We start from the raw sequence: 57,671 nt of genomic DNA on the forward strand, positions 1-57,671 counted from the left end.
GTGGTGGGGATCGGCTCCGACCTCGAGGCCAGCCTGCTGACCGCCTCGGCCCTGATCAATATGGGCGTGGCCAACGTGTGGGCCAAGGCGATCAGCAACTCCCACGCCAAGATCCTCACGCAGATCGGTGTGCATCATGTCGTACGGCCGGAACACGACATGGGCAAGCGGGTGGCCCACCTGGTCCGCGGCCGGATGATCGACTACATCGAGTTCGATGACGGGTTCGCCATGGTCAAGACGACCGCCCCGGCGTTCGCGACGGGTCGCAGTCTCGGCGAGAGCACGATCCGCACGGACCACGGCGTGACCGTGGTGGCGATCAAGCGTCCCGGGGAGGGCTTCACCTACGCCGCCGCCGACACGATCCTGCACCCGGGAGACACCATCATCGTCTCCGGCAAGGTGCGCGACACCGAACGCTTCGCAGAACTGACCTAGACCCTCGGTGTCGAACAGTCCTGCTGGCGCCTGAGTCACTCTCGACATGACGGCAGGACAGACGGGGCTGGTCCGGTAACCCGCCCGGTCAGTGCGGTGGTCCAGCCCGGTCCGACGGGGTACCTCGTTCTATACGGCGCTGTGGGTCGCGGCGAAGATCACGAACGCCACAAATAGGGCTCCGAGAGCGAGGCTGGTGCCGATGACAGCGTCACGACGATTGGATGCCTCGCCTTGGTCCACGAGCTTGAGGCTGATCCATCCGGATACGAGGGCAACTATGGCGGCGGCGATGGTGATGGCGCCGCCGATGAAGGGCACGAGGGACGCCAGCGCGGCGACGATGCCAGCAACTAGGGACGTGATCCCGGCGCCATTGCGGTACGCCGTACCGGCGGGATAGTCCTCGGGCATGGGGCCTCCCATCGCGCAGTCCGGTGAGCGAACAATACCTGCAAGCGGTCAAGCCTGAGACTGCCTTTTGTCTGCCTCCGGTTCACGAGAAGGGGTTTTCGGGTCTGGTCGACCCGCTTCGCCCGGGCTCACCCGGTGATTAGCCCCGGGGGGTGGATGTTAGTGGTGGCGACCACCGGGGCGTCGGTTCGGCTGGTGGGCTGGGTGGCCGAGGCGAGGGGTATGCGCAATACTCGGAGTCGACGAGTTCGTCTATCACAGATTCGGAGAGTGCGAAATCCCCTGATGGGTACTTCTTGCGGAAGGCCCGGGTCGTCTGACGACCCGGGCCCGAGTTGTCTCTGGTTGGTTTCACTGCGAGATCTTGGGTCGTGGCACCGTGATCGGTGCTCGGGTGGGAGAGCGTTCTGATGGGTGCGACTTTTCTGCTGTTGTTGCTGGGTGTGCTGGTGATTTTGGCGATCATCGCGGCGAATGGTTACTTCGTGGCTCAAGAGTTCGCCTACATGTCGGTGGACAGGAACAGGCTCAAGGCGCGAGCGGAAGCGGGGGACGCCTCGGCGCAGCGCGCGCTCAAGGTGACCCAGCGGACCTCGTTCATGCTCTCGGGGGCCCAGTTGGGCATCACTGTTACCGGCCTGCTGGTGGGGTTTGTGGCCGAGCCTCTGGTTGGTCAATCGCTGGGGGCCCTGTTGGGCGGGGCCGGGGTACCGGCTGCGGTCGGTGTGTCGGTGGGGACTGTGTTGGCGTTGGTCGCCGCGACGGTGGTGCAGATGATCTTCGGCGAGCTCTATCCCAAAAACTTGGCGCTGGCCAGCCCGGAGCCGCTGGCGCGTGGCCTGGCGCGGTCGACGACGGTGTACCTCACGGTGTTCGGTTGGCTCATCGTGGTCTTCGACCGGTCGGCCGATCTGTTGCTCCGAGCAGTTGGGGTCAAGCCAGTGCACGATCTCGACACCACGGCTACGGCAGAGGATCTTGAACGCATCGTCGCGGATGCCCGGGATAGTGGCACTCTTCCAGAGAGCCTGTCGGTGCTGATCGACAGGATTCTGGACTTTCCGGACCGGACGGTCGAACACGCGATGGTGCCCAGGCCGCAGACCAGTGTGGTTTCGCCGACGACCACTGTCGGGCAGGTGCGTGAGCTGATGTCCACGGGTCATACCCGTTACCCGGTGGTCAACGACGAGCAGGAACCGGTGGGAGTGGTCCAGCTGGCGGATGTGCTCGCCTCGACTGTGGCTCCTGATGCGCCGGTCACGCAACTCATGCGCCCACCGGTGGTGGTCCCGGAGTTGATGTCGCTTCCGGACGCGCTGTCCAGCTTGACTGAAGCCGATGCCCAGCTCGCCGCGGTGGTCGATGAGTACGGGGGGTTTGCCGGTGTGATCACCATCGAGGATCTCGCCGAGGAGCTGATCGGTGAGCTGACCGACGAGCGCGATGTCGAGCAGGATTCGGTGATCGCTGTCGAGGCGGAGAATTGTTGGCGGATGGACGGCGACGTCCACGTCGATGAGGCCGAGCGCGCCTTGGAGCACACGCTGCCCGAGGGGGACTACGAGACCATGGCAGGTCTGGTGATCGCCGCTCACGGGCATCTGCCCGAGGTGGGGCAGACGGTGCGCGTCGAGCTGCCGATCGAGGCCCGCGAACTGGTCGCGGACCACCCGCGGGAGATGGTCGTGGACATTGAGGTCCTCGAGGTGGAGCGGTTGGTGCCCAGCGAACTGCGGATCCGACTTGTCGACCTCGGCGACCCCGGTTCGCTCGATGTCGATGAAGACGATGCGCCTAAGAAGGGCCAGGTGCAGTGATGGACAACCCGTTGATCGTGGTAGCAGTCACTGTGGCGCTCATCGTGTTGAGTGCATTCTTCGTCGTGATCGAATTCGCGCTCATGGGCGCGCGTCAGCACCGGCTGGAAAAGGATGCAGCAACCAGTGCGTCGGCCCGCGCCGCCCTGCGCGGGATGAACGAGTTGACCATCATGCTCGCCGGCGCCCAATTGGGCATCACAGCCTGCACGTTCGCCCTCGGCGCGGTCACCAAACCCGCCGTGGACTCCTGGCTTGGCCCGACCTTCACCTCGTGGGGCGCGCCGGAGCAGCTGGCCGGCGGTGTGGCATTCGGATTGTCATTGCTCCTGGTGACCTTCCTGCATCTGGTGGTGGGTGAGATGGCACCGAAGTCGTGGGCGATCGCACACCCGGAGTTCGCCGCCAAGTTCATCGGCCTGCCCTCCCGGGGGTTCATCTGGGTGTTCCGCCCGCTACTGCGGTGGGTCAACGCTGTGGCCAACCGTCTGGTATCCGCCAGTGGCGTCACACCCGTCGAACGAGCCGCCGTGGGTGGCCAGGACGCCGACACCATCCGTCAGCTCGTCGAACACTCAACAGCGGCAGGGGCGCTCGATGATTCGTTCAGCTCACCGCTATCGGGTGCACTCGGGCTGGACCAGCTCACCATCGGGAACCTCGTCGATACCTCGACAGCTCCCACCGCGGTACCGGCCGCGGCCACGGTGGACCAGGTCCAACAGGCAGCAGCACGCACGGGCCACATGCGGGTCCTGCTGCAAGAGGACGCCTCACCCACCCCGCAGGTGGTCCACGTCCGGGACACGTTGATGGAACCTGCCGCCGCACCGGCCCGCCAGTTCGCGCGCTCGTCGATGGTGTTCGACACTCACACACCGGTGTACGAGGCGCTGGGCCAGGCCCGCGAACGCAGTGAACAGCTGGCGGCGGTGACAGACCAGGGCCAGTTCATCGGGGTGATCAGCATCTCCGACATCCTCAGGCATCTCCTCTCCCAAGGGCCCGGCCGTACAGGCACGCGGCCCCCCTCCCCATCGTCGGACGAACAAACACCCCCCATCGAACCCGCGGCGGCCCCCCGCGACACGCAGAAAGGACAGTAGATGGTGGCCTTTCTTGCAGCCCCGACCGCAACCACCGATCCGACCGAGGGGTACAGCGGGTTCATCGGCTGGGTCTTGAACCTTATGGAGATCCTGGGAGAGACCGGGGTCGGTCTGGCGATCTTGTTGGAGACCTTCCTCCCCCCGATCCCGTCCGAGGCGGTGCTTCCTGTCGCGGGATTCCTCGCCTACGAGGGGCGGATGAACTTCTGGATCGCCTGGGCCGCCGCCACGGTCGGCGCGCTACTCGGTGCCTGGATCTGGTACGCCATCGGGGCGGCGCTCGGACGAGACCGGACACGCCGCCTTGTCGGGAGCATCCCACTGCTGGACTTCGAGGACTTCGACAAAGCGGAGACATTCTTCCGCCAATGGGGAGGGGTCGCCGTGCTCGTGGGTCGCTGTGTCCCACTCGTTCGCTCATTCGTCTCGATCCCCGCAGGCATCGAACGAATGCCATTTCTGAACTTCACCGCCTACACGGTGATCGGTTCCGGGGCATGGAACGCCATCTGGATAGGGATGGGGTACGTATTCGGCCCGGCGATCAAACCTGCACTCGAGCAATGGAGCGGGATACTGTCCAACGCCGTGCTCGTCATCCTCGCAGTACTGCTCGCATGGTTCGTTATCGGCCGACTCCTGCAGGCCAAAGAAACCGACCCGGACCCGGTTCCAACGGCAGGGCAGTGAACCCGAACGGACCTGGAACCCCCTCCCTCGTAACGGCAGAGACGGTAGTACGAGAGCAAACGCTCAACGCTCCACGAGAGAGCCCGCATGGCCCGAAAATGTAGGTGAGACGGTCAGCCGAGGACTGCCGCTGTGGCCTCCAGTTCGACCAGTCGGTGGTCGAATTTGAGTGCGGCAACGCCGATACGCCTCAGGCAAGGTTGTCGCGTCGACAGGTGTGGGATGCGGTTGGAGAGGGGTTGGGTTCGGGGGAGCTACAACCCGGCAACTTGTCATAAGATAAGTGATCGGCGTTAACGTAAAAGCTGGAAAGGTGGCCGATCGGACCTGGCGTGCGTCGACCCGGTCGGCGCAGCGCTACCCTAACTGCGGCGAAACGCTTCGTATAACTTATGTAGTCCAGGGTCCAGAGTCCGTATGCTGTTCGCCTCGAGGACCTGAGTGGCCTCGTCGAGTGTTATTCCGGCAGCACTCGCCAGCTGGGCGGGCGTTGTGCGGGAGAAGCGGTGATTTTCGATAAGCTCCGCCAGCGTGGGACTTAATGGAGACTGTGTGCCGATGAAGCGGCCGGACACGCTACTGAAGCCACTTTCGTTCAGCTCTTTCTCGGCTTTGCGGAATGCTCTGGCGTCGCTGATCGAATCTGTCCGTCGATCAAACAACTCGTCATAGGCGTGGCGCTCCCCCAAGTAATCGAGGTAGTCCGGATGGCCAACGCTGCCATGATTGTTCGAACGGTGAGGATTCGCGTCATTTTCGAGAAATGCTCCGGGTTTACCGAGCGATCTTAGGTGTCGTTCAAACAGTTCGTCATACGTGAGGCGCCCGTTCACAATGTCGAAATAGTCCGGATGGCCTACGCATATGTGATTCCTCGAACGGTAAGGTCGCGCGTTGGCGCGGTCATCCTTCCTTGCTTCCCGACTCAGCTTACGAATGTATGGCCAGTACTTTGAATTGAATACTTCTCGAGCAGCGTTATGCAGTCGGAGAAATCGGCGGCACCGTATCATGGTGACTGTTGTGCCGATACATGCTGTGAGCGCGCTTAAGAGTAGCCATGCCCGGAACGAGGGGATAACACCGAGTTCGGCTAGCCAGGCGGTCGGGATCATCACAAGCGCCCAGAAAGCTACGATGACGAACGTTCTATCGGACCACAATATTCCAATAATCGCCGCGGACAACAAGGTTATGGGCGAATAGGCAAAGTGACTAAACGTCGTTAAGAATTCATTGTGAGTTAATGCCGCAAATGGTCCTGCGATAATTGACCACTCGCCAGAATGGATTCGATACGGGCCCATGCGGCCCTCGAGGACGAACATGGCCGTCAGTGCGTAGCGTTCGTCCATCCCGTTGAACACGTACCAAACTACTCGGTTTAGCAGCGCGTCGACAAGGGCCACGATTGCTATGAGGAACGCGATGTTGAAAAGTTTTCTGAAAAGTATCCAGGCGGCAGGGTGAAGGAAAATTGGGTAGAATTCGATTCTGCTGCGGTCGACATGCACCGCCCTTGTGGGCGCCTTCCGGTAACGGCCAAAGTTCGGTACCGTGAGAAGCGCTGGAAACCAGGCTGCAATGCGTTCTTTCTGCATCGTCGCGCGATGAAGCTCGTCGAGCTCCTTCACCTCTTTTGATTTGCGGAAATCGGTGGCAAGGATTGCTAGCCGTAGGTGTGGATTTTTCGTCTTCCGGTAGGCGGCTTGATTTTGGGGAGTTAGCGGCGGGATGGTCATAGTGGGTTACTCCTTGGCGGCCGAGCGTTAAGGCGTGGGCCCGGGCGAGAACTGCGAGAAGGCGAAGGCTGATCGTCTGCGTAGAGTTCCCTCGGCCCCGCGCGTGCTCAGCTGGGCAGAAGAATAAGAAGAAGCATAACCCCGTGGCTGCGGCTTTGGCGGGCGCTAACTCGACGCGGCGAGATCGAAGCCCCCACTGCCGACTCCGACCCTGTCCCTGACGGGGTTGTTGAACCGGCCGACACTCTGACGGGCGACATGCCGGCCTCCGAACTGGAGTGGTGCGAGCGCGGCGACGAGCCCCCAGCAGAGGTGGCAGCACGTCAAGTCCCCCCGCTGACCTGCCCTAACGTCACGGTGACGGAACGGGCGTGCTGCCCGCCGTGTGTCACTGGTCCCGCAGGCACGAGTTCACTATCTGCGCCTCATCGTCGACCGGGGTCATCCGCAGCGTCTCTCGACCGTCTGGCAACCGCGACATCTGCCGCGCATCCGATGACAGAGAGAACAGCTTGCCGGTGTGGTCGGCTGCGAAGATCGCTGTGACCGCCTGGATCGCGCGATCGTCCCGCTGAATCGTCACCCCGATCGCCTGCACCCCATCGTCACGCTCGTGCGAGTACGCGCGCGCCACCCGCATGCGTGGATCCCGCAGCTCCTGCTCGAAAAGGCCTAGCTCCGGGGTGGGATTGCCGCGTAGATGGGATTGGATTGGGCGGCCTCGCGGGTGGCCACACGGGACGCTTCTAGGTACCTCTGGGTGCGGGCCATGGAACTGTGCCCCAGCAGCGCCATCAGGGCGCGCACCGGGACACCACTTTCCGCGAGTTGGATGGCGAAGGTGTGGCGCAGGCGGTGCGTGTTGGCCCCAGGCGTGGGCGTGATGCCGGCGCGAGAGTAGGCCCGCTTGACTCGGTACTGGATCGCGCCGCGGGTGATGCGCTGTCCGTCTGAACCGACGAACAGGGGCTGTTCCGGGTCGAACCGTCGCCAAGGGTTGCGCTTCTTGCGCCGCCCGTCCGGGACCGTGTCGGGAAACCTCTTGGCCCTGCTGATGAGGTACTTCTCCAGGATTCGAGTCAGCTCCGGCTCGGCGGTGGCGTGCCGGTACTTGGAACCCTTACCGGGCAGTTGGACCGTCATGGCGCCGGGCTGGTCGTGGCGGGCAGTGAAATCTCCGATGTCCATGCTGATCATGTCGCCCGTACGTAGGCCCAACAGCAGGCCGGACAGCACGAGCGCGAGGTCGCGTTCGCGCCATGTGTTGGGGTCGTCCTCGTCGGGCATTGCCAGCTGCGCAAGCAAGCGGAAGACATCCGGTCCCTCGATCGACTCGGGGGGAGGGGGAGGGGTCCCGGAGCTGCGCTTTCGCACAGACCGCATCGGGTTAGTCGACAGGTAATCCTGGTTGACCATGAACTCGCACAGCCCATTCCACGTCGACCAGGCTCGCTGGCGAGAGGACGTGGGCCGGTCCTTGAACTGAGAGCCGAACGCCGCCCACAGCACCGTCTTGTCGCGGAGATGTTCGACGGTCAGGTCGCGTGGTTCGACGCCCAGATTGCGGGCGATGAGTCCGCGCAGGTTCACGTAGTCGTTGCGGTATGCCTTCGCGGTGGCCTCTGAGACGTCCGACTTGTAGGTCATGTACTCGTCAAACGCCGAATCGAGTGGGAGCGGCGAATCGTCGGCGCGAGTCGAGTCCACGTCGTTGTCCGGCGTGCTTGACATGCGGCTCCTCGAGGCGACCTACGGATTCTCGGATAACCGTAATCGGTGGACGCGCCGAGCGGCCCGGGTGTCGTTGGCTTAGGCGGTGGCGTCGTGGATGCCGAGAGAGGGAGCTTTGCACGCGGCGACGCGTCGTGCTTACGCGCGCGCAAAATCCCGGGGAGTGCAGCGATACTCTCCATTGCCTAGGCCGGCGCTACCGAAGTTTGAGCGGTGGGCGAGCGCCCGAAAGCATGCACGCTGCAGCCGTACTTTACATAACGACAATTATCGGCACTCTTAGACTTGCTGGCAGAAGCATTTTTACGGTGCGCCGTTCCTGCTTTGACGCCTAGTTGGCTGCTGCGTACGCTTCCATCACGTCAGCGGGGATGCGCCCGCGATCGGAGACGTCGTAGCCATTGGTGCGGGCCCATTCGCGAATCGCTTTTGTGTCACCGGACGCCGTCTTGGCCGTGGCTTTGCGCGCAGTTTTGGTCTTGCTGCCAGTCACCCGGTGGCCGGCCTCGATGTACGGAGCCACGGCGGCCCGGAACGCCTCAGCGTTCGCGTCGCTGAGGTCGATGGAGTATTCCTTACCCTCAAAAGCGAACGAAATGGCGTTCGGCTTGTCGCCTAAGTCGGCCCCATCGATATCGTCGATGTACCGCACCTGAAACTGCTGCGCCATGAACTCCCCATTCTTTAATGCTGTCAATCCAGGGTGACAGTATGCACCACTCGAACCGGTCGGGCCGGACCACATTCATCGGCGAGTTGGTGCCTCGAGTCCAGCTGCGTACCTGAGTACCACGCTGTTCGGCACTCCTCGCGTGGTGTTCAGGCTCAGGTCATGTCGGAGCTGTCTGCAATGCTGCGACAGGTGAACCCCCTCGATGCAATTGAGATAGGCAGGGATTTGATGCCTCGACGATGGAAGCGCCTCTTCATCGCCCCTGCCATCCTTGTCGCGACTTGGCTGTTCCCGGACCAGACTCAGCAAGCAGTGGTCTGGCTTGGTCAGCAGTTCTCCGAGCGGTACATGGAGAGAATGGCGAACTCTGGGCTTCTCGATGGCGCCTTCTCGCAGGACGAACACTCGATCCCTCTCGACCCGGTTGCGCCTCAACCCACCCTTGAAGTGGAAACTACCGATCTATAGCGAAAACGCTATAGGTCGGTACAAGTTGGTATAGTTCGGTCATGGATCCCGCCCTCAACCCCTATACGCCCGGGTCTGGGCGCAAGCCCCACTCCTTGCAGGGTCGGGATCGGGAGATTGAGGCCTTCGATCTGCTGGTCGCGCGGGCGAAGGCGCGTCACTACGACCGGGGCATGATCCTTAGTGGGCTTCGGGGTGTGGGCAAAACGGCGCTGTTGAATCATCTGCGGGCGCACGCTGAGCGCCATGGGTGGTTCACTGTCCGGTTGGAGGCGCAGAACTCGGAGACAGGCGCACGCGTCAACCACAAGCAACTGGCGACCGGACTGCGTAGCGGGCTGCGGAAGTTCAGCAAGCGACATGCACTGAAGCAGGCTGCTGACGGCGTGATGACCCTCATCGAGGGTTCGTCGCTGTCGGTCGCGGGTGTGTCCGTTGGAGCGCCCACGCCGCGGTCAGCCGAGGACACGCTGTTCGACATCGAGGAGATTGTCGAAGCGTCCAGTGGACTGGTCCGATCCAAGGGGGTTGCGCTGGCGGTGTTCGTTGACGAGATGCAGGATCTCGAGTCCGACCTGACGGCAGCGTTAATCGTGGCGCAGCATCGAGCGAGCCAAGAGGGCTGGCCGTTTTATGTCATCGGTGCGGGTCTGCCCAACCTGCCGGCGTTTTTGGCGGATTCCAGGTCATATGCAGAGCGCCTGTTCCTCTATCGCAGGATTGGCCCCTTGGATGAGGAGGCTGCGCGGCAGGCCCTGGTTGACCCAGCTGCAGCGGTTGGGGGTCAGTACACCTCTGAGGCCTTGGAGACGCTCGTCGACGCCGCCGAGGGGTATCCGTACTTCCTTCAGGAGTTCGGGTCGGCGTTGTGGGAGGTGGCGGCCGGGACACCGTTCCAGCTCGCGGATGCTGAGCTGGCCATTGAGTCCGGGACCGCGCTCTTAGACCAAGGCTTCTTCCCCTCCCGGTGGGACCGGGCCACTCCCGCAGAACGCAAGTACCTGCGATCCATCGCAGCTACCGGTGAGGCAGCGCCGAAAACGTCATCGCTGTCGATCGCCCAGAGCACAGCTGGGCCGCTCCGCGCCGCAGCGATCCGCAAAGGAATCGTCTACTCCCCCGAACACGGGCGGATCAGCTTCACGGTGCCGGGCATGGCCGCCTTCATAGCTCGACAAATCGACACCGATGAGTAAGTCGACCCGCCTTGCCCGCCCCCTCAAGGGCCGAGCAGCGGCCACTATCGCAGCCAGGCGTCGCTCTAGAGGATCGTTCAATGCGACACGCCCTGAGGGTGATCTTGAAGCTCGACAACGAGGGCATCTACGCCAGGCTGGTGGCCGACAAGTCGACCTCGCACATCCAAGGAAATGGGAGGCGCCCCGGTGAGCAAGTCGATCATTGTCCTGGACACCAACATCCTGACGAAAAGCCCATTCCTGAATTCAGACGAGTGGGCGGATCTCCACGCACGCGTCGACGATTGGCGGCTCCGTTTCGTGGTGCCCGAGGTTGTCCTGATGGAGACCGTGAACGTCGTCCGCCGGAACTGGCGGCCAGAGAGGACTCGGCTGGAGCAACTCGCCGGTTGGATCCACGGCTTCGGCATGCGTGAGGAATTGCAGGCGATACTCGCTGCGGCCGACAACCGTGACGCCGACTACGAGGTCTCGCTCCGGAGCCGGATCGACGAGCTGGGGGCCGAGATCGTCCCGCTGCCGGCCACGATCGACCACCTGGGCATTGCACGCAGGGCTTCCGAGCGTCGGGCGCCGTACGGCATCGCCGGAAAGCCGGATGATGGGCACGCAAAAGACGGCTATCGGGACACCCTGATTTGGCTCACCGTGCTTGATGTCGCCGAGAAGCATCCCGAGTGTGACGTGTGGTTTGTCAGCAACAACTACTCGGACTTCGGCGCGAAGCCAGACATTAAGGACTCCCGGGATACAGCGGAGTATCCGTTGGACTGGCACTCCGAATTGGCGCCTGAGCTGGACGAGATGGGCCTGGCGGGTCGGGTGCTCTACGCACGCAGCTTGAGTCGACTGGAGCAGCACCTTCTCTCGACGTTTTCACCGCTCTCGACCGCGGACCGTGATGCGTTGTGGGGCACTGTCGATCAGAACGAACTTGATCACCACATGACGCTGGCTCTCTTCTCCACGCCAGTCGACCCCCGCTCTGCCGCACTTCCCCTGGACACGACGACCGCGATGGTGACGGCATCCATACGCGCAAGTGACGCTGTGCGTCTCTCCGAGGCCGCGAAACGAGCAGCCGGCGCTTGGACAGCCCGGTTCACCTGCGAGGTCAAGGCCACCATCGAGGTCACCAGAAGATCGGGTGATGTTGCGGTGGAGAGAAAACCGCTCCTCCTGTCTGGTCGTATTGATCTCACCGCCGACAGCCACGTGTCTGCCTTGACGGTTGAATCCATCCAGACGAAGGCCGACGATCCGCAGCTCCGCGCCTGGGAACGCGCTGACGCATCCGCCCAAGTGATTGACCAGCTGAACAACCTCATCGTTGGTCAAAACTCCCGTGAGCATCTGAACAGTGCCGTCCTCGGGACGAACTGGAGTGAGCAGCTGAACAGTGCGGTCCTCGGGACGAACTGGAGTGAGCAGCTGAACAGTGCGGTCCTCGGGACGAACTGGAGTGAGCAGCTGAACAGTGCGGTCCTCGGGACGAACTGGAGTGAGCAGCTGAACAGTGCGGTCCTCGGGACGAATCTGCCTGACCAACTCGACGACTCAGCTCTCCCCACAAAAGGTGATGTTGTGGCGGAAGAAGATCCAGATCCGAGCACCGAACAGACTGAACCTGACAAGTGACCGCAACGCCAAGTGGAAGTGCAGCCGTAACCGTTTCGATCTGCCCGGCGAGCAGACCATCTATTGCGCCAGTAGCGCCGAGGGCGCGTACGGCGAGTTGCTGGGCGCGTTAAAGGTCGGCGGCCCCTACCAGGCGCAGGAGTATCTCGATAATCCGGGCGCCGATGATCTCTACGCTCTGATCGCACGCGACTGGAACGATCTGGGGGTTCGGCCACCCGGCGTGGTCGACATCCACTGGTTGTACGCCCACCGCCTGTACACGGTGGCACTGCCGGCATCGGGATGGTTCGTGGAGATCGAACACGCACGCACCATCACCTACCTGGCCTCGCATATCCCGCTGTCACTGTGGGAGCGAGGGATCGACGAGATCACCGTGGCGCAGACGCGAAGCGGGGACCGTCATCTGACGACTGAACTGGCCGCCACGCTGGCAGCCGCCCCCCTCGCCGGCGGCCTGCGAGCGCTGGGCATCCACTACTTCTCCAAGCACGGCACGCACTGGTCCTGCTGGGCGGTGTGGCTGCGCGACGACGTCGCCGGGGCTCTGGACGCAGGCCCGGGCCAACCGGTCGCGCCGCCGGCCGACAATGCCGCATTGGCAGCCGTGCTGGACATCTACAACCTCACCGCCCGATAGCCTCAGCCCCCACTCGCCGCGCGCCCCCGGCCGGCGCCCAGCGGCCCCATCTGGCTCGTCGCCGAAGGTGTCCGCACCGACGGACACCCATTCCCCACGGTCGCCGCGACACGCCTCGCCTGGACTACCCGCCAAACGCGTGCTGCGGTAACGTCGGTAACTGGAAACGTTACCGGTTACCAATCACCCGTTACCGTCTGACTGAATCGGAGGGACTGTCATGTCGACGTCGGAGAAGATTGCTCGCGCCTATGGGGTGCTCCTCGCGCGGGGCGAGAAGGTCACCGTGCGGGCCGTGCAGCGCGAAGCGGGGGTGCGGATCGGCGAGGTGGCCGCGTGGATGCGCGAGCATGCCGGCGGGGCGGCCGGGGATGTGCCGGCGGCGCCGGATTTGTCGGAGGCGATGTCGGCGATGGTGGCTTCGGTGTGGGCTGTGGCGTGGAAGCGGGCCGCGGAGCAGGCGGACGAGGCCACGGCGGTGGCGCTCGATGCTGCTCGCGCGGGTGAGGCCCACGCCCTGGAGGCGGCCGAGCAGGCTGCCGCAGAGCGTGACGAGGCGGTCGCATCCCGCGACCGAGCACTCGGCGAGCTCGAGGGAATGCGCGACGAGCTCGAGCAGCTGCGCGGCCAGCTCGAGGAAACGCGCCAGGACGCCGCCGTCGCACGCACCAAGGCCGAGGAGTCCGACCGGGCACGGGTCCGGGCGGAGGCAACCTCAGACACACTGCGGGAGGTCCTGGACTCGCTGCGCGAGGCCGCCCGCACGCCGGACCAGCCGGGCGAGTCCTAGCGGAGCTCGCCAGGGCACGTGGGGCACTGACTGTCGGGGGGAGAAGTCACACTGACAGTAGGTCGACCGAAAACAGGTCGGCCCGAGCCGCGCCCACGAATGGGTGCTCTGCTGCGAGCAGACGGGCGGCAAGGGGGAGTCCTGATGTGGGATCTGACCACGGCGCTGCAGGCTACCGCGGTGGTCGCTGGCGGCGCCTTGGCCGTGCCTCCGCCTCGCGCGTGGGGCCGGTGGGTTCTGCGCATTGATTGGGCTGCTCGGTGTGCTGCAAGGCCGTACGTGGGCGCCGACGGTCGCGGCGCTGGGGCTGTTGGCGTGGTTCGTGGGTCATTGGTCGTTCGCGGTGCGCAACGACGTGCACTACCGGTCGAGGCTGGCCCTGGTGGTGATCGACAAGACCCCGCTGCGGTGGACGATCCCGCGGTACTGGCAGCTGCGCCGCCAACGTCGACAAACAGTGGCCTGCTGACACATCCTGACCGGTCCGCCAACGACAGATGGCCCCGCCACCCGGCGAGGCCATCTCTCGGGGACGACTGTACTCCCAAGCTCTAGAACAGCGGCGGCGTGTTGGGGGGCGCGGCGTTGCCACAGGCGCGGGAGTACGCGCGCGCGTCCCAGCCGGAGGCGAGTGCGTCTCGCACGGCTAGGGACCGGGCGTGGCGGTTGGTGTGTTGGTCGGGGTTGCGGATGGCTCCGGTGCGACCACACGCGACGGCGTAGCGCAGGTTTGCTGACTGGGTGGAGGCGACGACATGCCCCGGGTCGACACGCACGCACAGGGGTTCGTTGCAGCGGTGTTCGGCCACCACGCCATCGGCCAGTTGGCCGGCGAGCAGGAGCGCGAATCGGTGCCCGGACTCGGTGCGGCTAACCCCGCCTGATCTCCACGTCAGGCGCGTGTACCCGTCGACACCGCTGATCGCTGAGATGAGAAACCAGCACCGGTCCCCGGGTGCTTTGACCACGCGGGACCAGAACGCGTCGATTGCCGCCTGAGTGGGCGGCAGGGTCGCGCTATAGGGACGCGACCGCCGCGCCGCGCCAGCCGGGACGGGAGCCGGCGCGATCAATTCCAGGCCCGGCAGGGGGACCTCGACGCCCGCGCGGCTGTCGTGCAGGTCAGTGTGACTGGTCACCGTTGTGGTCCGATGTCGTGTCCGACGCCTGCTCGTCAGTGGTCTCCGGCGTGGAGTCCCCGGTGGCGGTGCGGTCCTTCGCGGCGCGGATCGCGGCGCCGACCTCGCGGGCGGACAGTCCGGTCATCTCGGCCAGATCGGACTGGGCGACACCGAGGTCCTTGAGCTCGATCAGTGCCTCCCCCAGGGCGGCCTCGGCGTCGGCGCGGGCGTCGATCGCGGAGAACACCGCCACAAGCTTGGACTCGCGCTTGCGTGCCCGCTCGAGCTCGTCAGCCATCGCCTGGCGGGCACGGGCCCGCGCGGTCTGGAAACGCGAATCAGTCTTCGTAGCAACCATGGCCCAAACCCTAGAGCACCCCTACGACACCCACGAGCACCAACCACTCCCCCGCCCGACCACCGTTTCGTTCCTTCTGGCCGCAAAAAAGCAGCCACCGCCGCGGCCAGACCCAACACTCGCTACCACTCGACCAAACAGCTACACACAGTATGCACTCCAAGTGGTGGGGGGAAATGCCTGGTCAGAGCCCCGCCGACGGCGGGGCCGCCCACGTCCGTGGACGCGGGCATTTCTGGCCCATAGGCTGGGGGCCATGATGAGCCTCAGGGCGGTGCACGCCGGGACTGGATACCAGTACCTGCTGCGCTCTGTCGCCACCCATGACGGCCCCCGAGAGTCGGGGCAATCCCTATCGGACTACTACGCCGCCAAGGGCACCCCACCGGGCAGATGGATCGGCTCCGGGCTCGACGGTCTTGCCTCCCCTACGGTGCAGAGCCGGGCAGAGGTGACCGAGTCGCAGATGGCCGCGCTGTACGGCGAAGGTCTGCACCCGGACACCGACGAGATGCTCGCAGCCGGTACCGCACTGGCCGGATGCAAACTCGGTCGAGCGTTGCCCACCTACACCGGAGACAAGCCGGTCCTGGTGGCACTCGCCGCCGCCGAGAAGCAGTTCCGCCAGGAAAACAATCGTCTGCCCACTACCAGTGACCGGGCGGTTATGGCCGAGCAGATCGGGCGACCGTTCTACCTGGAGCAGGGCGGCTACGACCACGCCTCCGGCGCCGATGTCATCGCGTGGGTGAACCGCGAACGCGACAGCGTGCAGCAGGCAGTGTCCGGGTTCGATTTCACGTTCTCCCCGGTGAAAAGTGTCAGCGTCCTGTGGGCGCTAGCCGACGAGCAGACGGCCATGAGGATCGCCGCGATTCATCACGAAGCCGTGGCCGAAGCGCTGGCCTGGGCCGAAGTCAATGCGATCTACACCCGCCGGGGTGCGGGCGGGATCGAGCAGGTGAAGACCAAGGGGATTCTCGCTAGCGAGTTCACCCACTTCGACACCCGAGGTGGGGACCCGGACCTGCACTCGCACGTGCTGCTCGCCAACAAAGTCCAGGCCCCCGACGGGACGTGGAAGTCCCTCGATGGGCAGGCGATCTTCCAGATGCACCAGGCAATCTCCGCACGGTATGACACCGCACTGCACGACCGCCTCGCCCGCGAGATGGGTGTGGAGTTCGACGCCCACCACCCGACCCCGGACAAGGCCCCGGTGTGGGAGATCAAGGGTATCGACCGGTCGCTGATCGAGCGGTTCTCCTCCCGTCGTGCATTGGCCCGGCCGGTGTACGAGCAGCTGGTCGCGCAGTACTTCGAAGACCACGGGCGCCAGCCCTCCCAGCGGGCCGGCTACGCCCTGTGGCAGAAAGCCATCCTGGACACCCGCGACGCGAAGAAGCCCGCCCAGTCGTTGGCCGAGCACCGCGCCGCATGGCGGGCAACTGCCGTCGAGGCCGTCGGCGCCGAGAAGGTCGAGGGGCTCCTGACCGAGGTGCGCGCGCACGCCCACGAGAGCCAAGCGCGGCCGGTGTTCGACGCCGACACCCATGCCCGCGAGGTGGCCGCCCAGGCGATCGGCGCGGTGACAACCAAGCGGGCGCAGTTCCGTCGCTCGCACGTCGATACCGCGGTGTCGACGGTGCTCAAAGGGTTCCGGTTCGCCTCCGATTCAGACCGTGCTGCGGCGCACGATCAGGTCATGGAGCGTGCCATGAGCGAGCAGGTCATCTGCCTTACGCCGGGGGAAGTTCTTCCCCTGCCGGAGGCGCTGACAACCGCCTCAGGGGCCGCCATCGACGCCCGCGCCAACGCGGAGAAGTTCACCACCCGCGCCGTCCTGGACGCCGAGCAAACCACCCTCGATGCGGCCACCACCCCGGTCGCGGTGTTCGCCGGCCAACAGGTCATCGACGACGCTCTGGCCCGTCACGAGCAGGACAACGGGTGGGCACTCAACGAGGGGCAAGCAGCCCTGGCGCGGCACATGGTCAACGCCGGCACTCTGGTCGCCGCTGGGGTCGGACCGGCCGGCACCGGCAAGTCCACCGCAATGGCCGTGGTCGCCTCCGCGTGGCGCGAGACCGGCCGCACCGTGATCGGTCTGGCACCCTCTGCCGCCGCCGCGAGCGTGCTGGCCGAGGAGATCGGCGTGGACTGTCACACCATCGACTCGCTGACCTTCACATGGCGCGGATTGCACCCCAGCCAACCGGGCAAAACCCTGTCCGCGCTACCGACCAAGATCCGCCCCGGCGACATGCTCCTGGTCGACGAAGCGGGAATGTCCTCAACCGAAAACCTGGCGGCGCTGACCGAGATCGCCCAGCAGTCCGGGGCCGTGGTGCGGCTGATCGGCGACCATAAACAACTCGCCGCCGTGGAGACCGGCGGGCTGTTCGGTGAGGTCGCCCGCACCCCGGGAACGGTCCAACTCGACCAGGTCATGCGCACCGGCAAAGACACCGACCAGGCCGCCGCCACCCTCGCCCTGCGCGACGGCGACACCGACGCCCTCGACCTGTACTCCGGGCGTGGATGGGTGCGCGGTGGGCACCGGGAGCAGATGCTCACCGACGCCGTCGAGGCCTACCTCGCCGACACCGCAGAGGGCCGCAAGAGCCTGATCATCGCCTCCCGCAACGCCGACGTCGACACCATGAACGAGATCATCCGCGCGGACCGGATCGCCGCCGGAGTGGTGGACACCAGCCGCGAGATCAGTGTCGCTCGCGGCGATGCGGTCGGGGTCGGTGATGTGGTCATCGCCCGCAAGAACCAGCTGCTCTTCACCGAAGACCGGCGCGCCCTGGGTCGGGTCATCAACGGCCAGATGTTCACCGTCACCGGCCTCACCGACGGCGGCGATCTGACGGTGGTCGACCGCAACACCGGCGATGCGCAGCTCATCCCCGCCGACTACGCCCGCCGCAACGTCCACCTCGGCTACGCCTCCACGATCCACCGCGCCCAAGGCTCCACCGTCGACACCACCCACGCCGTGGTCGATGCCTCCGTGGACCGGGCTGGGCTGTACGTGGCCATGACCCGAGGCCGCCACGAGAACCGCGCCTACGCCGTGTGCGAGACCGTCGTGGATCCGTTCGCCGAGGACGCCCACATGCACTCCGCAGGCGACCGAGACGCCCCCGAAGCGTTGGAGGTGCTGGCCACCGTGTTGGGCCGCGACACCCGGCACCAGACCGCGACAGAAACTCTGCGGACGGAGCTGGAGGCGGCCACCGACCCCGCACGCCTGGAGAGCCTGTACCGGCATGGGGTGGACCTCGCGGCAGCGGCGTTCACCGCCGCGACCCTGCCCGACTATCTCGATGCTCTGCCCCGCGCCCACGCCGTCGAGGCCGGCAGCGGGCAGTACTCCGTCCTGGAATCGGCGTGGACCGCCGCGGCTAAGGCCGGCCACGATCCCCGCGACCACTGGATAGAGATCACCGACAAGCTCGACAGCGCCACCGCCCCCGGTGCACTCATCGCCTCCCGGCTCCGTCACGTGACCGGAGCACCCGACGATCTACCGTCCCTGCCCCCGCTTGCTCCGGCGACCGACACCGAACTGCATGTGTGGCTGCTCAACACCCACCAGCAACTCACCAGGTCGCAGGACGAACCCACCACGGACGATGAGCCCGCCCCGAGCGGCGAGCTGGACCTGACCCAGTTCGTCACGGCGAGCCCGAGTGCTGCCCCGGACGGCGAGGTGGACCTAGCCCAGCTCGTCACGCCGAGTATGACGATCACTCAGGAGGATTTGGCCGCCTCGTACCGGGCCGGCCGGGACGCCGAAAGGGCCGCTGCCCGCGATGCGGGCAACGGCCCTGACGAACGAGGAGGCTCGCCCTCGTCCCGACCGGAGACCTCACCCGACCTCGGGTGAGGTATCCACCTCCACCGCAATAGACGGGGAGACGGACTCGGCGGAAGCACTCTCACTGCTCTGCGCGACAAGCGTGGCGGGCGAGATGTCGTGTACGCCCGTGTCGGGAAGTCCCTTGACTGCCGCGGTGCTCGCGCCAGCTGCGGCCAACTCCTCGGCCACCTGCGAGGGTGAGAGTCCCACGCGACGCTCGCCTCTGAGCTCTGCGCTGTCGGCAGGGCTCAGACCGGGTTCATTCCCTACCGCCGCGTCGATCACGGTGGCCAGCTGGTGCTCGCTCATCGTGGCGGTGGTGGCCGCAACAATCGCCAGGGTGGCGAAGTCGGGAGCGGGACCATCGTGACGGCGGGTCTGGGCCCAGGCGTCCTCACGTTCGCGTTCTGCGCGTGCCCGATCGTCGTGGGCCTGGGCGCGAGCTGCCTCGGCGGCATCGGTCATCCGGCGGCGCTCCAGCTCGGCGGCCACCGTCTCACGGCGACTCTGTCCGACGCTGTCGCTGACGCCTGCGTCGCAGTGCGCGGCCTCGACGACCAGGCGCCCCGCTGAGCATTGGCGCAGACCGTGCTCCCCCAACGCGCGAGTGCGTGTGGGTGGCGGGGTGTGTGCGGCGGTGGTGCGAGCGTGTCGGATCAGCTTGGCCATCAGGGCATCACTGGGGTGTGAGCTCACGGCAGTTCTCCTTCGGCGTCGGTGGAGTGTTCGATCGCAGCGGTTTTGAGGATCTTGCTCGGCTGGTGCTTGACTTGGCAGGCGAACATCGGGGACCGCTCCCCGATCAGGCGGTCCATGTGGTGATCGCCCACTTCTCGCAGAAACTTCTCGTCGCAGCTGCCCGGATCGGTGCGGGCGAGAACCTCGTAGCGCTGCCACATGGCGCGGATACGCACGCGTACCGAGCGGTGTTCGAACCACTGGGCGCACCACCCCATTTCCTGGCTGGCACCGCCGGTCTCGTATGCCGGGGTCAGGTATTTGTCGAAGAACTCGAACTCATCGGCATAGGCCAGCTTGGGGGGTATCCCCATCTCGTTTTCCGCGAAGCGGCGCACTTCGTGCTCGATCTTCGCGGTGAGCAGGTCTTGCATCCCTTTAGTGGCCAGCGCCCTTTTTGCCGCAGCCGGCACTGCGTGCTCGGCCACCGATGCCAACGCCGGACTGAACGCCTTGAGGATGATCTCGTCCAGGGCTTTACTCATGGCTGCTTTTCTCCTTTTCGGGCGTGGGGAGGTTCTGGTCGTCCCAGCGGATCATCCGCGCCAGGATCGGGCGCCGTCCGGTGGCCAGGACGATCATGCGGCCGCGCGGGAGTGCCGCCAGTTCGGCGACGTTGATGATCTGCTTCTCCACCGTCTGCGTCGACACCGATCGGCCCCCCTGTCCAGCGGAGCGCGAGGTCGAGCGTTGCTGCTCGGTGTGCGTGCCGATGAGGTTGGCCAGCTCTCCGAGGAAGCGGTCGTCCTTCTGCCCCGGCCCGACAACCACGATGGACGCGGCGGACCACAGCTTCTTCATGCCCTGATCGCCCCACAGCTCCACGCCTTGGGCGTAGGACTGGAGGACCGTGTCGCAGATGATGCCGCGAGAACCGAACGTCGAGTAGTAGTCCGGCAGGCGCGGCCAGCGCACGATGTTGGCGATTTCGTCCAGGGCGGCGGTGACAGGGACTGGCAGGCGGGAGCGCTCGCACTGGTCCGCGCGATCGACCAGTGCCTTGAACACTGCGACAGTCAGGATCGAGGTCAACGGGCGGGCTACCGGGTTCTCCTCGTCGGAGACCAGATAGAGAGTGTCACCGGCCGAGGCGGCGAAGGCGTCCGGGTCGAAGCGTTCCGCACCGGCCTGACGGGTGAGCCACCGTACGATCTGCCGGCGACCCAAACACGAAATCATGTTCTTGGCGGCCGAGAACACGTTGGAGCGGGTACGTGGTTCGGCGGCGTACTTGCTGGCCAGGTCGGCGGCTTGCGGTACCCATTCGCTGGCCGCGAGAATCTGGCGTGGCGTGGGGTCCTCCATGTCCGACACCCACGCGTACACATCGGTGATGGGGCGCTGCTTGATCGCGGCGGCCAGAAACAGAGCGGCGAGCAGGTCGACAGCCTGGGAGTAGAAATAGGCGTTGGGGTCGCTACCGGCCTGCCCCTTGGAGGTGGCGGCATTGAAGATCTCGGCCAGCTCTTCGGCGTTGCCGTCCCACCACTGGTCGCGGCGCACGAAGTCCAGCGGGTCGAAATACCACCGTGAGGTGTCCAGGCCGACGGCTTTGTCCTGGGGGTCCAGGACCCACACCCGCCCCTTTTCCGAGCGCACGCCGATCGTGGCGTCGATGACGTCCCGCTTGCACGAGGTCGAGATGCAGATACCGGGTGCCCGCAGGATCATCGGGATGATCCGGCTGGTGGTCTTGCCCTGGCGCGGTCCCCACAGGTCCAGGTGCAGGTCCTCCCATCCGCCCCACAGGTCGGTGCCGGTGGCAACTTCCTTGCCGATGTAGATCCCCGGTACGTCGACGGATTCGCCCCGGTCCCGGCTGGCTTTGATCGCGGCCTTTCGAGACAGCGACTGCACGTCCGCGCGGCCGGCGAGGTTCTTGGTCACCTGGTCCACGCGGGTGCGCCCGGCGTGGCGGCGACCGAGCAGACTGGCGGCGATCATCACCACCGAGACCACCACCAGCCCGAAGAGCGCGGCCACGATCGTGGCGCCCGTGGACCACTGGACCTGCCCCTGGACCAGGTCGATCACCGCGACCACCGGGTTCCCGGGAACGTCCTGGCCGGTGTCGGTGATCTTCTCCCCAAGCACCACCGAGCCCCACACCCCGAGCACCGCGACCGCAGCGATCCCCATCGTCGCCAACACGATCGCCGGTCCGGGCTCGCGAGTGTTGGTGTTCCTTGCTACGTCCTTGCCAGCCATCATGGGCCTTCCTGTCCTGGTGTGGATCTACTTGGTGCCGACGGATTGGTACTGGTAGCTCGCGACCTTCCACTGCTGGCCCACGAGCTCGAGCTCGACGGCCACGGTGATCTGCTCCAGCGGTGTCGTCGCCCCGTCCGGGTGCAGCACTTTCTGGCGTACCTCGACCACGCGGGTGGCCTCGGTGGCGCCTGAGGGAACCTCGGCCTGATCGCCTGCAGGCGCGGTGGCACCGATGACCCGATCACCCGACCGCGCCCAAGCGGCCCACTGGCGTGGCGTGGGGTCCGGGTCAGGCCGGGTGGCCGCGGCGTCGGCCATCTGGCCGGTCAGCCGGTCAGAGACCGCGTGCAACGCATCCCATGGCGACTGCTGCTGTGCCGGAGTCCAGGTATGCACCCCCGCCATGACCGCCACCGCGACTTCGTCGGCGGTGGTGATCGGGTCGAAGTGGGCGTGGGCATCAGTGCCCGGCTCGTCGCTGCGCCCCAGGGCCACGGCAACAGCCACGGCCACGACAATGGCCGCAACGACCAGCGCGGTGACCAGGGCGATTCTCGATCGCATCATCGGTGCTCCCTCTTCTTGGTGGCCGCGTTCACGCGGCAGCGAACCGTTCGGCCTCGGCCGGCACGATCTGGACGTACTTCTGGGTCTCGGCGTACGGCGGAACGCCCCCGTACTGCTGCACGGCGCCGGGGCCGGCGTTGTAGCCGGCCAGCATCAGCGCCTGAGGATCGCCGGACAGGGTGCCGTCGGCGATCCCAGCGCGTTGGCCCTCGGCGATCTCGCACAGGTAGCGGGCCGCGAACATCGTTGCGTCTGCGGGGTCTGAGGGAGAGCCGGAACCTGGTGGACCGGCAACCTGGCCGTTCCCGTCGACCTTGGCCCCTCGGGACGCCCACGTTGCGGGCATCGCCTGCGCATATCCCTGCGCACCCACCGGAGACACAGCCTTTGCCTGGAACCCGGCCGACTCGTGGTAGAGCAGCCCGGCCAACAGCGGGGAATCGACTTCGCGGCAGACCTTGCCGCCCAGGGCTATCCACTGGCGCAGCTCCTCCGGAATCTCGCCGGTGTTCAGGCTCCGGTCATCGAAATCCGGGGCGCAGTCGGCAGCGGCGGTCCCGCCCGCGGACTCTGATGAGTCGTTGTCCCCGCCCGTGGGGGCCGATCCGTACTTTTGGCCCGCCGTGGGCATCCCACCGCCGTCGGTGGTCACGTGCACGTGGTCGAAGTGGTTCTCAGTCGGAGTGCCCCGGTCCTCCATCTCGTTGGGCTGACCCTGCGCCGGGATATACATCTGCCGCCAGATCAGATAGTCGATGTTGAACTCGTCCTTGTGCGCCATTAGGTAGTTCTTGATCCGGTTGCCCAGCTCACGGCCCTCGGTGGACTCGTAATCCGGGATCATGATGTCCACCGCTCGGCCCGACGGGTGGTCTGGATAGGCATCGACCGGCCGCCATCCGCCGATGGACTGCACCTCGGGGAAGCGCTGCGCTACGGCACGGGCCACCCGGATCGAGTCGACCTGCAAGTTCTCCTTGGAGGCGATCTTGTCCGAATCGGGCATCTCCCCGGCCGAGGGCGGAGGTGGCTGACGGGAGGTCGTTGGCTCTTCGGCGGGCGGCTCACTGCCTCCCGAGCCCGGGTTCGCGGCCCGGTCGAGCCACGGCTGCGGATCGGTCTCGCTCCCACCGGTCAGGCGCCCGCCCTGCCACACCTCGAAGTGCAGGTGGGCGCCGGTGGACTGGCCGTTGTTGCCGACCTCGCCGATGTGCTGACCGGCGGTGACGGTGTCGCCGACCTTGACGGCCACACCGTCGTCCCACATATGCCCGTACACCGTGGAGTAGGGCGCACCGTCGATGGTGTGGTCGATGACGATCCAGTTGCCAAACCCGGAGGCCGGTCCGGCAGCGGTGACGACGCCGCCGGCCATCGCGTACATCGGGGTGCCGTCGGCGGCGGCGAGGTCGATGCCCCGGTGTCCGGGACGGTCGGCGCTCTTGTAGGTCGAGGACACGGTGTAATCGCCCTCGGCGAGCGGCAAGCTCAGCTCACCGGCCGGTACTCCACCGCCGCCGGCAACCCCGCCGTCGGGGCGGCAGGGGTCCTCACCGGACGGGGACAAGATCACCACGACCATCAACGTGAACAGAATGAAGCCGATGATCACGCCCACGGCGAGTTTGCCCGCACGCATCGGTTACTCACTTACCTAACTGCGCACGCAGGGAGTCGACCTCGGCTTGCAGCGCCCGCAAGGTGCCCGAGTTGTGGGCTTGCCACACACCGGCAGCCACCGACCAGCGGCGCACCGAGTCTCGGCTGATCTCGAACTCCCGGGCGACGGCTTCGGCCGCAGCCGAGGTCGAGGGGAACCGGGGTTCGAGCTCAACGAACCGGGCGACGACCTGGTCGCGAAAGTCGCTGTCATACGGGGAGGTGTTCATGCGATTGCCGCCTCAGGTCTGCGGTGGCCGTCGAGATACTCCCGCAGGCGCACGTTCGTGTCGTGGATGTTGGTGCGCTTCTCGGTGTCGGTGAGCTCCACCTGGATAGGGATGCCAGCCGAGCCGTCCTTCGAGGGCTTGAGCATGAACTTGCCCCGGCCTAGCGGCGCTTTCTGGTGCTGCCGGGTGGCGGTGCGCTCGATCGGGGCGCCCTTGGACCAGGCGGTGATCATCGACGCCTCAGCGGCGGAGAACTGAAGAACTCCCGCCAGCCGGTCCAGCTCCCCGGCAGGTAGCCCGCCGCAGATGACCATCCCGGCCCGCTCGATGAACCCCATCGCCGTCTTCACATCGACTTCGTTCGGCAGCGCCTCCAGGTCGCGCCCAGTGTGGGTAATCATCAACAAGCCGGTGCCATCTTGGCGATTGAGTCTCGTCAGTTCGTTCACTCGCTGGACCATGCCCGCCCCGGCGCTCAGGGTTGCCCACATCTCGTCGAGGATCGCCAGGAAGTAGCGCTGCGGCGCGAGGTCATGATCGGCCAGCACGTGCGCGGCTTCCATCGCCCCGTAGGCATCGGACCAGCACGAGAGCAACACTCCGGCTTTGAGTTTCTGGTCCCCGCGGGCGATCGCTGAGACGTCGATGCAGATCGCTGGGGCATTGAGGTCGATCTTGGTGGTGGTGTGCTCGGCGAACACCTGCCCCATCACCCCGTCGGTCAGCGACTCCAACGTCTGCACGAGCGCACGCACGGTGTGCCGGTACTCGTCCGCGCCGCCAGCGAACAAGGCCCGAGTCAGATCGGTGTTGCCCTCGCGGATGAAGTTCACGAGGTCGCGCAGCAGCGGCGGGGAGGCGAACGAGAACAATCCGTCCTCACGCATCCGGCGCAGCGAAGTCGAGATGACCAGCCCCTCGAAATCGGCCAGCGGGGTGCCGCGGATCAGCTCAGCCAGCGCCACCACCATCGTCACCTGCCTCGAGTGCACCGACTCCTTGGTCTCGGTGATCGCCTCTCGCAACTTCTCATCGTCCTGCCCCCGAGCGTGAAGTTGGGCCAAGCGGGCCTCCATGATCGGGATCGCCTCCCCGAGGGCACCGGCCGCCAGCGGGTTGAGGTGGCCGTGGCCGTGGCCGAGCCGGATCACCTGCCCGCGTTTTCCTGCCGGGGTGACCATCGCCTCGGTCACCGCGACGTACTCGCCCTTGAGGTCGCCGGCCACGATCGGCACATGCCCTTGGGCAATCGCGCCGATGAACTGCTTCCGGATCAACGTGGATTTGCCCAGCCCCGGCAACGCAAGCACGAACGCGGACGGATTGCCGATGATCCCGGCCTTGAACCACGACAGGACGTCACCGGAGACGTCCTGGCCGGTCAGGACGTGCACGCCCAGCGGCACCCCCACCGCCGGGGCAATCGCGCCCACCACCCACGGGTTGAACCCACATCCGAAGTTGGTGGAGGTCTGCGAGGCCGCGGGCGCCGACATCACCGACATACGCCCCGAGAACAGGCCCGAAAACCCGCGCCCATCCACCGAGCCGTAGCGGGTGGCAAACCGGGGCTTTCCGTAGCGCACCTGGGAGGCCTTGCGGGCCGTGCGGGCCTGCTCTGCCCGCTCGGGATGCTCGGCGCACCAGCGCTTGTAGGCCCGCCCGGTGGTGGTGAACACCCACGGTTGCTCGGTGTCCCCGGCGGTGATGCGGGCGTGCAGCTCCTCGAGCTGCACCGGTCCCAGTGACCGCGTTGCGCGCGCCATCATTCGGCCTTCGCGAACTGCGAGATGGTCGACTTCTGGTCAAGCAAGACCCCCAGGCCCAAGCTCGCAGCGAACGCCGCATCTTGCTGCCCGTTGGACGCGTGCAGGCGCAGCTGCGACCGGTTGCCGAGCTGGCCCACGATCGCCGCGCCCTGGTCCAGCAGCTCCGGGTCCCGCAAGGTCAGGGTGGTTAGCAGCGAATATTCGCCCAGCTGGCCACCACGCGCCAGCGCCTGCCGTGCCGCCTCGGTCCGCTCCAGGCGCAGACCGGCTGAGGCTTTGCCGACCGTGCGGGTCTTGTTCGCCCCGTTGACCGCGTCGGTGTGCTCCTTCTCGACCTGACGAACCCCGTCCCCTGCCGGAATGGGCCGGTACACCAGCGTGACGCGCTTGCGCGGAATATCGCCCTTCGGTTCGATGAGAGGCCGCAGGACGTGGTCCGGGAACGCCGCCGCCGGTGGCGCGGCCATCTCGAACGTCCGCGAGACCCAGTCTTCGTGGCGGTAGGAATCCCACCGCGCCACTGCCACCGCCGGACCAGCGTCATCCCAGTCCACGCCCAAGGGCTCCCCTGCCAAGCGGGCGTGAGTGATCGCCTCCTCCAGGTCGGGCCGGTAGCAGCGCATCACCAGACCGATCGCATCGTCTGGGCTCATCGGCGTTGCCGACACCCCGGCGTACTCCAGGCGCTGGTACAGCCCCGGGAGACGGAACCCCAGATCGGTGGCCATCGCCTCCGGGTCCTTGCGCTGCATCGCCGTGGCAGCCTTAAAGGTGACCGCGATCCACGAGCGGGTCACGAGCTTGCCCTTAGCGAACTGCACCGCGGACTCGGCCTGAATCTGTCGGGCGATCTCCGGTGTGGACTCCACCACCGAGTCCCGCACCGCCGCGATGAGGTCCTGGCCCGTCGTCGGGTAGGACTCCACCGTCATCGTCGCCGCGACGACGTCGTCGTTGAGGGACAGCTCGGCCAGCCACGCCCCCCACTCCGCCGTCATGGAGTTGCGATCGCCCACTGTGAGCGGTTCCTGACCCCGCGAAGACGCGTGCATCAGCACCGTGTACTGGTTCAGTGCCCGATCGCGGATCAACGCGAAATCGTTGCCAGCCACGTCCCGGCCAACATGCAGCTCGGTCTTAGCCAGAGCTCCCGGCAGCCGGTACCGCCCACCGGGAACCCGCGAATTCGGCCCGGAGCGATAAATCGTTGCCCCTGCCGCTTGTGCCCGCCAAAACTGCAACCTCATCTGCGCCACCTCATAGAGAGTCCGATTACCAATCCGCATCACTGCGGGAACTAAGTACGCCGTCGCGAGCAGACCGATCGTCGCGCCCGCCGCCAATCCGCCTTGCATCAGCACGAGCATCGCCACGATGAAGGCGATACCGGCGATGATCGTGGCGCGCATGGGCAGCCCGAACATGCCCGTGCGCTGCGATTTATCGCCCAGGGTGTAGAGCCGAAGCTCGGTGTCATCACCTGCCATAGACATCAGCCAGGCCTCCTAGCGGTAGTGGTCGGGAGTGGGATGGGCAGCCAGAGCGCCAGAGAGCATCTGCTCGGTCGACTGGGTAACGCGGGCCGCGCCCTGCGCCGCCCTGCCCATGCCCCCGGCGCCGGAGGCCGCCAGACCCGCCACCGCGCCCGCACCGCGAGCCGCGCCAGCCATCGCTCCAGCAACCCCACCACTCGCACCGGTCGATCCCCCGCCGCCACCGGCAGGAGCACCCGCCGGACTCGCCCCGCCGCCGGCAGGTGCCCCGGCTGGACCGCCACCACCGCCGGCAGGTGCCCCGGCTGGACCGCCACCACCGCCACTGGGTGAGGCGCCCGAAGGCCCGGACTCGGCCGCTCCCCCGGAGGAGTGCGGACCCAGATACGCCGCACCATTGGCCGCGCCACCGCTGCCGCCGCCGGCACCTTGAGCGCCACCGGAAGCGGACAAACTCTGCGCCGCGTGGCCCAATGCAGCCCCGGCCATCCCAGCGACTGCGCCGGTGGCCCCGGCCGCCGCCGCCCCGATCCCGGCTGCGCTACCGCCGGCCACCGACTGAGACACCGCCGGTGCCACCACCCGCATCAGTGCGGGCAGAACCAGGCCCGCCGAGGCCAGCAGCAGCATCGAGGACACCGCCTCCATCACCGACGGCGCCTCGTTGCCCGAGGACAGCCAGAACGCCACCAGGTACAGCAAGGTGGCGATCGGCTTGAACAGCAGCGCCGCCACCACGAACCCGACCATCGACTTGAACGCCTGCTTGCCGGTGCTCAGTGACCACGAGGCCGCCGCCAGCGGCAGCAAACCCACCACCACGATCAGCAAACCCTCCCGGATCACCAGGGCCACCATCTGGGCCAACGCCCCCAGCAGGGCGAAGACCACCAGGATCAGCACGGCGGCGGGGCCGAGTCCGGTTTCTTCGTCGATCATCGCGACCGCGTTGATCGACGCGGCAGGGTCGCCGCCGAGCCCCTCCTCGAGCCACTGGGTGGAGATTGCGTCGGTGGCCATGTGCAGCGACAAGATCACCGCTGGCAGAGCCGCACCGGCGAGGATGAAGTTGAACATCACCTGCCCGATGTCCTCGAACCCATCACCAAGCCCTCGGTTGCGGGCCACGGCCATCCGCGTCCCGGCCACGATCAGCGACACCACCAACAGCAGGGCTTGCGCCCACAGGGTCAGGTTGAACACACCCTCCACCGAGGACGCGAAGTCAGCCCCGGAGAACGGGGACTCCTTGATCCACATCGTCATGATCAGCGCCAATGCCTGCGCGTTACCCTCCAGCAGGGACTTGACGAAATCCCCGATGGGATCACCCCAGAAAGCCGAGGCCGCATTTCCGGCAGCCGTCGAGACCGCTCCCCCGGGATCAACCGAGATCGCATCACCTGCGCAGTTGGCCATGTTGGTTAGGTTCGCGACACCGTCCGCACCCAATGCACGTAGCGCTTTGTTCGCACTGCGATCAAACCCGGTTCCCGGTTCGTCTCCTGTCTTCGCGTCAGCGATGCACTGCTCGTAGGAATCGGAGTACTCGGTGCCGTTGCTGGTCACTGGGGCGTCTTGCGCGGCAGCGGTTCCGGCCCCTACCAGTAGGCCGGTGAGGACCAGGACAATCGCGACGATGATGCGCTGCGGGGTGCCGCGCCAGGGGCTCACATGTCCCATGTCGTGAACCCCTCGCGGTTTTCCGTCACGCCTCGGCTGGTGTGAGTGCCTTCTGCGAACCGCAGCTTCCACTCGTTGCTGTCACGGACCATGAGAATCGACTGGACGATCCACTTTGGTTCGGGGAAGGCTCCGGTGGCATCGCCGAACAGGTCGTAGGCGTAGTCGATGACCACCGCGCGATCGGAGCAGCTGCGCACCTTGAACGCCATTGGTGCGCCGAGGTTGTTGCGCTCGGTGTTGAACCCGTCCGCTAGTTCGGCTTCCATCGTTTCCCGGAACACGTCGTCTACGACCATATGGTTGCGAACGGTGTCTTTGCCCGGTGTGCCTCCGGACTGCATGAGCCACAGGTAGTTGGCGCCGGCCAGGACCGCACCTCGTGGGCCGTCTGCGTATCCGGTGGGTACCGATCCTTGAATCCGAGTCGGTCCGGTGTCGGTGGAGAACAGGATCGGGTACTGGTTGATGCGCTGGATCTGGAGCCCTCGGGGGCTGCGGATGTCTTCGCAGGTGCCGCCGTCGTCAGTGCTCGTCGACAGGATGTCTCCGGACTGGTTGGTAGGGATGATGACCTGCCGACCCGATAGGTCGGTCTCGACCGCGCCAGGTGCCGGCGGCGACGCTGGCTGCGCGCTTCCTGGCTGGTCTGCCTGCGCGGGGGTTGAGGAAGGTGCGGGCGCGTCCTCGCCCCTGGTCACGGCCACGACGATCACCAGGACGACGATGACGACCGCTATCAGAGCGGCGATGCTGATCCAGTTCCTCTTGGTCATTGGTCCTCATCCCATGTGGTGAAGGCATCCAGGTTGGTGATCTCGGCGGCGTCGACGTTGTCGGCCTGGGTGGGCAGGACGAGTTTCCAGTCGCCTCCCGTCCAGGCCAGCTGCACCGGGTAGGCGGTCTGGAGGACCCCGCCGTTGGCGCCGGGCGGGGTGGTGGTGGCGAGCAGCACGATCGCTCTGTCCTCTGAGTACTCGGTGACCTTGAATCCGGTGAATGTGGTGGCAGCGTCGTCTGCGACGGAGCCGGACACGCTCATCAGGGTTCGGGCTTGAGCGAACTGGTCACGGCCCGGTCCGGGCGCGGTGACGGTGCGCACGACCTCGGGCCAAGTGGCATCGGGGGCGGTCGCCAGCACGGCCTGCCCGTTCGCGGCGGCCAGTGCCGCTCCCTGCGGGGTGTGGCTGTAGCCCTGCGGCGGCGAAGTTTTGGCCGGGCCATCGGTCCGAGAGGTGGGCACTTTCAGTCCGGCCACAGTGCGCCATACCAGGTCAGCGGGCGCGGAGTTGACATCCGCAACCGGGTCGGTGGCCTGCTCATCATTTGAGCAAGCGGTGCCCGCCGTCAGCAGCATCGTCGCCGCGAGGGCGGCCAATGCGCGTCGTCGGAATGCCGTCATGGGGTGTCTCCTTCTAGATGAACGCGGAGGTGATGTGGCCCGCCGAGGCCACGACCAGGCATCCTGCAATCACCTTGATGGTGATCGCCTGGATGGACGGCCCGTAGGTGTCCACGAGCCGGTTGTCGATCGTCAGCAGGGCCCCGATTGCCAGCACTCCGGCGACCAGTACGACGGTGGCCCCCCACTTGACCCAGCCGACCGCCTGAGCGAACCGGGCGATCGCCTCTTGTGGTGGGGCAACCGGGCTGGTTGGGGGCAGGACCGCGCCAGGGGCCTGCGCCAGCACGGTCACCACGTCGAGAAACATGGGGTCAGGACACGAGCGCGTTGACGATGGGCCCGGCGAGCATGATCACCAGGCAGCCGCCGATGATGCGGGCCACGGTGCTCTGCACCTCATCGCCCCGGCCCGACGAGCGGGCCATGATGAAGTAGGCGCCCGCGGCCATGACGCCCATGATTCCCAGGGCGATGCAGCCCCACATGAAGTAGGACAGGGCGGTATCGACCTTCTCCCCGGCGCCGGGGATCTCCTGCGGGGAGAGGTTCTCCCCTACGGCGATGATCTGCTCGGCCACGGGTCCGGCGGCCTGGATTGTCTCGACAAACATCGGGTACTCCTTTGTTGGGATGGTGATTGGTGGGGTCAGGTGAGTCAGGGGTGCGTACGGCGTCGCCAGGCGTTTCCGGCGGCGTCGAACAGCTCGGTCGCGGCGCTGGCCATCGACGGCGGTACCGCTTCGGTCGCCGGGGCGGGCCGGGACAGCCGCTTGGCCGGTGGCGCGGTGTAGCCGGGTGTCCACCCGGCCAGCTCGGCGGTGGTGGCGGTGAGCAGTTCGGGCACCCAGTCGATATGCCAGCTCTGCCCTGCCGCCGCCGCCACCAGCTCGCGGCGACGAGTCAGCGACACTGCTGGTTTTCCTGGTGCCGCCGCGACGGTGACCAGGCCCAGCAGCTCGCAGCCGCCGACTTCGCCGCCCTGGTGTTGCAGGCACAGTTGGTGCGCAGCGTCCAGGCCGGCGGCGTGCATCCGTGCCACGACCACCACGAACGGTGCGGCATCGGCGGCGGGCCAGCCGCGACGACTATCGGCCGCCGGTGCCCATACCGACTCCAGGGTGGACACCCCGGCACCTCCGTGCGCCCCCAGCAGCCAGATCACCGGGGCCGGACCCGAGGGGCGCGGCACCGGGGTATCCCAGATCGGGGCGCTACGGTCCTTGCTCGGTACGGCCAGCCAGCCAGGGACCGGGCTCTGGGAGTGCTCGGGGTCGAGCTTGTGTGCGCTGGTCATGGTGGCCTCCTTGTCGTTGTCGTTGTCGGTGCGGCTCACGCGGTGACCGAGGCCAAGGCCTCGGACAGGGCGGTGCTGTCGGCGCTCTGCGCGGATGCAGCCAGCTGGGTCATCTGGTCCTCGCTCGCACCGGAGCGGACGAGCTCCATCCGGTCAGCGGAAGCCTCGATCTGGTCCACCGGGTCCAACCCGCGTGAGACGGCGACATCGCTCGCCGCAGCGACTGCCCATTGCTGAGCGATCCCGGCCGGCGACTGCCCGGAGGCGGAGAACGCGGTGCGGTCGTACATGCCGTGGGCGTTGATGGTGTCCCAGGTCTGGGTCTGGGTCGCCATCTCGACCAGGCCGGCGGTGTCGGTGACGGTGTGCTCGATCTCCCCGGCCACCCGCCGCATCCCGGATTGGACTGTGGCCGGGGAGATAATGTCGGTGGCGGCAATCGCGAGCTTGGCCACCAGAGCCGCCACCCCGGCGGCCGGGTTCGCCGCCCCTGCGAGGGCGATCTGCGCGATGTTCTCCACTGTCAGTGTCTTTTTGGCCACGGTGATCGAGGCACCCAGCGCCATCCCCGCCAGCTTGGTTCCTGCCTGAATAAGCAGTTCGGTCTGATCGGCGGGGTTGTCTGATCGAGTCGGATCGGTATAGCGAGCCATGCGCGACAACGTGGTGTTACCCGCCGTAGCGGGAGCGATCGTCAAGCCGGAGGTATCGGAATAGTCGACGTCCTCCACGATCGTTTCGGCGGCAGTGAACAGCACTGACTGCCCGGTCACCTGCGCAACATCCGCCAGAGCGCGAACCGGGTCGCCTCCGGCTACATCGCTTTGACCGGCGATATTCGCCACGACCTGGAGCAGATTTGATCCCGGCGGGGTGTCGCACGCCAGGTCGCCGGGCACGCAGAACGAGGCGACGCGGTCGGCCACAGCCCCGAAGTCCGGGGCGGAGGTGTTCGGTGCGATCCCCCGTCCCTCCGGGGCGGGGGCGGCACGACCGGCGTCGATCGAGGCCACCGCGTCCCCGCCGGTGCCCGGGATGGTGCCCGGCGTCGTGCGAGCGGGATCGTCCTGGAAGATCGGGGCGCCCTGCGCCCTGGTCGGATCACTCATCAGCGCCGCACCGGCCAGCTGCTCGGGTTCGGCCGGCCCGTCACCGGCGCCGATGTCACGAGCCAGCGCGGAGGCCACCTGAGCGCCCTGGGAGTACCCGGACAGGAAAATCTTCGTCTCCGGGCACTTGTCCAACGTCTCCGCGATCAGTGTGCGGCCGTTCTCGATGCCGGTGGTGACGCTCTCGGCGTAGCTCGACTGATCCTCAGAGGGCACGAGCCCGCCGAACGACGCTGGGTAGGGCACGTAGGTGCGGGTCATCCGCTCCTGACCGTCAGCGTTCGCGGTCTGCACCGCCGGGCGGGCGACCCTGGCCATCCACCCTGTATCGGCATCGGCGTGGGAGTTGCGTGACGACTCCGTGGTGCCGTTGATCGCCACGAGCTGCACCGCCGGGCACGCCTGACCCTCCGGCAGCGCCACCGTCGCGGTCGCGGCCTCCGAGGACAACCGGGCCGACGTGGGCACCTGCACCGTTGAGGTCAACGGCGCCCTCGAGGTCGAAGGCGCCGTGGTGCTGGTCTGCGCGGCAGCCGTACCGGCGATCGTCACTGTCAGGACGGTGCTCGTGGCACACGCCACCGCCGTTCGGGCCCACACTCGGACGCTCACTTGTTCTCCTTGATTGTCTCGATGACCACGCGGTCACCGTCACGGGTGGTCGTCACCGTCTGGTCGTGTACAAGCTCGGTGCCGTCCGGGTGGGTCTCGGTGATCTCCACCTCGGCGCTGTTCTTGTCGCCTGTGGTGATGGACACGCAGTGTGTGGTGCCCTCCGGGACCGCGTCGATGCCCTTCTGAAGCGCTTTCGCGTCTCCGACAACGCGGTCCTTGGCGACCGCCTCCAGAGCGGCGTCGGCGTCGCGCTGGACGTAGTAGCCGTACTGAAACGCCAACACCGCCCCGGCAGTGGACTTGGCATCGCCCGCACCATTACCGGTCGTGATCGACCCCGACACGGAGGACTCACACGCCTGGGCGGCCACGGACGACGATTCGGGCAGCAGCGAGGCCGGCGGATCATCCGAGCCAGACACTGCGCTCACCGCCGCTACTCCCCCGCCGATGACGACCGCGGCCACAAGCCCGAACACTCCCGCGAACAGCCACTTGGCTCTGCGCTGAGAGGGCGCCGCGGGCAACCGGGACCGCTCGTCAGTTGTTGACGCCACCCCAGCCGGGGCGACTGGGGTGGCTGTCGCGTCACTCGCGGAAGACGCATCATCCGTGGGCACATCGAACAAGGTGGTCCAGTCGTTCTCGGGCGCCGGGTCCGGGACCGGGCCCAGCTTGGGCCGCTGGTGGCCTTGATTCTCTGTGCTCACAGTCGCCCTCCCTCGAAGTGCTGTGTCAGTTGATGACGATCGGCGGGACGCCGGGGATGTTCGCGTTGTTGATCGCATCCGCCGAGCCGCTGACCGCGTTGTTCCACGCGTCGTTCAGGCCGTTCTGGACGCCCGTTGCCGCGTGCGGATTAGCGCCGATCGCCCCGGCCCCCGCTCCGAGAGCGGCGGACCCGCCCGCCGCGGAGCCGGTCCCTGCCAGCGCCGCAGCGGCTGTGCCAACGGTCGCAAGCGGTCCGGCAGCGAGGCCGGCGCCGACGATCGGTGCGGCAATCGGACCCAGTGCGGCCAGTGCGGAGAGGATCGCCCCAGACGCTGCCAAAAGTGCTGTACCCATGCTGTTTCCTCTTTCTGGTGGTGGAAGAGCGACCGCCGGATGCGGTCAGCCCAGTCGGATTCCCATAGGGGCAATCGGCGCCTGTGGGACCACGGGCGCCTTCGGAATGTGGATTTGGGGCGCCGGGGCCGGGGCCGGAGCCTGCTGGACGGGCGCCTGACGCACCGGGGCCGGAGCCTGCTGGACGGGCGCCTGACGCACCGGGGCCGGAGCCTGCTGGACGGGCGCCTGACGCACCGGGGCCGGAGCCTGCTGGACGGGCGCCTGACGCACCGGGGCCGGAGCCTGCTGGACGGGCTGCACCGCTACGGGAGCGGGAGCCTGACGCTCCGGGGCCGGGTCGGGGGCCGCCTCGGCGGCTCCCTCTTCCCGGTCGTCCTCGCGACCGTCCTTCGCCTTCTTCTCGGCTGCGGCCTTCCCATCGTCCTTCGGGGCGTCTGCCGCCACCGTCGCGGACACACCCAGTTGGCCGGCCTGTTCCTTTCGCGCAGTGCCCGCGGTGGCCACTCGCTGAGCATTCGGAGTCTCAGTGACCGAGGAGAAAACGACTTCACTCACTCCGAGCTGCGACACCGACCCATTGACGATGGGAGATGCCACAGTCTCACCGACCCCGGACTGTGAAGCCGATGCGACCGACATACCGCACACGGTCGTAGATGCGACTACGGCTGCGGTTACTCCGATCCGGCTCAACGGTGCCCACGAGGACGCACCACCGATACCGCCCCTGACGAGCGAGCGGAAATTGCTTCTGGATTGGTTCATGAGACCCCTGCCTCGGACTTGAACACGCGCAATCGAGGAAGGGGCTCGAGGACCAGTCGAGCGCCGGAAATCGACAGCACGGCGCACAGATGTGCTTGCGCTTCGTCGTGGCGGGACTGATCAACCGCCACGGGGCCGTACGTGAAGTACGGGCGCGGACGACAGCCTAGGTGACTGCTCCCATGTTCATCAACCCCTACTTCTTCGGAGTCACACTGATGTGACTTGGCTGACGAGACACTCTCCTGATCGTTCATATCGTAAGCTTATGTCGAAAGTTTATGACAGCGCAAGGGGTGGAGGTGGCTATGGGCTGGGATGATCTTCTCGATCACGAGAACGACCCAGGAGGATCGATGCCCAAGCGGCCCGGCTTCCTCAATGCGCTGGCCGTTCGTCGTGGAATGGAGCGCCGCGGCCTCGACGTCAAGCGTCTGGCAGTGCAGGTCGGCGTCTCTGCCGTCACCGTGCGCAGCTGGCTCGGCGGGCGGAGTGCGCCAAGCCCCTCCCGGCTTGCAGCCCTCGCCACCGCGCTCGATCTCGACCCGGCCCAGCTAACGGGAGTGCCTTCAACGCTCCAGACCCTCGCCGACCTGCGTATCCATTCCGCGCTCAATCAATCTCAGGCTGCCGCGCGAGTAGGCACTTCCCGAACGTCTCTATCCGACTACGAGCTCGGCGTTTCCGAACTGCCAGAGGCACTGATCCCTGCCCTGGCGGAGACGTACAAGGTGACGGCCGATGAAGTGATCGACGCTTGGCAGCGTTCCCGCGACACGCTCGGACCTGTACGGTAATGGTGTAAGTCCGCGCCGGAACCTAATTCCGGGCAACACGCCGCTACAGGACGGAAATGACACCGCTGTAACTCATAGTGCGATAACGTTATTGCATGGCTCCTCCCCGCACCACAGAGGGACGTTCACAGCTCAGCGCCCTCATCGACGAAGACCTCTTCAACGAGGTTCAGCACTTGTGGCGCTCTTCGGGCAATCCGAAGCGCTGGCAGGTGATCGAGGAGATTGTGCGCCTCGGAGTCGAGGCATACAGGGAGAAGCCCGAAGACCACCGGGGCGGACAGCAAGACCTACTCCGCGCCGGCTAACGACTAACACCGAGAGAAAGGGGGCCAGCTCCAGCCCGACGAACAACGCAGGACCGCCTTACCACCGGACCCGCGAGCACCGTTCATAGGAGCACCAGAGACAAAAAAAGGTCGCCACCCGACTGGAACCGGGTGGCGACCTCGAAGTCAAAGATCAGGCCGGCTACCAACCATTCCTGATCCGAGTGCTCCCTCACATAGGAGGGAACTGTCTTGAGGGACAGCTCCGAGAGTAGCGCATACCCAAATGCCGTGTCCAGCACCATGCTGCTCGACGCGCCGAATGCTGCCTCGACCCCCGATCTACCCACTAATCCCTACGATGTCGCTGCCGCACAAGCACGCTTTGATGCGGCACTGGCGAAGTTCTCCCAGGCCCAGGCCCAGGCCGTGGACGAGACCGCGACGGCGACCGAGACCGAGCTGGCTGCGGCCTCGGCTGCCCTTAACCGGGCGCTCGGACAGTCTGGCCACTCCTGGAGCCTGCCGACTCGGAAGCCGCCACGCGTCTGGACATCACGACAGCACTGGCTCACCAGCGTTGCCTCTTACCTTGCCTGCGGTGAAGGCCGCGAGCAGTGCAAGGCCGGACGGCTGTCCCCGAAGACGTGTCTGGCGGTAGCGCGGGCCGTCGCTCGATACGCCGACTCGTCTACTGGTCGCTCAGTGACTGCCTCGAACCGGTCGATTGGCCGTCTCGCCGCCCGCATCGTCGGACGCGATAAGCCCTACAGCCACGACGTAGTCGCCGTCGCACGTCGGGTCCTCGCCGCTGCGGGCTTTGCCGTCGAAGTTCTCCAGGGGCGCTATCTGACCGCGGCCGAGCGCACTCTTGCTCGAGCGCATCACGGAGGCCAGCAGATCCGCGCTGCATCGGTTTGGGCGTTGACCAGTCCCAGCAGGTCAACGGGTACAGACCCAAAAAATCCGTATCTACCCTCTAGGAGTTCTACTCCTAGAAAAGGTTCTTGTAGGAAGTACTCACCCACACGCGCGCGCAAGCGCACGCGGGCGCCCTTCGGGCGAATCTCACGAGAGAATCGGCCCCTTGGGGCCCAGGTCGTTGCAGCCCAGCTCGTCGCCCGTGTTCCCAGCCTGGACACCAAACACATTGGAGCCATCGTCGACGTCATCGTTGACACAGTCGACTACACCCGGTGGACCGGCCGCGATCTCGTCGAGCTGATGAATGTCGATGCCCGCCGGCGAGGGGTGGACTGGCCGGCTCAGATCGACAAACCCGCCGCCTTCCTCAGGCACCGACTGCAGCTGCTCGCCATCGAGCTGTCCGGCCCCAGTCCAAGCGAAGTCGCAGCTGCACACGCTGAGCGGATTCGAGCTGAGCAAGACGCTCGACGCCAGGAGCACCATGACGCACAAGCACGAGCAGCCAAACCTGACACCGTCCGATCAGCAATGGCCGAGTTCCGGGCGATGCTCGCAGCAAAGCGCGAGACGCGTAGAACAACTCCCCGCGGCGAGGCGACTAGTGCGACACATGCAGACGTTTCGCGCGATTCTTCAGTCTCAGTGCCCCAGCGGGTCGGTGTCGGTGGAGCCCCGGTCGTGAGGGGCTATATCGTCTGGAGTGTCGAGGTCGATTCCCGTTTCGACAATCTCAATAAGCGCCAGCTCTACACCTGTCGTGGAAGGCAGCAGCGAGCCTCGACCAGCAACCACCATCCAACCGCCCTCCCGCCGGCGCAATCGAACATCACGCAGGTCGACGGGTTTACCCGACTCGATGAGTTCGACAGCGGCCGCGAATATACGCGCCACGTCATCCGGGTGCGGCGTGTCACGGTCGTCGACCAGGCCCTTCCACTGGATACCTTCAGGTGGGTCTGTGATCCACCTGATTAGCCGCGCTTTCTCCACATCCAGTAGTGCCAGTGACGGCGTGGCGGCCGTCGAACGTAAGGCACGCAGTGTCGCGTCACTGACGTTCACCGTTGCGCTGATTCCCGCGCCAGTGCTCGCTTCGTGAAAGTAACCGGCCACTTCCGTCTGGCTTCGCCCGTACATGACTAGTCGCAGGGGCGATGAGGACCCCTGCGGGCAGAGCCATCCCATCCATCGTTGTCCTGCCGACGGGTAAAGCAACAACGACAGCAGCGAGTCGAAGTCGGTGATCTCGCCGGTATCCGAAAACAACTGCGTAGCGGTGAGCGTGCCTCGCTCTGACACTCGTCCCTCGTACCCAGACCCCAGGAGCGCAAGTGCTGTGCCGGAGGGGTGCGCGAGTCTGGCCACTTGATCCCAGACGATCGCCCCACACGCGTAGGGCTCCAGTGCCGGTGGGGTGTCCCCCACCCAGGCCCACACGGCCCACACCTCCCCCTTGTGGGTAACCGCCGTGCGGGCTTCTAGATAAACCAGCCGACCGCCGCTGTCACCGGACCACTTCATTGGTTGATGCTCGTCCATGCAGCGCTGAATGATTCCCAGGAGTAGCGGAGCGGCCCGACGGTCCACTTGCGAGAGCACACGCAGGGCCTTGCGAAATGACTCCGGCGGCACGCCGTCGACCAGTACCGCCGCCGGCTCGGCCAACATGGTGTCTATAAGCACCCACTGCCCCGACATCTTCGCCCCCTTTTTTTATTCGCCCCACGATCAAGGACGGAACGAATGCGGTTAACACCATTCATTCTCTGGTCTATCACTGCCGGTCTTGGAATCGGGTCACTCTACGCAGCACTACGTACGACGACCCCTCCGCACCCCGAGGGCAGCGTGGAGAGCAAGGCACTGTCGACGGGTCGAGAATATGTCCTCGCTCACCGAGGCCGACCGGGAGCACCCGTTGTGATCGCGCTCCATGGTGCAGGCGAAACCGTAGACGACTTCCGGGCGCTGTCGGGCTACCGCCTCGAGCAGCTCGCCCGGGAGCACGCCTTCACCCTGGCTTACGGCGTTGGGATCGGGCGGACCTTCAATGACAGCCGAAACCCGCTTCCCTACAAAGCGCGCAAGCGCCGAGCTGACGACGTGGCCTACCTCGAAGAGATCGTCACCGACCTACGGCCCCAGCAGGGCAGCACGCTACTCGGAATTGGCTACTCCAACGGCGCTCACCTGCTGCTCCGAGCGGCCACCGACGCACCAGGGCTGTTCGACGGAATCGCAATCAGCGGGGCCAGCCTCGCGAAAGGCTCTCCGCCACCCACCCAAGCAGTCTCAATGGTGCAACTCGCGGGCACCCGAGACCTGCTATCTCCGGTCGAAGGAGGCTCCCCCCGCTTGCTGAGCCGACTTCTCGGCCCCACGGTGCAAGCTGAGACGACCGCAAAGACCATCGCCGACGTAGCGAAAGCTGACCTCGTCGAGCACCGCTCTATTCCTGGCCGCTGCCCCATCGACCTCACCCACTGGGCGGGGTCGCACCATCACGTGTGGTTCTACCGCGCCCACGGCGCTGGGCACACCTTTCCCGTCCCGAACGCCGCCCGCGCCCGTCTCTATGGACGCCAGCCCGATCTCGACTTCCCCCACGTGTCACTCTTCCACCTGGGAGCACTCGCCGACAGCACCTCACGTTGCGAGGGCGACAGCAAAAGCGACTCAATCGCGCAACCTCAGCCTGCGCCAGACGCTAGTGACACTAGTTGATGCGGTAGCCCCGAGAGCCCGGTCGACCCCCACGCTTCATACGCTCGTGCTGTGACTACCGATTTGACGGGTCCGACAGGCGGCATCGCGACAGCAAAAGCGCCACCACCCGGCGGCCAGGTGTCAGGAGGAACACTGTGATCGTTCGCGGCGAAATTGCGCATATCCACGTGGCGGCAATCCCGACCAAGCGGGGAACGACCATCCTCACTGCACTTCGGGTAGTTGATGAGCAGGCCCATGCCCGTCACGGAGGTCAGCCAGCCTCCCGGCCATCCCCAACTCGCTACGAAGTCCAGTTCGTGGACTCCAAGTTGTCCGAGTGGTCAACTGCGATTGAAAAGGCCTTCCACGTGGGAGATGACGTACTGGTCTACGCCGAAGATGAGGTTCGAGTGGACATCAAACCCGACGGGACGGCAGTCCTCGTTGTCCACGGAATAGATCTGGGGCGAGCAACACGAGCCCAGGCGCGGCGGCGCGTCTAACCCTGCACGCATTGGTGGATATGGCATGTGGACCCAAACGCTAGTGTTACTAGCTCCACTAGTGGTACTATTGGGATATACCGAGAGGGCGACCAGGCCCCCGGAAACCCCAGGAGGAACACCATGAGTGATTCGAGCAAGAGCTTTGCAGAACTCGAAGTGGCAGTGTCGGATGTCGCGGCGCTGCTCGCGGACTCTTACGTGCTGCAAGCGCTGACTTCCCACCTGACGGCCCGTGAAGTCATGATCATCGCCCGCCTGTTCCAGGCCGCGGGGAACGACACCGCCTACCGGTGGGTCATGGAGGGCATCATCCACGGCGACGAAGAGGTGCGAGCAGTGGCCTCTCCCGTGGTCACCGGGCCAGGTTCGGTCAAAATCGAGTACTTCGACGAGTTCTCCGAGTGCGGCATCGAGAGTGCTCCCCTCCACGTGCGCGAGTTCGAAACCGGCGGACTGAGCAACGCCATGCGAGAGCTTGGCCTCGAGCTGGATAGGGAGATGACCGACTGGGCCGCACGCCATATTCCCGGTCGGATCGTTCTCGACAGCGTTCGCCGCGCCTAGCCTGAAACCCCAGTGCAACTAGTGGCGCATGTACGACACGTGCCACTAGTTGCACTAGAGTCACTGAAGCCACTAGTTGGAGGAATCATGAAGATCGTCGCAGTAGCGAACCTCAAGGGCGGGGTGGGGAAGACCTCGGTAGCGCAGTCCCTGCTGCACGCAGCGGCAGCTCGTGGACAGAAGGCGCTGGGCATCGACCTGGACTCGCAGGGCAATTTAACGCAGCAACTCACTGGCAAGAACGCCGACGACTGGTTCGAGCTCACCATCGCGGATGTCATGGATCCGTCGATGAATACCCCGATCGCCAACGCGGTCGTGCTCACCAGGCGGGCCAACATCAACCTCGTGCCCTCCGGGCTGGATGACTACGTCGCCGTCGAGATGTCGCTAACCGGAGCGATGATGCGGGAGTTGACCCTGCGCAAGGCTCTAGGTCGGCTCCCAGACGACGCATACGACCTTGTGGTCATCGACTGCCCCGCTGCACTCGGGCTGACGCTGACTAACGCTTTCGCCGCCGTACATTCGGTCATCCTCGTCACCGACCCGTCGTCGGCAGGTTTCGTCGGGGTGGGACGGATCGTTAATACTATCGACGCCGCCAATGAGCAACTGGGTCAAGTCATAGGGCGGGAGATCGAGATTGGCGGAATCGTGATCAACGGTCATCGGACCGGCATCAAGGCTGAAGAAGCCTTCGTTACTGAGATTGGGAACTACGCCCGCGACGCGGAGATTCCTGTCCTTGGGCGCCCGATACCTCTACTGAGCTTCATCCAAAGAGCAAACGCCGCAGGGTACGGGTTCGACGAACTGACCGAAGTACGCGCTGTTGAAGTCGCGCGATTTTTCGACAACATGCTCACCACCATTACAGGGAAGGGCTGATGATGGCTGACAAGTTGCCACAGGGACCAACTGCACCCGCCCGCAAGAAGCGGGAACTCTGGAGTGACCTGACCGCGACAGCGCAGCAGTCCCCGGAACAGGCACCCCCGGCCGCACCGGAGCGGGCCGCTCAGGAGCCCGATCTTCCCAGCTCGCCCATCACTCAGGTGCCGAAGAAGTCGACCAAGAACGTTGCAGGCGGCAAGACAAAGGGATGGGACCGATCCGGCCAGGTCGCGGTCGTTCTCGGCAAGGAGCGTCATGCCAGGCTCAAAGATTCGTGGAAGCGCAACGCCACCACTTACGACGCTATTGCAGACCTCGTTCGCGAAGCGATCGACGAGAAGCTTGACCAGCTCGAACGAGAGCGCTAGTTCCACTACTGGCACTAGCGTCCCTTGTGGCACAAGCGTCGAGCGTGCCGGGCCCTCGCTGGAGTCGGCTCTCGAGTGGGCAGCACTAGCGCGCGACGGAGAGAGGGCAATGGAGCCGATCGCGCAAGGACACTAGGTTTGGCAGGAGGCCGAAGCACGTGACTGAGAGAAGACCGACGCGCTGCGCGTCCCGCATGAGGCATTTTCAGGATCGTATGGTGAAGCGAAACTACAGCCGATCGTGGAGGCACCGTTGTCAGATCAGCCCGACCTATTCAGCTTTGACGACGATGTCACCCAGGGAGAGAGTTATGTCGGAGACGACGCGCAGGGCCGTGCAGGCGGCGTGGGAGCTGATCGGCACGGACCAGCAGTTCCAGACCCCTCACGCGCTGACGGAAGCGATCGAAGTCGAGGCAGAGCGCCTGGACGAGATGATCGGGGACGAGACCCAGAGGCTCAGAGACCAGGGGATCGCGCAGTTCCGAGCGAGCAACCAGGGGCATCACCCGCCGTTTCTGGAAGCGGTGCAGATCGGCAACCGGGCGCAGTTTCAGGCAGAGGAAACGATCCTGCACCAGGAGCTGGGCGAGCAGGTGGAACTCGCGGTGATCGACGACGAGACCTTGGCGGACCAGAGCTGGCGGGACAGTCCGGACCGGTGGAAGACCAGCAAGGATCTGATGGACGATCCGACACCGGAAATCGACGCACTGACGGACGAAGTGTGGCCGGAGCAGACGATTCGATTCCGGGTGATGGCGGCTTATTTGATGCAGACACGCTCCGAGGACTCTCAGCCGATCCCGGAGACGCCGACCGACCCGCTCAAAGCATCGTTCACGGACCTCGTCGCCGCGGAGCTGGAGCGCAGCGAAAGACGCCTGTCCGAGTTCAGAGAAGCGAACCAGAGCAGCTAGACCTCGTCTTCGATGACGCCGGGGCGGCCCCAGTCGATCCGGCGACGATCAACGTCCACTCAACGCCGCTGCCTGACCCCGCAGCGGTCCGCGACCCGGCCCCTGAGCCGGCGAACATGGCCCTGGCCGGCGTCGGCGGTGGGGGAGGGGTCGACGAAAAACCTGACCTGCGGCCCGACCCCGTGGACTATCGTCCCGGCCGCGAGGTCACCGTGCCCTCGGGCAAGAAGGCCCGAATCGCGGCGAACATCGCCGCGATCAAAACGATGCGCGTACTCGAACTCGACGACCGGTACGCCACGCCCGATGAGCAAGACGTCCTCGCCCAGTGGTCCGGCTGGGGAGCGGTGCCGGAAGTGTTCGACCCCCGACGCGCAGACTTCGCGACCGAGCGGGCCGAACTGGAATCGCTGCTCAGCTCCACCGAGTGGAACCGCAGCCGCCACACCATCCTCAACGCCCACTACACCGATCCCGCCGTCGTCGCGCAGACGTGGAACCTGCTCCGTCGCGCAGGTTTCCAAGGCGGACTGGTTCTCGAACCGGGCAGTGGGTCGGGAACCTTCATCGGCCACGCACCAGCCGACGCGCAGATGGTCGGCGTCGAACTCGACACCCTCTCAGCCCGTATAGCAGCCTCGCTCTACCCGAGTGCCCAAGTTCGCAACGAGTCGTTCGCCGACACCTCCGTCCCAGACAATGCCTTTGTCGCGGCAGTGGGAAACGTGCCGTTCGGCGACATCAAACTGTGGGACGACGCCCACAACCGAGCCCAGCACTCCATCCACAACCACTTCATCCTTAAATCCCTGGACCTGACGGCACCCGGCGGCTACGTGGCATTGCTTACCAGTCGCTTCACTGCCGACGCAGCCAAGCCCGACGCCCGCCGCGCGATGGCCGAGCGGGCCGACCTCATCGGCGCTGTACGTCTACCCACCGGAGCCTTCCGGCGAGTCGCCGGGACTGAAGTCATCACCGACCTGCTGGTTTTCCGTGTCCGTGAGCAGGGCCAGGAGCCCAGCGACACCACTCGGCAGTTCATCGGCACCTCCGACGTGCCCGTCCAGCTGACCACCGCAGACGGTGAAGCCCGGCCTGTGCCGATCACGGTCAATAACTACTTTCTCGATAACCCCGCGCACGTCTTGGGGACTCTTTCTGTTGGACACGGCATGTACGGCAACAACGAGCAGCGCGTCCTACCCAACGCCGGCAGTCCGCTGGATCGGCAGATTGCCGATGCTCTCGGCCCGGTCATCGACGCCGCGGTCCTCGAGGGTCGCGGCATGACCGCCTCGCGCACTGCGCTCACTTACGACACCTCGTTGGACACAGGACGGGGCCTGGTCACTCCGATCGAACAGCGGGGCGAGGTTGCCATCGACACGTTGCGCCACAACGCTGACCTAGACCTGATTGAGCGCTTCAACGGCTCCGGGTGGTCCGACAGCGGATGCCCCAAGTCCCGCACCGCCGAATGGCGATCACTGCTGGAGCTGCGCGACACCTTCCTGTCGCTCGTGGCGATCCAGCGAGACGGCGGAGCCCCGGAGGACAAGCACGCCCTCCGGGCCGCTCTGAACGAGCGCCATGACGCCTACGTCGCCCGCTACGGCTTTATCAACCGGTTCACCTGGAACGAGCCACGACCGGTCACCCAAGCTCAGCACGACAAGCGACTGGAAGAGGCACTCGACACCTGGGTCAAAACCGAAGGTAGAGCCGTCGACGCTGAGGATCGGACCGACGTTCCAGACCATGTGTACGAGCGCCTAGACGACGAGGCCTGGATCCCCACCAGCTCGCGCACGAAAAAGGCCCCGCATCTGGTCGGCGCGATCCGTAAGGATCCACATTTTCAGTCGATCCTCTCCCTTGAGTCGTTCGACGAGCAGCGGATGATCGCCCGCAAAGCGGCCGTGTTCACCACCGACGTTCTCGAACCTGCCCGACCCGCCGAGCGCGCCGAGACCATCCACGATGCTCTCGCGTTGTGCATGGACGAAAGTGCCACGGTCAACGTCGCGCGTATCGCCGAACTGCTGAGCAGTGACACCGACGACGTGGAGGCCAAGCTCCAGTCCGAGGGCCTGGCCTTCCGCTCGACCGCCGACCCCACGACCTGGATTCCCCGCACTCGCTACTTGTCAGGCAACGTCCGGGTGAAGCTCGCCGACGCCGAGACAGCCGCCCAGAACGATGACCGCTACCGCACCAACGCCTCAGCGCTGCGCGCAGTCATTCCCGCCCGGATCGAAGACGGCATTCGCGCTCGCCTCGGCGTGACCTGGGTCAACCCCGCCGATTATGAGCAGTTCATCGCCGACACCTTCCGCATCGACAAGTCGGCCGCCACGGTCACCTATGTCAACAACGAATGGGTCATCGAGGGCAACACCTACTACAACGGCTACAACGCCGACGCGCTGGCCTACGGCCTCGTCCCGCAAAAGGGCAGCTACTCCGGGATCGGCTACAACTTCGTCGGCACCGAGCGCGAGCAAGGATTCACCAATCAGGGTGTTTCCCTCGGTAGAGATCGCTCTGGAGCATTTGACCACTGGCAGGTACTCGAATGCCTGATGAACTCCCGGCCCATCACCGTCAACAGATCCAAGGAGTACAAGGACGCCGTCCCCACCGGGGGAGAGGTTCACGCCGGGGCTACCCGGGCAGCCAAACAGCGTGCCGAACGACTCCAGGAGGCGTTCGCGGACTGGGCACTGCACAGTGATCCCGAGCGGCGCGAGCGACTGCTGACGGAGTACAACTGGCGTTTCAACGCCACCGTCGCACCCGCCTACGACGGCTCTGTCCGCACTTTCCCCGGCCTAGGTAAGACGTTCTCGCCCTACCCGTACCAACGAAACGCCGTCGAACGCATCGTCAACGAACCGACCGTCCTGCTCAACCACGTGGTCGGGGCAGGAAAAACCGGGACGATGCTCATGGGCGCGATGGAGCTCAAACGCCTCGGCCTGGTGCGTCAACCGTGGATCGTCGTTCCCAACCACATCGTGGATCAAATCGCCCGCGAGGCCGCCCAGTGGTACCCGGCCGCCAACGTGCTCTCCGGCGCAGGCCGCACCAATCGGGACGACCGCCAGGCGCTCCTAGCTCAGTCCGCAGCGCAGGACTGGGACATGGTCATCGTGCCGCTGTCAGCGTTCACCCGAATGAAGACGTCAGCCCAGACCCGCGCGACCTTCATCGAAGGCCAGATCGCGACGATGGAGAAAGCGCTTGTCGAGGCAGGAACAGACGGTGCTTCGGCCGCAAGCATGAAACAGATCGAGAGGGCACTGACCAAGGCCCGCGACCGCCTCGACAGGGCACTCGATGACCGACACAAAGACGACGGCATCACCTTCGAGCAGAGCGGCGCCGACTACCTGTTTATCGACGAGGCGCACCTCTACAAGAACCTGGCCCGGACCTCTGGCGTCCAGGAGCTGAGTCACCCCGGCTCCGACCAGGCAATGGACCTCAAGCTCAAGCTCGACTACCTCCGCAACCGCAAGCGCCAAGACGCCGATACCGCCGGCATTCCCGCCGACGCCTACGTCGAACGGGTATGCACGTTTGCGACCGGCACCCCCGTGGCCAACAGCCTCGCCGAACTTTGGGTGATGCAGACCTACCTGCGCCCGGACCTACTGGACCACGCGGGAGTCGAGCCCATCGACGCCTGGGGCCAAAACTTCACCGACACCACCGAGACGGTCGAACTCAACGCCTCGGGCACCAAACTGCGCTCGGTCACCCGCGTCGGACAGTTCGCCAACGTCGGCGACCTGGTCGGCATGGTCGCTCAGTTCACCGATGCCGTCACTCGCGACCAGGTGCCCGTCGACCTGCCCGTCAAACGCACCGGCGGCAACATCGTCGTGGACTTTCAGCCCAGCCAGGAAGTTCGCGACTTCATCCAGGACCTCGGTTACCGCGCCGACACCGTCGACCCCAAGAGGATGGACCTGGACAACGCACTGAAGATCGCCAACGACGGCCGCAACGTCTCTCTGGACCCCCGCAGCGCACACCTTGCCGCACCCGCCGACGGAGGCCGCGCCCGAGAGGTCGCCACCCGAATCCTCTCCGAACATGCCGCGACCCGCGACAACATCTACCGCGATGGCCTTGGCGAAGAGTCCGAGGTGCGCGGCGGCCTCCAGATCGTCTTCTGCGACCGCTCAGTGCCCAAGAAGGACGGCCGCTGGAACATCTACCGCGGAATCAAGGACGAGCTGATTGCTGGAGGTATGGCCCCGGAGACGATCGCATTCGTCCACGACCACCCCAAACCCGAGGACAAAGCAGCCTTGTACGAGGCGTGCCGCAACGGCCGTATCAACGTCCTGATGGGCTCCACCGAGAAAATGGGCACCGGTACCAACGTCCAGACCAGGGCGGTAGCGCTGCACCACGTCGACGTGCCGTGGCGGCCAGCTGACCTCGAACAGCGCGAAGGGCGGATCATCCGCCAGGGCAACCAGAGCGCCGAGGTTTCCGTCTACAACTACGTCGCCACCGGCACCTACGACACCGCCATGTGGCAAACCCTCAATCGCAAAGCGGCCTTCCTTGAGCAGCTCTACGCAGCTGACCGCTCGATCCGCAGCATCGAGGACCTGTCGTCGGACAACCTCGCCGAGTCCACCGCCCTAGTCAAGGCCATCGCCACCGGCGACACCCGGTACATGCGCCGGGTCGAACTGGAACGAGAGATCGAAGGACTCGCCGCCCGGCGCGAAAGCCACGTCGCGGAAACCCGCGGCCGGCGGGACGAAATCGCCGCCCTCACCCGGTCCATCCCCAACGACGAGAAGCGGCTCGCGCAGCTCGACGCCTCAGCGCCAGCCATGCAAGCCTGGGCTGAACAGGACAACAAGTCCTACACCGTCGGAACGACAACGACCAGCGTCCGCAAAGACGCCTCCGACCAGCTCCTCGAAGGACTGCGTGAGGCCTACGTGCAGCTTCGAGGCGCCGGACCCAATGAGTCCTCCCACGTCGCCACATTCGCGGACGTGCCGCTGCACGTCGCCCGCGTCATGGAACACGACATGGTTATCCTGCGGTTCGGGGACCTCCCGATGGCAGGTCTAAGCATCACCCAAGATCAACTGTGGCCACCGCGCGACGACGGCAGGTTCGGCGTGTGGGGAAGCGGCCAAGACGCAACACTCGACGGCGACGTCGACGAGGCCAGGACCAGTAGAGCCGCGATGGCTAACGGCGTCATGACCCGCATTGAGAACGCGATCGCACGAGCCCCACGCCAGGTCGAAGCCGCACGCACCGAGCTACAGACTGACCGTCAACGTGTGGACGAGCTGCGCAACACCCCGGACGAACCGTTCCCCGACGCGGCCAAGCTCCAGGCGATGAAGACCGAACTCAACGGGCTCAACGACCAACTGGCCGCCTACGAAAACTCAGACGCGGCCAAACACGCCCGCGCTGAGCTCGACACACGAATGCTCATGAAGGGCCGCACCGACGGCTGGTCTCTCATGCTGAACCCGACTCCCGCGCTCATTGAAGAACTGGGTTTCGAGACCAGCGACGAAGTCCGCGAAATGATGTGGCACCGAGAAATCGAGGCACGCGAACAACTCAGCGCCCCCAATCCAGACGCGCCCAGCACAATGGACATGATCAGAAACTCCTACCTCAGGAACAGTGCGGAACCCGACGACCCAAACCTGGAGGACCCCGACGGGTCGGGCGGGGGAAGACAAGGGCCAGCCCCCGACCTTGCGCCGGAGACCTGACCCGCCAGGTGTCAGCGCGGCGGTCTGACTGAGGTGGGTGGTCCCTTTCCCTGCCCCTGCCAGTCTTGGTGCTCCACTGCCGGGGTCAAGGTCGGCACCCTTCGGGTGCGCCGGCTACGCCAACAAGCCCGGGACGCGGTCGCTGCGCTCCCTTATTTCGCCCCGACCTTCTTGTCTCCGCCGCCGTTCCCTCTCTTGACCCCGTCCGCTCCACACCAATCGGGCCGGTATCAGGGAAAGGGGGAGCCATGCGTGAAGCCCAGCGGAGCACGTCCGACGCAAAGAAAAGCCAGTTCAAGGACGTCAAACCTTGTGCCACTAGTGCCACTAGTGCTACTATTGAGGCATACCGAGAGGGCAGCAAGCCCCCGGAAACCCAAGGAGGAACACCATGAGCACAGACACAGACTTCACGGTGCGAGCACTGCCCAGCATCGAGCCCGCCAGCACCGCCAATCCCACGCATCCGAGCGCCGCGAACGGGCTGCTCGAACCCGCACGGAAGCAGATCACCGCCGCCTACGACGAGCTGGCACGCCTTCACGTCGACGCCCACACGGCCCGCGAGTGGCTCACCCAAATGGTCGCCACCATCGGCGCACAGCGCACGGAAGCCGAAACCGTGCCGCCCCGCACGAACCGCCCCGACATCGCGGAGGGCGACGGATTCGACCCCACCCGCCAGGAGTGGGCGGCGATTCACCAGATGCTCACCGTCGCACTCGCCGTCGTCAACGGCCGCCGTGGACGACTGCGCGACCTGTTCGACCGCCACTTCGCCACCGCCGCAGGCTTGGCCGGTATCAACGCCGCGGCCGACTGCGTCGCCGCCGCACAGACCAACACCACCGTGACCATCCGTCGCCAGCACGCCCAGGCGGTCCGCGAGCCCCGCCGCACCACCTTCTACGTCCCGGCAATCATCACCTGGGGGACCCGGTACCGCGCCCTGGCCGCCACGATCGTCCGTGACCACCACGGCCGCTACCGCTTCACCGGATTCACCATCCTGTGACCGACACCGACACGGGAGGCTCGCCCAGAAGGGCGAGCCTCCCACTACATTTCACACCCCCCGCGCAATCCACAGCAGAGGCCGCACACGTTCTCCGCGGGCCTTCGGCCCGCAGCGGACGTGGCACCCTCACGAGCATGACCGAACCGATCAGCGGCACGTTCGACGACGTCACCCGCAAGGCTCTCAACCACGCCCGAGCGGGCGACCACCGAGCACGCCCCGCCGAAATCAACGGGCACCGCGCCATCCTCACCCCGCACATGGACACCGACGGAAACCTCGACGCCGACGACCTCGCCGCCCAGGTCTACGCGCTGGCGCACGGAATGTCCTCCGACGACGGCCAATACACCGGCGGCTACTTCACCGCCGAAGGGATCGGGCACTACTCGCCCGCACCCGCCGACCTGGACGAACCGACGAGCCAGTAAGAGCAGGAAAAGAACCATCTGCCCGACCGGGGTGATGGTTCTAGCCCCAGCTCCCGCGTGCAACGCCCTTTGGCGCCTACCGAACGCCAGCCCCAACGCGGTCACAACACCCACGAGCCCGCTGGGGCGAACCGGTGGGAGGCCCTCTTTCCCTGCCACGCCGATCATTGGCGCTCCACTCCCGGCGTCAAGGTCGGCACCCTGCGGGTGCGCCGGCTCCGCCAACAAGCCCCGGACGCGGTCGCTGCGCTCCCTTATTTCGCCCGGACCTTCTTGGCTCCACCGCCGTCCCCTCTCTTGACCCCGTCCGCTCCGCGCCATTTCGGCAGGTGTCAGGGAAAGGGGGACCATGCGCGAGACGGTCCGACACGAGCGCCACGACGAACCAAAAAAGCCAGGTCAAAGTACAGAAAAGGCTTTACCACTAGTGCCACTAGTGCTAGTATGGAGCCATACCGAGAGGGCAGGAAGCCCCCGGCAACCCAAGGAGGAACACCATGAGCATCACCGTTTACACCAAGGCTGACTGCGTGCAGTGCGACGCCACCACGCGCACCCTCGACAAGGCCGGACTGGCCTACAAGGTCGTCGACCTCACCGCCGACGCCGACGCCCTCGAATACGTGCGAACCCTCGGCCATTGCCAGGCCCCGGTCATCGTCACCGACACCGACAACTGGGCCGGCCATCGCCCCGACCGGATCAAGGCACTCGCCCCCACGGCTGCCCGCAGCCCCGAACGCACGCAGTTCCTGGTCGACGTTCTCAGCACCGCCGTCGAGACCGGCATCGGCTACTGGGCCGAGACCGTTCACGTCGAGGACCAGACCGGGACCACGCCCGCGGGGGACAACCTCGACCCGCTCGGATCGGGAGGCGACTGCTACACCGCCACCGTCCGCGAGTACGAGACCGGCGACGAGCACCACGTCAACCTCGACACCATCGTCCGCGGAGCCAACCTGCTCGCCAAGAGCAGCATCGACAACGACCTCGTCAACGACTTCCGCGAGGCCAACCGCACCAACGGCGACCGGGGCGACATCGACGCCAGCAACGCCGACATGGCCCTCCAGATGGGCATCTTCGGCGACGTCATCTACGGCTGACCTCCCCCCGACCCACTGCCCATCGCCGCGAGGCAGACGGGCGCCCCGAAAGGACCACCACCATGCACGCTCTCAACCACGCCGAACTGCGCTTCCTCCTCAAGACAAACTCCCTGCACGGCCTCGGACGCCTCGCCGCATCCCCGGACACCGAGATCCCCCACATCGTCGCCAGCATGTCCTCTGGATACGGCGGCGGCCTCGCATACGAATACCGCAGCAAAGGGGTGTCCATCTGGACCGGGACCAACCGTCCCTGGAACAGCGAACCGGACCACCACATCACCTGGACCCAGATCCGCCGCCACATCAGCCGATACGTCACCGAAGACTTCACCAACGCGTTCCGCGAAACCGACCGCAAGTGGTGCCACGCCAAGGTCGGAGACCAGACCCCCGGCGCCCTGTACTGCCACACCGACGCCGAACGCGAAACAATCGCCGACCTCGAAGCGCAGCTGCGACTCCTAGCCGCACCCATCTGGGAACCGGCGACCACCATCGAAGGCGAACCCGAACAACTCGACCTGTTCGCCTAACCGGCATCACCCACCACACCGCAGAGACAGGACAGACAATGAGCATCATGACCGCCGAGCAGCACGCCAGCGCCGACCCGGTCGACGTGGACGACCTCGCCGCCGCCGACGCTGCTCCCACCGTCCCCGAGCTCGACCCCGAGGCCGCCCTGCTCTGCGCGCTCCTGCACACCAACGACACCGCCGAGGCCCGCCACATCGCCGCACACCTCGAGGCAAGCGACTTCCTCAACCCCCGCTACGGCGACCTGTACAGCGTGATCGCCGACCTCATCGCCGCCGACGAACCACACCACGCCACCCGAGTGCTCTCCGCACTCACCAATGCCGGCCGAATGGCCGGCCACCACGGTCAGCTCCTGGCCGACGCACTCCAGGTCGTCGCCCTGCTCGGAACCCCCGCCGTCGGAGTGCGTACCCTCGCCGCCGACGTTCTCGACGCCTCCTACCGCCGCCGCTTCGCCCGCACCGCGGCCCACCTCACCCGCGCCAGCGCCGAAGCGCCCACCAACGACCTGTTCGAGATCCTGCTCGAGGAAGGCCGCGCCATGCGCCGAGAGACCAAGCGCCGCGCCTCTCTCACCGCCGGCCCCGACACAGGCACCACGTCCTAACCCGGCCAGCCGCACCCGAAAAAAGTCGCTCTCTTGACCGGGCAGCCCTCGATCACCAGACCGCTACCCAAGTAATCGACACCGTCGTTGCCTGCATCCTGGGGCGATCAGGCCAAGAAGCATCCCTGTAAACATGCTGTCGCTGTTAGCCTCGCGGGCGGAATATCTACAAGGCAAAGGGCAGGGCATGGACCCATTCGCGCAGATGCTGAACGACTCAATCCCCGGATTTCAGGGATCTATGCAGGACATGAATCGCAACACCCTGGACATGCTCCGGAACTCCGGGCCGGAGGGACTCGGCTTGATCCCCGAGTACATCCGACAGCAGGCGGCTATGGGTTGGATCTGACACCGCCACTGCGGTGACCTGCACCCTGTGACTCCAGACGAGGCTCGGTCGCTCGGCCGCTCGATACGGGCTGCACGGCAGGAGAAGGGCCTCACGCAGCTCAAGTTGGCAGTTGCTGTCGGCGTGAAGTCGCCGTGGATCAGTGCGTGGGAGCGTGGCCAATCGCAACCCGCTGCCTACGCACAGTCGGCACCACCCGTAGCCATCAGCCGCGACCAGCTCGCCGCGATTGCCGGCGCACTGGACTGCACCGTGGAGTCCATCGCGGACCGGGCGGCCCTGTCCGCGACCACGCGAGTCCTCTACGGGCTGGACCCGCTGGGGCCAGCCCGCACCGTCGTCGGCGGACAAGAGTTCGACCTCACTGACGCCGAAGCCGACCGCGTCGCCGACTTCATCGCCGGACTCATAGCCGCCCGAGACATGCACTAGAACGCCCGTCGGACCTGGGCGATACTCTGCGCCGCATGGACGAGCTGCTAGACCGAATCCGACAAGCAGCCGACCAGGCAGGGGAGCGGCGCTTCCTCGAGCTCCTACGCTGGCACTGCGTCGTCGCCAGCCTCGCGGACATCGACCCCACCAAGCAGGGCGCCTACCGAGACGCCATCACCGCACTGGGGGAGAACCGCGCTGTCGAGCTGCTGCATGACCTCCGAAACACAGGCCGCAACCCACGCCGCTACCGCCACGGAGCCGACGGTAAACCTCGCTACCGCGCGGGACGAACCGTCAGCGATCACCACCACCGCGAGTGACCGCTCTGGCCAGCAACTACGTCGGAACACACATTATCGGCGCACCTACGTGAGGACTGGCCGGGAGGCACTGGTCGCGTCCGAGGTTCCTCAATCGGGTTCGCGGCCGGGCACTCTGTTCGACCCTCCTCCTCGCTGTCCCCGTACACGCCTGGGGTCACCGGAGATGACTCGCTGTGTGTCTCTTGGTGAAGGTCGGCGTGGGCGGTTCATTCAGGGAACTTGCTAATTGATACGGTCTCCCTTATGGACAACGGCCAGGCGATACGGGACAGGAAACTCAGTGATGTCGAGGTTGAGAAGATTCGACTGCTATTGAGCACTTTTCGCGATGGTTCAGGCCAGCGGCTGAAGAAGGCGGGCTATATGCCCGATTATCTTGCGTTCGAGCGAGTCACCGCACTTGTATTGAACGGGAACACCAACGAGGACAAGGGAATTTTCGACGTTGTCGTGCCCCGCCCCGGCGGCAAGCCTTGGGGGGTGTCGTGCAAAATGACCACGGATCAAACTTGGAAGAACCAAACCTGGTTCATGGAACTCTCTAACTCGGCAAAGAAGTTGACCGACGCCCAGGAGGACCTCGGTATTGATTGGAGGAAGTCGCCGGGCAAGGCGGGACCGAACTTGATTGAGACTGTGGTCTCATGGCACGACGCTGTTCGCAGTGACTACGATGTTGATTCCAGCAAGTATCTATTGCTGACTCACGACTCAAATTGGCGGAAATTCGAGATCGCATGCTTCGACATCGACGTTATCGTCTCTGAATTGGCTGGTGATATCGAATGGGTCGCCGAAGGGGGTAGCGCGAGCAGCCCTTCGTCAGTTGCCGGCTATATCGAGCGTGACGGGCGGGATGAACCGCACCGGCTCTGGCAGTGGTTTGCACGTTCTGGCGGGCAGCTAAAATACTATCCTCCGATGGGTTGGGAGGACTGGCGGACTGGGCCTTTCGAGCTCGAAGATTGCCCTATCAAGGACCTCAAATCTAAGGTCGAGGAATATTGGCCCGGCTTGTGGCCTGAGGGGGAGCCGTCGAGCCCAGTCACCTTTTGACCCAAAGTACTTCCATGCGGGTAGCTGCCTTTTCGACTTTCGGCGGCTTGATCAGTATCTTCTCCCAGCCGGCCAGTTTCTCGTCGTAAAGATGATTGGCGTAACCGGAGATGACCACCGGGCCGGGGTGTGCGACGAGCGTCTCGAGCATCTCGACGTGCTCATCGACCGACATCTCGCTGGCGTACATCTTCTGCGTACGGGTCTCCATCAGGTACGGCGGATCGGCATAGATCTGCGTATCCGGCGTTGCGAATCGCTTGATGACCTCGATGGCCGGTCGGTTCTCGATTTCGGCATCCTTGAGCCGCATCGCCAGTTCGGACAGCTCGCCGGGTACGCGCTGCCATCGCAGTGACATTCCGCCTGCGCGCTGCCGAGATCCGCGATTCTTCCAGCCGGTTTTCTTCGCAAGGTCGGATGCGTGAGCCTGCCATATTCGTGTCACAAAGCGGCGAGCGTCTTCCAGTTCGTCGCCAGTGACCAGGTGGCTTTGGTTGTACTCTTCGCGGCTCCAGGGCGTCGTTTCCAGAGCGAATAGCAGCTCGTCTGTGCGGTCGCGCAGTACTCGAAAAAAATTGACGACGGTGCTGTGGACATCATTGACCAGCTCGTGCCCGCTGGGGTCCTTGGTGAAGAAGACTGCTCCGGAGCCGAAGTAGGGTTCGACGTAGTGATAATGGTCGCCGAAGTTGTTGGCAATCTCGCCGGCGAGTGACCACTTGCTGCCCGGATAGCGCAGCGCCGCCGAACGCTTCTTGGGCGGAGCGATCACCTTGTCTGCGTCGAAGAGCGTGTCGGTGGCTGGCATAGAGGTCATGCTCTTGACGGTATCCCGAGGAGTTGACCCAGCGGAAACATGAGCGCCAAGCGCTTCAGTTGGTACGCGGTCCGGGGTGCGTCCCTGCCGGGGGGTCTCAGTAATGATTCTCTCCTTGTTGATGCCGCCGCAGAGTAGCGAGGCTTGAACTCCCACAATGTTGCACCGGTATCGGTGCAGAAGTCAAGCGGTAGAACAACGATAGGCACTGTGCGCTCGCGCCGGTAAGGGTCGCCGCTGTTACGTTCGACGCATGACGATCCAAGCTTGGTCTATCGGGCAGTTTGCCGAGTTTGCTGGGATGCCGGTCGAGACGATCCGCTCGATGCACCGACGGGGTCAGCTGCCAGCGCCTGATGTTGAAATTGGACGCGGAACTCTAAAGCCCACCCGCGGATGGACACGTGAGTCAGTGGAGCGGTGGGTGCAAGCACGGGGTCAGTAGCCCATTAGGTGAGACTGTGAGCCAGGCGGCGGATGAAATCGTCTTCGCGAGGCTTGCCACCGCGGCTGCCCGGTGCGCTCGAGCGGCCTTCGTGCCGGATGGGTACACCCGTGCGGGACGGAACGCCGCCAACCGTCGCCGCTGTGTCGCAGGGTCTAGTTCAATACTTATGAAACGCCATCCCGTCGGGTCTAGGGTGTATTGATACACAGACCGGGCGAGAGGGACTTCTGATGGCTGAGCGGATCGGGACGTTGCTGAACCGCTCGGGTGATGGCGGCGAGGAGGTGCTCATCGTCAGCCGCGGGAGCGTGCGGACTCGGTTCCGGCGACGGGACGAGTCGGGTTGGAACTTTCGGGTGGAGTCGACGGACTCGGAGAACGTCATCGAGCGGAACCCAAAGCGAAAGCCAAAGCCGGATCCGAAGCCGGCTCGCCGGGCCTCACGTCCGCGTGGGCAGCGGGTGGCGTACGTGCGGGTGTCGGCCGCGGATCAGAATGAGGCGCGTCAGCTCGAGGCGGTAGGGGAGTGCGACCGGGTCTATATCGAAAAGCAGTCCGCTCGCTCGCGTGCTGATCGGGTGAAGCTCGAAGAGTGCATCAGGTACCTGCGGGACGGTGATGAGCTGGTTGTCGCGTCGATGGACCGACTCGCCCGTTCCCTGGTTGATCTCAAGCAGATCGTCGGCGAGGTCACCGCCAAGGGGGCCAGTGTGAAGTTCGTCCACGAACGTGCCACCTACGCTGCTGGCGCCCAAGATCCTCGGGCAGACCTGATGCTGTCGCTGCTCGGGGCGTTCGCCGAGTTCGAGAGGGCCATCATTCGCGAACGCCAGGCCGAGGGCATCGCCATCGCCAAGGCGAAGGGCAAGTACAAGGGACGGAAACGCGTCTTGACTGACGAGCAGATTGACAAGGCCCGTGCCCGCATCGAGGCAGGGGAGGGGCCGACGGTGATCGCCCGCGATCTCGAAGTCGGGCGGTCCACGCTGTACCGCGCCCTCCAACGCCACACACAGTAGAAGGTCGAGGAGGCCGGGACGAGAGGCGTCGACGATCGCAATCCTCGCCGGGGTTCGATGCCCGGCAGAGTAGTCAGTGTCTTGACTTGCAGATGCCTTGGCGTCGGCCAAACGGTGTCGTTGGCGACAGGGTGCGGCGCCAGGTGGGCGGTACGGTAAGGGGAACTATCGATTCGGATCTGTTTACCAGACGCCCTTCCTCCCAGGGGTAGGCTGGCGAGTAGGGTGGTAAGCATGGCCGCCACATCTAAGTCCAGCTACCGCGATGATGGCGGTTTGGAACGGGCAGTAGTCGACCTAGTGCGCGTGGGCACTAGAGGGCACGGAGCTGGGGTCCGGCAGCTCGCGTCCCGGCTAATGAGATCAGTGCCGACCGAGATTGAGGACGTCGAGCAGTTCCGCAACGCAGTCCATCGCGCCATGACGTCCGGGTCGGACTCGACCGAGTTGCGGTAC

The 57,671-nt window shown here is 65.5% G+C and carries 56 protein-coding genes and 1 pseudogene (1 of these 57 running past the window's edge); 29 read left to right on the forward strand and 28 right to left on the reverse strand.

The genetic code is table 11. The features are described 5' to 3' along the window. Positions 1 to 441 (forward strand): TrkA family potassium uptake protein (locus G6R20_RS17320; RefSeq protein WP_163377135.1); only part of this gene is annotated, 441 nt, incomplete at its 5' end. A gap of 129 nt (positions 442 to 570) precedes the next feature. Here the strand turns inward: G6R20_RS17320 and G6R20_RS17325 are convergent. Beyond that, positions 571 to 855, reverse strand: a complete 285-nt coding sequence (locus G6R20_RS17325) for a hypothetical protein (protein ID WP_163377136.1) — start codon at positions 853 to 855, stop codon at positions 571 to 573. A gap of 410 nt (positions 856 to 1,265) precedes the next feature. On the opposite strand from G6R20_RS17325, the gene G6R20_RS17330 reads away from it, so the two are divergent. From G6R20_RS17330 to G6R20_RS17340, 3 genes are read left to right on the forward strand one after another with little or no spacing between them, the layout of a single operon-like run. After that, a complete protein-coding gene (locus G6R20_RS17330) occupies positions 1,266 to 2,675 on the forward strand; it encodes a hemolysin family protein (protein WP_163377137.1) in 1,410 nt (469 codons plus the stop codon). After that, positions 2,675 to 3,781, forward strand: coding sequence for a CNNM domain-containing protein (locus G6R20_RS17335; RefSeq protein WP_163377138.1), 1,107 nt, complete (start codon positions 2,675 to 2,677; stop codon positions 3,779 to 3,781). The genes G6R20_RS17330 and G6R20_RS17335 overlap by 1 nt, the downstream gene beginning before the upstream one ends. Continuing rightward, the gene (locus tag G6R20_RS17340) at positions 3,782 to 4,474 is read left to right on the forward strand and encodes a DedA family protein (protein WP_163377139.1); all 693 of its coding nucleotides are present in this window, start codon (positions 3,782 to 3,784) and stop codon (positions 4,472 to 4,474) included. A 362-nt stretch (positions 4,475 to 4,836) separates the two neighbouring features. Here the strand turns inward: G6R20_RS17340 and G6R20_RS17345 are convergent, their stop codons facing one another. From G6R20_RS17345 to G6R20_RS17360, 4 genes are all read right to left on the reverse strand, one after another. Continuing rightward, positions 4,837 to 6,216 (reverse strand): hypothetical protein, encoded by a 1,380-nt coding sequence (locus G6R20_RS17345; RefSeq protein ID WP_163377140.1) that lies wholly within the window; start codon positions 6,214 to 6,216, stop codon positions 4,837 to 4,839. 388 nt (positions 6,217 to 6,604) lie between these two features. Then, positions 6,605 to 6,856: a hypothetical protein gene (locus tag G6R20_RS17350; protein WP_163377141.1), complete on the reverse strand. Its 252-nt coding sequence runs from the start codon at positions 6,854 to 6,856 to the stop codon at positions 6,605 to 6,607. Between the two features lie 32 nt (positions 6,857 to 6,888). Then, the gene (locus G6R20_RS17355; protein ID WP_163377142.1) at positions 6,889 to 7,947 is read right to left on the reverse strand and encodes a tyrosine-type recombinase/integrase; all 1,059 of its coding nucleotides are present in this window, start codon (positions 7,945 to 7,947) and stop codon (positions 6,889 to 6,891) included. A gap of 331 nt (positions 7,948 to 8,278) precedes the next feature. Then, complete coding sequence (locus G6R20_RS17360) at positions 8,279 to 8,617, reverse strand: Lsr2 family protein (protein WP_163377143.1); 339 nt, start codon at positions 8,615 to 8,617, stop codon at positions 8,279 to 8,281. Between the two features lie 192 nt (positions 8,618 to 8,809). On the opposite strand from G6R20_RS17360, the gene G6R20_RS17365 reads away from it, so the two are divergent. The 6 genes from G6R20_RS17365 to G6R20_RS18930 all read left to right on the forward strand — a co-directional run bounded on the left by G6R20_RS17365 (position 8,810) and on the right by G6R20_RS18930 (position 13,827). After that, entirely contained in the window at positions 8,810 to 9,088 is a 279-nt protein-coding gene (locus tag G6R20_RS17365; RefSeq protein WP_163377144.1) for a hypothetical protein, read from the forward strand. Positions 9,089 to 9,129: 41 nt separating this feature from the next. Further along, entirely contained in the window at positions 9,130 to 10,284 is a 1,155-nt protein-coding gene (locus G6R20_RS17370) for an ATP-binding protein (RefSeq protein WP_163377145.1), read from the forward strand. Between the two features lie 189 nt (positions 10,285 to 10,473). Further along, positions 10,474 to 11,925: a PIN domain-containing protein gene (locus G6R20_RS17375; RefSeq protein ID WP_163377146.1), complete on the forward strand. Its 1,452-nt coding sequence runs from the start codon at positions 10,474 to 10,476 to the stop codon at positions 11,923 to 11,925. Continuing rightward, a complete protein-coding gene (locus G6R20_RS17380) occupies positions 11,867 to 12,568 on the forward strand; it encodes a hypothetical protein (RefSeq protein ID WP_163377147.1) in 702 nt (233 codons plus the stop codon). The genes G6R20_RS17375 and G6R20_RS17380 overlap by 59 nt, the downstream gene beginning before the upstream one ends. Positions 12,569 to 12,788: 220 nt before the next feature. Next, positions 12,789 to 13,358, forward strand: coding sequence for a hypothetical protein (locus tag G6R20_RS17385; RefSeq protein WP_163377148.1), 570 nt, complete (start codon positions 12,789 to 12,791; stop codon positions 13,356 to 13,358). Between the two features lie 262 nt (positions 13,359 to 13,620). Beyond that, positions 13,621 to 13,827 (forward strand): hypothetical protein, encoded by a 207-nt coding sequence (locus G6R20_RS18930; RefSeq protein WP_240341549.1) that lies wholly within the window; start codon positions 13,621 to 13,623, stop codon positions 13,825 to 13,827. A gap of 82 nt (positions 13,828 to 13,909) precedes the next feature. On the opposite strand, the gene G6R20_RS17395 is transcribed toward G6R20_RS18930, so the two are convergent. Both G6R20_RS17395 and G6R20_RS17400 read right to left on the reverse strand, forming a co-directional pair. Next, a complete protein-coding gene (locus G6R20_RS17395; RefSeq protein WP_240341550.1) occupies positions 13,910 to 14,497 on the reverse strand; it encodes a hypothetical protein in 588 nt (195 codons plus the stop codon). Beyond that, a complete protein-coding gene (locus tag G6R20_RS17400) occupies positions 14,481 to 14,837 on the reverse strand; it encodes a hypothetical protein (RefSeq protein WP_240341551.1) in 357 nt (118 codons plus the stop codon). Before G6R20_RS17400 ends, G6R20_RS17395 begins: the two co-directional genes overlap by 17 nt. Positions 14,838 to 15,093: 256 nt before the next feature. Here G6R20_RS17400 and mobF point away from each other — a divergent pair, with 256 nt between their 5' ends. Then, positions 15,094 to 18,735, forward strand: a complete 3,642-nt coding sequence (mobF, locus tag G6R20_RS17405) for a MobF family relaxase (protein WP_240341552.1) — start codon at positions 15,094 to 15,096, stop codon at positions 18,733 to 18,735. Here mobF and G6R20_RS17410 read toward each other — a convergent pair. The 18 genes from G6R20_RS17410 to G6R20_RS17495 form a co-directional block, all read right to left on the reverse strand. Next, positions 18,718 to 19,404, reverse strand: a complete 687-nt coding sequence (locus G6R20_RS17410) for a hypothetical protein (protein WP_163377149.1) — start codon at positions 19,402 to 19,404, stop codon at positions 18,718 to 18,720. The genes mobF and G6R20_RS17410 overlap by 18 nt on opposite strands. After that, positions 19,401 to 19,931: a DUF4913 domain-containing protein gene (locus tag G6R20_RS17415; protein ID WP_163377150.1), complete on the reverse strand. Its 531-nt coding sequence runs from the start codon at positions 19,929 to 19,931 to the stop codon at positions 19,401 to 19,403. The genes G6R20_RS17410 and G6R20_RS17415 overlap by 4 nt, the downstream gene beginning before the upstream one ends. Continuing rightward, positions 19,924 to 21,657 (reverse strand): type IV secretory system conjugative DNA transfer family protein, encoded by a 1,734-nt coding sequence (locus G6R20_RS17420; RefSeq protein ID WP_163377151.1) that lies wholly within the window; start codon positions 21,655 to 21,657, stop codon positions 19,924 to 19,926. Before G6R20_RS17420 ends, G6R20_RS17415 begins: the two co-directional genes overlap by 8 nt. A 24-nt stretch (positions 21,658 to 21,681) precedes the next feature. Then, positions 21,682 to 22,224 (reverse strand): hypothetical protein, encoded by a 543-nt coding sequence (locus tag G6R20_RS17425; protein ID WP_163377152.1) that lies wholly within the window; start codon positions 22,222 to 22,224, stop codon positions 21,682 to 21,684. 28 nt (positions 22,225 to 22,252) lie between these two features. Continuing rightward, positions 22,253 to 23,863: a peptidoglycan DD-metalloendopeptidase family protein gene (locus tag G6R20_RS17430; RefSeq protein WP_163377153.1), complete on the reverse strand. Its 1,611-nt coding sequence runs from the start codon at positions 23,861 to 23,863 to the stop codon at positions 22,253 to 22,255. A 7-nt stretch (positions 23,864 to 23,870) separates the two neighbouring features. Further along, positions 23,871 to 24,113, reverse strand: a complete 243-nt coding sequence (locus G6R20_RS17435) for a hypothetical protein (protein WP_156607420.1) — start codon at positions 24,111 to 24,113, stop codon at positions 23,871 to 23,873. Next, complete coding sequence (locus G6R20_RS17440; protein WP_240341553.1) at positions 24,110 to 25,849, reverse strand: ATP/GTP-binding protein; 1,740 nt, start codon at positions 25,847 to 25,849, stop codon at positions 24,110 to 24,112. Before G6R20_RS17440 ends, G6R20_RS17435 begins: the two co-directional genes overlap by 4 nt. Before the next feature lie 29 nt (positions 25,850 to 25,878). Next, positions 25,879 to 27,375: an SCO6880 family protein gene (locus tag G6R20_RS17445; protein WP_156607422.1), complete on the reverse strand. Its 1,497-nt coding sequence runs from the start codon at positions 27,373 to 27,375 to the stop codon at positions 25,879 to 25,881. Between the two features lie 12 nt (positions 27,376 to 27,387). Beyond that, positions 27,388 to 29,058 (reverse strand): hypothetical protein, encoded by a 1,671-nt coding sequence (locus G6R20_RS17450; RefSeq protein ID WP_163377154.1) that lies wholly within the window; start codon positions 29,056 to 29,058, stop codon positions 27,388 to 27,390. Further along, on the reverse strand, positions 29,046 to 29,774 hold the full coding sequence (locus G6R20_RS17455; protein ID WP_163377155.1) for a hypothetical protein: 729 nt from the start codon (positions 29,772 to 29,774) through the stop codon (positions 29,046 to 29,048). Before G6R20_RS17455 ends, G6R20_RS17450 begins: the two co-directional genes overlap by 13 nt. Positions 29,775 to 29,830: 56 nt before the next feature. After that, complete coding sequence (locus G6R20_RS17460) at positions 29,831 to 30,460, reverse strand: hypothetical protein (protein WP_156607428.1); 630 nt, start codon at positions 30,458 to 30,460, stop codon at positions 29,831 to 29,833. 13 nt (positions 30,461 to 30,473) lie between these two features. Next, on the reverse strand, positions 30,474 to 30,770 hold the full coding sequence (locus G6R20_RS17465; protein ID WP_156607430.1) for a hypothetical protein: 297 nt from the start codon (positions 30,768 to 30,770) through the stop codon (positions 30,474 to 30,476). Between the two features lie 4 nt (positions 30,771 to 30,774). Next, on the reverse strand, positions 30,775 to 31,074 hold the full coding sequence (locus G6R20_RS17470) for a hypothetical protein (protein WP_156607432.1): 300 nt from the start codon (positions 31,072 to 31,074) through the stop codon (positions 30,775 to 30,777). Positions 31,075 to 31,118: 44 nt separating this feature from the next. Further along, a complete protein-coding gene (locus G6R20_RS17475) occupies positions 31,119 to 31,796 on the reverse strand; it encodes a DUF6668 family protein (protein ID WP_163377156.1) in 678 nt (225 codons plus the stop codon). Next, positions 31,793 to 33,478, reverse strand: coding sequence for a cutinase family protein (locus G6R20_RS17480; protein WP_163377157.1), 1,686 nt, complete (start codon positions 33,476 to 33,478; stop codon positions 31,793 to 31,795). Before G6R20_RS17480 ends, G6R20_RS17475 begins: the two co-directional genes overlap by 4 nt. Beyond that, the gene (locus G6R20_RS17485) at positions 33,475 to 33,912 is read right to left on the reverse strand and encodes a hypothetical protein (RefSeq protein ID WP_163377158.1); all 438 of its coding nucleotides are present in this window, start codon (positions 33,910 to 33,912) and stop codon (positions 33,475 to 33,477) included. Before G6R20_RS17485 ends, G6R20_RS17480 begins: the two co-directional genes overlap by 4 nt. A gap of 304 nt (positions 33,913 to 34,216) precedes the next feature. Further along, positions 34,217 to 34,546 (reverse strand): hypothetical protein, encoded by a 330-nt coding sequence (locus G6R20_RS17490; RefSeq protein WP_163377159.1) that lies wholly within the window; start codon positions 34,544 to 34,546, stop codon positions 34,217 to 34,219. 45 nt (positions 34,547 to 34,591) lie between these two features. Then, positions 34,592 to 35,053, reverse strand: coding sequence for a hypothetical protein (locus G6R20_RS17495; protein WP_163377160.1), 462 nt, complete (start codon positions 35,051 to 35,053; stop codon positions 34,592 to 34,594). Between the two features lie 569 nt (positions 35,054 to 35,622). Here G6R20_RS17495 and G6R20_RS17500 point away from each other — a divergent pair. Both G6R20_RS17500 and G6R20_RS17505 read left to right on the forward strand, forming a co-directional pair. Next, the gene (locus tag G6R20_RS17500; RefSeq protein WP_163377161.1) at positions 35,623 to 36,111 is read left to right on the forward strand and encodes a helix-turn-helix transcriptional regulator; all 489 of its coding nucleotides are present in this window, start codon (positions 35,623 to 35,625) and stop codon (positions 36,109 to 36,111) included. Between the two features lie 95 nt (positions 36,112 to 36,206). Continuing rightward, entirely contained in the window at positions 36,207 to 36,419 is a 213-nt protein-coding gene (locus tag G6R20_RS17505; RefSeq protein ID WP_156607444.1) for a hypothetical protein, read from the forward strand. A gap of 1,029 nt (positions 36,420 to 37,448) precedes the next feature. On the opposite strand, the gene G6R20_RS17510 is transcribed toward G6R20_RS17505, so the two are convergent. Both G6R20_RS17510 and G6R20_RS17515 read right to left on the reverse strand, forming a co-directional pair. Then, entirely contained in the window at positions 37,449 to 37,790 is a 342-nt protein-coding gene (locus G6R20_RS17510; protein ID WP_163377162.1) for a hypothetical protein, read from the reverse strand. A 156-nt stretch (positions 37,791 to 37,946) separates the two neighbouring features. Further along, a complete protein-coding gene (locus G6R20_RS17515; protein ID WP_163377163.1) occupies positions 37,947 to 39,005 on the reverse strand; it encodes a GAF domain-containing protein in 1,059 nt (352 codons plus the stop codon). A gap of 222 nt (positions 39,006 to 39,227) precedes the next feature. Between G6R20_RS17515 and G6R20_RS17520 the strand changes: the two genes are divergently transcribed. From G6R20_RS17520 to G6R20_RS17585, 14 genes and pseudogenes are all read left to right on the forward strand, one after another. Beyond that, positions 39,228 to 40,031 (forward strand): hypothetical protein, encoded by an 804-nt coding sequence (locus G6R20_RS17520; RefSeq protein ID WP_163377164.1) that lies wholly within the window; start codon positions 39,228 to 39,230, stop codon positions 40,029 to 40,031. A gap of 611 nt (positions 40,032 to 40,642) precedes the next feature. After that, the gene (locus tag G6R20_RS17525; protein WP_163377165.1) at positions 40,643 to 41,086 is read left to right on the forward strand and encodes a hypothetical protein; all 444 of its coding nucleotides are present in this window, start codon (positions 40,643 to 40,645) and stop codon (positions 41,084 to 41,086) included. A gap of 87 nt (positions 41,087 to 41,173) precedes the next feature. Next, a complete protein-coding gene (locus G6R20_RS17530) occupies positions 41,174 to 41,977 on the forward strand; it encodes an AAA family ATPase (RefSeq protein ID WP_163377166.1) in 804 nt (267 codons plus the stop codon). Next, complete coding sequence (locus tag G6R20_RS17535; RefSeq protein ID WP_163377167.1) at positions 41,977 to 42,351, forward strand: hypothetical protein; 375 nt, start codon at positions 41,977 to 41,979, stop codon at positions 42,349 to 42,351. The genes G6R20_RS17530 and G6R20_RS17535 overlap by 1 nt, the downstream gene beginning before the upstream one ends. Before the next feature lie 311 nt (positions 42,352 to 42,662). Beyond that, positions 42,663 to 43,271 (forward strand): hypothetical protein, encoded by a 609-nt coding sequence (locus G6R20_RS17540; protein WP_163377168.1) that lies wholly within the window; start codon positions 42,663 to 42,665, stop codon positions 43,269 to 43,271. Positions 43,272 to 43,387: 116 nt separating this feature from the next. Further along, a complete protein-coding gene (locus G6R20_RS17545; RefSeq protein WP_163377169.1) occupies positions 43,388 to 49,048 on the forward strand; it encodes a DEAD/DEAH box helicase family protein in 5,661 nt (1,886 codons plus the stop codon). 391 nt (positions 49,049 to 49,439) lie between these two features. Next, the gene (locus G6R20_RS17550; protein ID WP_163377170.1) at positions 49,440 to 50,063 is read left to right on the forward strand and encodes a hypothetical protein; all 624 of its coding nucleotides are present in this window, start codon (positions 49,440 to 49,442) and stop codon (positions 50,061 to 50,063) included. Positions 50,064 to 50,200: 137 nt separating this feature from the next. Next, positions 50,201 to 50,497, forward strand: coding sequence for a hypothetical protein (locus G6R20_RS17555; protein ID WP_163377171.1), 297 nt, complete (start codon positions 50,201 to 50,203; stop codon positions 50,495 to 50,497). A 497-nt stretch (positions 50,498 to 50,994) separates the two neighbouring features. Next, positions 50,995 to 51,225 (forward strand): annotated as a pseudogene (gene nrdH, locus G6R20_RS18935) (glutaredoxin-like protein NrdH); the annotation flags it as partial. 443 nt (positions 51,226 to 51,668) lie between these two features. Beyond that, positions 51,669 to 52,145 carry a hypothetical protein gene (locus G6R20_RS17565; protein ID WP_163377173.1) on the forward strand — a complete coding sequence of 159 codons (477 nt, stop codon included), beginning with the start codon at positions 51,669 to 51,671 and terminating at the stop codon, positions 52,143 to 52,145. Between the two features lie 38 nt (positions 52,146 to 52,183). Beyond that, positions 52,184 to 52,759: a DnaB-like helicase N-terminal domain-containing protein gene (locus G6R20_RS17570; protein ID WP_163377174.1), complete on the forward strand. Its 576-nt coding sequence runs from the start codon at positions 52,184 to 52,186 to the stop codon at positions 52,757 to 52,759. Between the two features lie 379 nt (positions 52,760 to 53,138). After that, a complete protein-coding gene (locus G6R20_RS17575) occupies positions 53,139 to 53,543 on the forward strand; it encodes a helix-turn-helix transcriptional regulator (protein ID WP_163377175.1) in 405 nt (134 codons plus the stop codon). A 35-nt stretch (positions 53,544 to 53,578) separates the two neighbouring features. After that, positions 53,579 to 53,869 (forward strand): hypothetical protein, encoded by a 291-nt coding sequence (locus G6R20_RS17580; RefSeq protein ID WP_163377176.1) that lies wholly within the window; start codon positions 53,579 to 53,581, stop codon positions 53,867 to 53,869. 246 nt (positions 53,870 to 54,115) lie between these two features. Then, entirely contained in the window at positions 54,116 to 54,928 is an 813-nt protein-coding gene (locus G6R20_RS17585; RefSeq protein WP_163377177.1) for a hypothetical protein, read from the forward strand. Here G6R20_RS17585 and G6R20_RS17590 read toward each other — a convergent pair. Further along, the gene (locus tag G6R20_RS17590) at positions 54,918 to 55,748 is read right to left on the reverse strand and encodes a DNA adenine methylase (protein ID WP_163377178.1); all 831 of its coding nucleotides are present in this window, start codon (positions 55,746 to 55,748) and stop codon (positions 54,918 to 54,920) included. The genes G6R20_RS17585 and G6R20_RS17590 overlap by 11 nt on opposite strands. A 678-nt stretch (positions 55,749 to 56,426) precedes the next feature. On the opposite strand from G6R20_RS17590, the gene G6R20_RS17600 reads away from it, so the two are divergent. After that, entirely contained in the window at positions 56,427 to 57,215 is a 789-nt protein-coding gene (locus G6R20_RS17600; protein ID WP_163377180.1) for a recombinase family protein, read from the forward strand. 366 nt (positions 57,216 to 57,581) lie between these two features. Beyond that, a protein-coding gene (locus G6R20_RS17605) for an ATP-binding protein (RefSeq protein ID WP_163377181.1) crosses the window boundary here: on the forward strand, positions 57,582 to 57,671 show its start. It continues 933 nt past the right edge of the window; 90 of the gene's 1,023 nt are visible here — the first part of the coding sequence; its start codon is at positions 57,582 to 57,584; its stop codon lies beyond the right edge, outside the window.

This window comes from Dietzia sp. Alg238-R159 (assembly GCF_900537145.1).
In the GTDB taxonomy this organism is placed as follows: Bacteria; Actinomycetota; Actinomycetes; order Mycobacteriales; family Mycobacteriaceae; genus Dietzia; species Dietzia kunjamensis.

Coding starts and splice junctions, on each gene's coding strand:
- G6R20_RS17325 (WP_163377136.1), bottom strand. CDS start 855: ATGCCCGAGGACTATCCCGCCGGTACGGCGTACCGCAATGGCGCCGGG.
- G6R20_RS17330 (WP_163377137.1), top strand. CDS start 1,266: ATGGGTGCGACTTTTCTGCTGTTGTTGCTGGGTGTGCTGGTGATTTTG.
- G6R20_RS17335 (WP_163377138.1), top strand. CDS start 2,675: ATGGACAACCCGTTGATCGTGGTAGCAGTCACTGTGGCGCTCATCGTG.
- G6R20_RS17340 (WP_163377139.1), top strand. CDS start 3,782: ATGGTGGCCTTTCTTGCAGCCCCGACCGCAACCACCGATCCGACCGAG.
- G6R20_RS17345 (WP_163377140.1), bottom strand. CDS start 6,216: ATGACCATCCCGCCGCTAACTCCCCAAAATCAAGCCGCCTACCGGAAG.
- G6R20_RS17350 (WP_163377141.1), bottom strand. CDS start 6,856: ATGCGGGTGGCGCGCGCGTACTCGCACGAGCGTGACGATGGGGTGCAG.
- G6R20_RS17355 (WP_163377142.1), bottom strand. CDS start 7,947: ATGTCAAGCACGCCGGACAACGACGTGGACTCGACTCGCGCCGACGAT.
- G6R20_RS17360 (WP_163377143.1), bottom strand. CDS start 8,617: ATGGCGCAGCAGTTTCAGGTGCGGTACATCGACGATATCGATGGGGCC.
- G6R20_RS17370 (WP_163377145.1), top strand. CDS start 9,130: ATGGATCCCGCCCTCAACCCCTATACGCCCGGGTCTGGGCGCAAGCCC.
- G6R20_RS17380 (WP_163377147.1), top strand. CDS start 11,867: ATGTTGTGGCGGAAGAAGATCCAGATCCGAGCACCGAACAGACTGAAC.
- G6R20_RS17385 (WP_163377148.1), top strand. CDS start 12,789: ATGTCGACGTCGGAGAAGATTGCTCGCGCCTATGGGGTGCTCCTCGCG.
- G6R20_RS17400 (WP_240341551.1), bottom strand. CDS start 14,837: ATGGTTGCTACGAAGACTGATTCGCGTTTCCAGACCGCGCGGGCCCGT.
- mobF (WP_240341552.1), top strand. CDS start 15,094: ATGATGAGCCTCAGGGCGGTGCACGCCGGGACTGGATACCAGTACCTG.
- G6R20_RS17415 (WP_163377150.1), bottom strand. CDS start 19,931: ATGAGTAAAGCCCTGGACGAGATCATCCTCAAGGCGTTCAGTCCGGCG.
- G6R20_RS17420 (WP_163377151.1), bottom strand. CDS start 21,657: ATGATGGCTGGCAAGGACGTAGCAAGGAACACCAACACTCGCGAGCCC.
- G6R20_RS17425 (WP_163377152.1), bottom strand. CDS start 22,224: ATGATGCGATCGAGAATCGCCCTGGTCACCGCGCTGGTCGTTGCGGCC.
- G6R20_RS17430 (WP_163377153.1), bottom strand. CDS start 23,863: ATGCGTGCGGGCAAACTCGCCGTGGGCGTGATCATCGGCTTCATTCTG.
- G6R20_RS17435 (WP_156607420.1), bottom strand. CDS start 24,113: ATGAACACCTCCCCGTATGACAGCGACTTTCGCGACCAGGTCGTCGCC.
- G6R20_RS17445 (WP_156607422.1), bottom strand. CDS start 27,375: ATGTCTATGGCAGGTGATGACACCGAGCTTCGGCTCTACACCCTGGGC.
- G6R20_RS17450 (WP_163377154.1), bottom strand. CDS start 29,058: ATGGGACATGTGAGCCCCTGGCGCGGCACCCCGCAGCGCATCATCGTC.
- G6R20_RS17460 (WP_156607428.1), bottom strand. CDS start 30,460: ATGACGGCATTCCGACGACGCGCATTGGCCGCCCTCGCGGCGACGATG.
- G6R20_RS17465 (WP_156607430.1), bottom strand. CDS start 30,770: ATGTTTCTCGACGTGGTGACCGTGCTGGCGCAGGCCCCTGGCGCGGTC.
- G6R20_RS17470 (WP_156607432.1), bottom strand. CDS start 31,074: ATGTTTGTCGAGACAATCCAGGCCGCCGGACCCGTGGCCGAGCAGATC.
- G6R20_RS17490 (WP_163377159.1), bottom strand. CDS start 34,546: ATGGGTACAGCACTTTTGGCAGCGTCTGGGGCGATCCTCTCCGCACTG.
- G6R20_RS17500 (WP_163377161.1), top strand. CDS start 35,623: ATGGGCTGGGATGATCTTCTCGATCACGAGAACGACCCAGGAGGATCG.
- G6R20_RS17505 (WP_156607444.1), top strand. CDS start 36,207: ATGGCTCCTCCCCGCACCACAGAGGGACGTTCACAGCTCAGCGCCCTC.
- G6R20_RS17510 (WP_163377162.1), bottom strand. CDS start 37,790: ATGGTGCTCCTGGCGTCGAGCGTCTTGCTCAGCTCGAATCCGCTCAGC.
- G6R20_RS17515 (WP_163377163.1), bottom strand. CDS start 39,005: ATGTCGGGGCAGTGGGTGCTTATAGACACCATGTTGGCCGAGCCGGCG.
- G6R20_RS17525 (WP_163377165.1), top strand. CDS start 40,643: ATGAGTGATTCGAGCAAGAGCTTTGCAGAACTCGAAGTGGCAGTGTCG.
- G6R20_RS17530 (WP_163377166.1), top strand. CDS start 41,174: ATGAAGATCGTCGCAGTAGCGAACCTCAAGGGCGGGGTGGGGAAGACC.
- G6R20_RS17535 (WP_163377167.1), top strand. CDS start 41,977: ATGATGGCTGACAAGTTGCCACAGGGACCAACTGCACCCGCCCGCAAG.
- G6R20_RS17540 (WP_163377168.1), top strand. CDS start 42,663: ATGTCGGAGACGACGCGCAGGGCCGTGCAGGCGGCGTGGGAGCTGATC.
- G6R20_RS17545 (WP_163377169.1), top strand. CDS start 43,388: ATGGCCCTGGCCGGCGTCGGCGGTGGGGGAGGGGTCGACGAAAAACCT.
- G6R20_RS17550 (WP_163377170.1), top strand. CDS start 49,440: ATGAGCACAGACACAGACTTCACGGTGCGAGCACTGCCCAGCATCGAG.
- G6R20_RS17555 (WP_163377171.1), top strand. CDS start 50,201: ATGACCGAACCGATCAGCGGCACGTTCGACGACGTCACCCGCAAGGCT.
- G6R20_RS17565 (WP_163377173.1), top strand. CDS start 51,669: ATGCACGCTCTCAACCACGCCGAACTGCGCTTCCTCCTCAAGACAAAC.
- G6R20_RS17570 (WP_163377174.1), top strand. CDS start 52,184: ATGAGCATCATGACCGCCGAGCAGCACGCCAGCGCCGACCCGGTCGAC.
- G6R20_RS17580 (WP_163377176.1), top strand. CDS start 53,579: ATGGACGAGCTGCTAGACCGAATCCGACAAGCAGCCGACCAGGCAGGG.
- G6R20_RS17585 (WP_163377177.1), top strand. CDS start 54,116: ATGGACAACGGCCAGGCGATACGGGACAGGAAACTCAGTGATGTCGAG.
- G6R20_RS17590 (WP_163377178.1), bottom strand. CDS start 55,748: ATGACCTCTATGCCAGCCACCGACACGCTCTTCGACGCAGACAAGGTG.
- G6R20_RS17600 (WP_163377180.1), top strand. CDS start 56,427: ATGGCTGAGCGGATCGGGACGTTGCTGAACCGCTCGGGTGATGGCGGC.